Source organism: Providencia stuartii (genome assembly GCF_029277985.1).
GTDB classification, from domain to species: domain Bacteria; phylum Pseudomonadota; class Gammaproteobacteria; order Enterobacterales; family Enterobacteriaceae; genus Providencia; species Providencia zhejiangensis.
Map to the genome: position 1 here is coordinate 3,229,603 of NZ_CP119546.1, position 57,671 is coordinate 3,287,273.

General features: G+C 41.1%; 53 protein-coding genes, 1 pseudogene and 1 riboswitch (2 of these 55 only partly in view). Of the genes and pseudogenes, 31 read left to right on the plus strand and 23 right to left on the minus strand.

Going from position 1 to position 57,671, the window contains the following annotated elements:
- From asmA to apbC, 6 genes are all read right to left on the minus strand, one after another.
- Positions 1 to 921 carry the start of an outer membrane assembly protein AsmA gene (gene asmA, locus P2E05_RS14360; protein WP_272658090.1) on the minus strand. 927 nt of this gene lie to the left of the window's left edge, so the window shows 921 of its 1,848 coding nt (coding positions 1-921); its start codon is at positions 919 to 921; its stop codon lies beyond the left edge, outside the window.
- A gap of 115 nt (positions 922 to 1,036) precedes the next feature.
- The gene (gene dcd / locus P2E05_RS14365; RefSeq protein ID WP_154624485.1) at positions 1,037 to 1,618 is read right to left on the minus strand and encodes a dCTP deaminase; all 582 of its coding nucleotides are present in this window, start codon (positions 1,616 to 1,618) and stop codon (positions 1,037 to 1,039) included.
- A 49-nt stretch (positions 1,619 to 1,667) separates the two neighbouring features.
- A complete protein-coding gene (gene udk / locus P2E05_RS14370; RefSeq protein ID WP_154624486.1) occupies positions 1,668 to 2,312 on the minus strand; it encodes a uridine kinase in 645 nt (214 codons plus the stop codon).
- A 217-nt stretch (positions 2,313 to 2,529) separates the two neighbouring features.
- The gene (htpX, locus tag P2E05_RS14375) at positions 2,530 to 3,486 is read right to left on the minus strand and encodes a zinc metalloprotease HtpX (protein WP_154624487.1); all 957 of its coding nucleotides are present in this window, start codon (positions 3,484 to 3,486) and stop codon (positions 2,530 to 2,532) included.
- A gap of 66 nt (positions 3,487 to 3,552) precedes the next feature.
- A complete protein-coding gene (locus tag P2E05_RS14380) occupies positions 3,553 to 4,113 on the minus strand; it encodes a LemA family protein (protein WP_154624489.1) in 561 nt (186 codons plus the stop codon).
- A gap of 239 nt (positions 4,114 to 4,352) precedes the next feature.
- Positions 4,353 to 5,465, minus strand: coding sequence for an iron-sulfur cluster carrier protein ApbC (gene apbC / locus P2E05_RS14385; RefSeq protein WP_154624490.1), 1,113 nt, complete (start codon positions 5,463 to 5,465; stop codon positions 4,353 to 4,355).
- A 360-nt stretch (positions 5,466 to 5,825) separates the two neighbouring features.
- Between apbC and metG the strand changes: the two genes are divergently transcribed.
- The 6 genes from metG to P2E05_RS14415 all read left to right on the plus strand — a co-directional run bounded on the left by metG (position 5,826) and on the right by P2E05_RS14415 (position 14,209).
- Positions 5,826 to 7,853 carry a methionine--tRNA ligase gene (gene metG / locus P2E05_RS14390; protein WP_272658091.1) on the plus strand — a complete coding sequence of 676 codons (2,028 nt, stop codon included), beginning with the start codon at positions 5,826 to 5,828 and terminating at the stop codon, positions 7,851 to 7,853.
- A gap of 155 nt (positions 7,854 to 8,008) precedes the next feature.
- A complete protein-coding gene (locus P2E05_RS14395) occupies positions 8,009 to 8,482 on the plus strand; it encodes a CidA/LrgA family protein (RefSeq protein ID WP_154624492.1) in 474 nt (157 codons plus the stop codon).
- A complete protein-coding gene (locus P2E05_RS14400; RefSeq protein ID WP_154624493.1) occupies positions 8,476 to 9,171 on the plus strand; it encodes a CidB/LrgB family autolysis modulator in 696 nt (231 codons plus the stop codon). The genes P2E05_RS14395 and P2E05_RS14400 overlap by 7 nt, the downstream gene beginning before the upstream one ends.
- 276 nt (positions 9,172 to 9,447) lie before the next feature.
- Positions 9,448 to 10,335, plus strand: coding sequence for a cytidine deaminase (gene cdd / locus P2E05_RS14405; RefSeq protein ID WP_196714060.1), 888 nt, complete (start codon positions 9,448 to 9,450; stop codon positions 10,333 to 10,335).
- A gap of 862 nt (positions 10,336 to 11,197) precedes the next feature.
- Positions 11,198 to 12,895: an NAD-dependent malic enzyme gene (locus P2E05_RS14410; RefSeq protein WP_154622547.1), complete on the plus strand. Its 1,698-nt coding sequence runs from the start codon at positions 11,198 to 11,200 to the stop codon at positions 12,893 to 12,895.
- Between the two features lie 480 nt (positions 12,896 to 13,375).
- On the plus strand, positions 13,376 to 14,209 hold the full coding sequence (locus P2E05_RS14415; RefSeq protein WP_154622546.1) for a rhomboid family intramembrane serine protease: 834 nt from the start codon (positions 13,376 to 13,378) through the stop codon (positions 14,207 to 14,209).
- A gap of 14 nt (positions 14,210 to 14,223) precedes the next feature.
- Here P2E05_RS14415 and P2E05_RS14420 read toward each other — a convergent pair whose 3' ends face one another.
- Together P2E05_RS14420 and P2E05_RS14425 are read right to left on the minus strand one after the other, a co-directional pair.
- Positions 14,224 to 15,009 (minus strand): sulfite exporter TauE/SafE family protein, encoded by a 786-nt coding sequence (locus tag P2E05_RS14420; protein ID WP_163862700.1) that lies wholly within the window; start codon positions 15,007 to 15,009, stop codon positions 14,224 to 14,226.
- A gap of 40 nt (positions 15,010 to 15,049) precedes the next feature.
- On the minus strand, positions 15,050 to 15,862 hold the full coding sequence (locus P2E05_RS14425; RefSeq protein WP_247046889.1) for a MurR/RpiR family transcriptional regulator: 813 nt from the start codon (positions 15,860 to 15,862) through the stop codon (positions 15,050 to 15,052).
- A gap of 632 nt (positions 15,863 to 16,494) precedes the next feature.
- Between P2E05_RS14425 and P2E05_RS14430 the strand changes: the two genes are divergently transcribed.
- The 13 genes and pseudogenes from P2E05_RS14430 to P2E05_RS14490 form a co-directional block, all read left to right on the plus strand.
- Positions 16,495 to 17,889 (plus strand): GntP family permease, encoded by a 1,395-nt coding sequence (locus P2E05_RS14430; protein ID WP_154622700.1) that lies wholly within the window; start codon positions 16,495 to 16,497, stop codon positions 17,887 to 17,889.
- 17 nt (positions 17,890 to 17,906) lie between these two features.
- Complete coding sequence (locus tag P2E05_RS14435) at positions 17,907 to 19,064, plus strand: iron-containing alcohol dehydrogenase (RefSeq protein WP_272658092.1); 1,158 nt, start codon at positions 17,907 to 17,909, stop codon at positions 19,062 to 19,064.
- Between the two features lie 25 nt (positions 19,065 to 19,089).
- Positions 19,090 to 20,586, plus strand: coding sequence for a CoA-acylating methylmalonate-semialdehyde dehydrogenase (locus P2E05_RS14440; RefSeq protein WP_163862705.1), 1,497 nt, complete (start codon positions 19,090 to 19,092; stop codon positions 20,584 to 20,586).
- A 132-nt stretch (positions 20,587 to 20,718) separates the two neighbouring features.
- Positions 20,719 to 21,480, plus strand: coding sequence for an IclR family transcriptional regulator (locus P2E05_RS14445; RefSeq protein ID WP_196714056.1), 762 nt, complete (start codon positions 20,719 to 20,721; stop codon positions 21,478 to 21,480).
- A gap of 93 nt (positions 21,481 to 21,573) precedes the next feature.
- Complete coding sequence (sanA, locus tag P2E05_RS14450; RefSeq protein WP_272677677.1) at positions 21,574 to 22,275, plus strand: outer membrane permeability protein SanA; 702 nt, start codon at positions 21,574 to 21,576, stop codon at positions 22,273 to 22,275.
- Positions 22,276 to 22,468: 193 nt separating this feature from the next.
- Positions 22,469 to 23,260, plus strand: coding sequence for an acetyltransferase (locus P2E05_RS14455; protein WP_272682905.1), 792 nt, complete (start codon positions 22,469 to 22,471; stop codon positions 23,258 to 23,260).
- The gene (locus P2E05_RS14460; RefSeq protein ID WP_276122854.1) at positions 23,254 to 24,324 is read left to right on the plus strand and encodes a T6SS immunity protein Tli4 family protein; all 1,071 of its coding nucleotides are present in this window, start codon (positions 23,254 to 23,256) and stop codon (positions 24,322 to 24,324) included. Before P2E05_RS14455 ends, P2E05_RS14460 begins: the two co-directional genes overlap by 7 nt.
- 267 nt (positions 24,325 to 24,591) lie before the next feature.
- Entirely contained in the window at positions 24,592 to 26,322 is a 1,731-nt protein-coding gene (locus tag P2E05_RS14465; protein WP_276122855.1) for a lipase family alpha/beta hydrolase, read from the plus strand.
- Positions 26,316 to 27,386 (plus strand): T6SS immunity protein Tli4 family protein, encoded by a 1,071-nt coding sequence (locus P2E05_RS14470; RefSeq protein WP_276122856.1) that lies wholly within the window; start codon positions 26,316 to 26,318, stop codon positions 27,384 to 27,386. Before P2E05_RS14465 ends, P2E05_RS14470 begins: the two co-directional genes overlap by 7 nt.
- Positions 27,387 to 27,649: 263 nt before the next feature.
- The gene (locus P2E05_RS14475) at positions 27,650 to 28,408 is read left to right on the plus strand and encodes an acetyltransferase (RefSeq protein WP_276122857.1); all 759 of its coding nucleotides are present in this window, start codon (positions 27,650 to 27,652) and stop codon (positions 28,406 to 28,408) included.
- Complete coding sequence (locus P2E05_RS14480; RefSeq protein WP_276122858.1) at positions 28,402 to 29,472, plus strand: T6SS immunity protein Tli4 family protein; 1,071 nt, start codon at positions 28,402 to 28,404, stop codon at positions 29,470 to 29,472. The genes P2E05_RS14475 and P2E05_RS14480 overlap by 7 nt, the downstream gene beginning before the upstream one ends.
- 154 nt (positions 29,473 to 29,626) lie before the next feature.
- The gene (locus tag P2E05_RS14485; protein ID WP_272657971.1) at positions 29,627 to 30,139 is read left to right on the plus strand and encodes a DUF3304 domain-containing protein; all 513 of its coding nucleotides are present in this window, start codon (positions 29,627 to 29,629) and stop codon (positions 30,137 to 30,139) included.
- Between the two features lie 374 nt (positions 30,140 to 30,513).
- Positions 30,514 to 30,801 (plus strand): annotated as a pseudogene (locus tag P2E05_RS14490) (outer membrane permeability protein SanA); the annotation flags it as partial.
- Between the two features lie 46 nt (positions 30,802 to 30,847).
- Here P2E05_RS14490 and yeiB read toward each other — a convergent pair.
- From yeiB to P2E05_RS14505, 3 genes are all read right to left on the minus strand, one after another.
- Positions 30,848 to 32,020 (minus strand): DUF418 domain-containing protein YeiB, encoded by a 1,173-nt coding sequence (gene yeiB, locus P2E05_RS14495; protein ID WP_272657970.1) that lies wholly within the window; start codon positions 32,018 to 32,020, stop codon positions 30,848 to 30,850.
- 6 nt (positions 32,021 to 32,026) lie between these two features.
- Positions 32,027 to 32,686, minus strand: a complete 660-nt coding sequence (folE, locus tag P2E05_RS14500) for a GTP cyclohydrolase I FolE (protein ID WP_154622694.1) — start codon at positions 32,684 to 32,686, stop codon at positions 32,027 to 32,029.
- Positions 32,687 to 32,899: 213 nt separating this feature from the next.
- The gene (locus P2E05_RS14505) at positions 32,900 to 34,069 is read right to left on the minus strand and encodes a YbfB/YjiJ family MFS transporter (protein ID WP_154622693.1); all 1,170 of its coding nucleotides are present in this window, start codon (positions 34,067 to 34,069) and stop codon (positions 32,900 to 32,902) included.
- A 247-nt stretch (positions 34,070 to 34,316) separates the two neighbouring features.
- Between P2E05_RS14505 and moeA the strand changes: the two genes are divergently transcribed.
- The 3 genes from moeA to P2E05_RS14520 all read left to right on the plus strand — a co-directional run bounded on the left by moeA (position 34,317) and on the right by P2E05_RS14520 (position 36,822).
- Positions 34,317 to 35,558 (plus strand): molybdopterin molybdotransferase MoeA, encoded by a 1,242-nt coding sequence (gene moeA / locus P2E05_RS14510; RefSeq protein WP_154622692.1) that lies wholly within the window; start codon positions 34,317 to 34,319, stop codon positions 35,556 to 35,558.
- Positions 35,558 to 36,316, plus strand: coding sequence for a molybdopterin-synthase adenylyltransferase MoeB (moeB, locus tag P2E05_RS14515; protein ID WP_154622691.1), 759 nt, complete (start codon positions 35,558 to 35,560; stop codon positions 36,314 to 36,316). The genes moeA and moeB overlap by 1 nt, the downstream gene beginning before the upstream one ends.
- Before the next feature lie 170 nt (positions 36,317 to 36,486).
- Positions 36,487 to 36,822 (plus strand): zinc ribbon domain-containing protein YjdM, encoded by a 336-nt coding sequence (locus P2E05_RS14520; protein ID WP_154622690.1) that lies wholly within the window; start codon positions 36,487 to 36,489, stop codon positions 36,820 to 36,822.
- A 74-nt stretch (positions 36,823 to 36,896) separates the two neighbouring features.
- Here the strand turns inward: P2E05_RS14520 and P2E05_RS14525 are convergent, their stop codons facing one another.
- The 3 genes from P2E05_RS14525 to P2E05_RS14535 all read right to left on the minus strand — a co-directional run bounded on the left by P2E05_RS14525 (position 36,897) and on the right by P2E05_RS14535 (position 39,901).
- On the minus strand, positions 36,897 to 38,495 hold the full coding sequence (locus P2E05_RS14525; RefSeq protein ID WP_163862717.1) for an ABC-F family ATPase: 1,599 nt from the start codon (positions 38,493 to 38,495) through the stop codon (positions 36,897 to 36,899).
- Between the two features lie 353 nt (positions 38,496 to 38,848).
- Positions 38,849 to 39,307 (minus strand): GNAT family N-acetyltransferase, encoded by a 459-nt coding sequence (locus P2E05_RS14530; RefSeq protein ID WP_154622689.1) that lies wholly within the window; start codon positions 39,305 to 39,307, stop codon positions 38,849 to 38,851.
- A gap of 18 nt (positions 39,308 to 39,325) precedes the next feature.
- Positions 39,326 to 39,901, minus strand: a complete 576-nt coding sequence (locus P2E05_RS14535) for a TIGR00730 family Rossman fold protein (RefSeq protein WP_154622688.1) — start codon at positions 39,899 to 39,901, stop codon at positions 39,326 to 39,328.
- 342 nt (positions 39,902 to 40,243) lie between these two features.
- On the opposite strand from P2E05_RS14535, the gene rhtA reads away from it, so the two are divergent.
- Together rhtA and dps are read left to right on the plus strand one after the other, a co-directional pair.
- Entirely contained in the window at positions 40,244 to 41,131 is an 888-nt protein-coding gene (gene rhtA, locus P2E05_RS14540; RefSeq protein WP_154622687.1) for a threonine/homoserine exporter RhtA, read from the plus strand.
- A 290-nt stretch (positions 41,132 to 41,421) separates the two neighbouring features.
- Positions 41,422 to 41,925, plus strand: coding sequence for a DNA starvation/stationary phase protection protein Dps (dps, locus tag P2E05_RS14545; protein ID WP_154621974.1), 504 nt, complete (start codon positions 41,422 to 41,424; stop codon positions 41,923 to 41,925).
- 101 nt (positions 41,926 to 42,026) lie between these two features.
- Here dps and dinG read toward each other — a convergent pair whose 3' ends face one another.
- Positions 42,027 to 44,144, minus strand: a complete 2,118-nt coding sequence (dinG, locus tag P2E05_RS14550) for an ATP-dependent DNA helicase DinG (protein ID WP_163862719.1) — start codon at positions 44,142 to 44,144, stop codon at positions 42,027 to 42,029.
- 242 nt (positions 44,145 to 44,386) lie between these two features.
- On the opposite strand from dinG, the gene P2E05_RS14555 reads away from it, so the two are divergent.
- Both P2E05_RS14555 and sseA read left to right on the plus strand, forming a co-directional pair.
- On the plus strand, positions 44,387 to 44,548 hold the full coding sequence (locus P2E05_RS14555) for a hypothetical protein (RefSeq protein WP_276122859.1): 162 nt from the start codon (positions 44,387 to 44,389) through the stop codon (positions 44,546 to 44,548).
- A 27-nt stretch (positions 44,549 to 44,575) separates the two neighbouring features.
- A complete protein-coding gene (gene sseA / locus P2E05_RS14560; RefSeq protein ID WP_154621976.1) occupies positions 44,576 to 45,418 on the plus strand; it encodes a 3-mercaptopyruvate sulfurtransferase in 843 nt (280 codons plus the stop codon).
- A gap of 194 nt (positions 45,419 to 45,612) precedes the next feature.
- On the opposite strand, the gene P2E05_RS14565 is transcribed toward sseA, so the two are convergent.
- The 3 genes from P2E05_RS14565 to rhlE all read right to left on the minus strand — a co-directional run bounded on the left by P2E05_RS14565 (position 45,613) and on the right by rhlE (position 48,337).
- Entirely contained in the window at positions 45,613 to 45,861 is a 249-nt protein-coding gene (locus P2E05_RS14565) for a GlsB/YeaQ/YmgE family stress response membrane protein (protein ID WP_154621979.1), read from the minus strand.
- Positions 45,862 to 46,043: 182 nt separating this feature from the next.
- Complete coding sequence (gene dusC / locus P2E05_RS14570; protein WP_154621977.1) at positions 46,044 to 47,000, minus strand: tRNA dihydrouridine(16) synthase DusC; 957 nt, start codon at positions 46,998 to 47,000, stop codon at positions 46,044 to 46,046.
- Entirely contained in the window at positions 47,000 to 48,337 is a 1,338-nt protein-coding gene (gene rhlE, locus P2E05_RS14575; protein ID WP_276122860.1) for an ATP-dependent RNA helicase RhlE, read from the minus strand. Before rhlE ends, dusC begins: the two co-directional genes overlap by 1 nt.
- Before the next feature lie 292 nt (positions 48,338 to 48,629).
- On the opposite strand from rhlE, the gene cecR reads away from it, so the two are divergent.
- From cecR to P2E05_RS14600, 5 genes are all read left to right on the plus strand, one after another.
- The gene (gene cecR, locus P2E05_RS14580; protein ID WP_154624720.1) at positions 48,630 to 49,316 is read left to right on the plus strand and encodes a transcriptional regulator CecR; all 687 of its coding nucleotides are present in this window, start codon (positions 48,630 to 48,632) and stop codon (positions 49,314 to 49,316) included.
- An 82-nt stretch (positions 49,317 to 49,398) separates the two neighbouring features.
- Positions 49,399 to 50,391 (plus strand): secretion protein HlyD, encoded by a 993-nt coding sequence (gene hlyD / locus P2E05_RS14585; protein WP_154624719.1) that lies wholly within the window; start codon positions 49,399 to 49,401, stop codon positions 50,389 to 50,391.
- 12 nt (positions 50,392 to 50,403) lie between these two features.
- Positions 50,404 to 52,146, plus strand: a complete 1,743-nt coding sequence (locus tag P2E05_RS14590; protein WP_276122861.1) for an ATP-binding cassette domain-containing protein — start codon at positions 50,404 to 50,406, stop codon at positions 52,144 to 52,146.
- Positions 52,143 to 53,282: an ABC transporter permease gene (locus P2E05_RS14595; RefSeq protein ID WP_276122862.1), complete on the plus strand. Its 1,140-nt coding sequence runs from the start codon at positions 52,143 to 52,145 to the stop codon at positions 53,280 to 53,282. The genes P2E05_RS14590 and P2E05_RS14595 overlap by 4 nt, the downstream gene beginning before the upstream one ends.
- A gap of 12 nt (positions 53,283 to 53,294) precedes the next feature.
- Positions 53,295 to 54,401: an ABC transporter permease gene (locus P2E05_RS14600; RefSeq protein ID WP_154624716.1), complete on the plus strand. Its 1,107-nt coding sequence runs from the start codon at positions 53,295 to 53,297 to the stop codon at positions 54,399 to 54,401.
- A gap of 134 nt (positions 54,402 to 54,535) precedes the next feature.
- Here the strand turns inward: P2E05_RS14600 and P2E05_RS14605 are convergent, their stop codons facing one another.
- The 5 genes from P2E05_RS14605 to moaA form a co-directional block, all read right to left on the minus strand.
- The gene (locus P2E05_RS14605; RefSeq protein WP_154624715.1) at positions 54,536 to 55,243 is read right to left on the minus strand and encodes a Bax inhibitor-1/YccA family protein; all 708 of its coding nucleotides are present in this window, start codon (positions 55,241 to 55,243) and stop codon (positions 54,536 to 54,538) included.
- 135 nt (positions 55,244 to 55,378) lie between these two features.
- Entirely contained in the window at positions 55,379 to 55,831 is a 453-nt protein-coding gene (moaE, locus tag P2E05_RS14610; protein ID WP_163862725.1) for a molybdopterin synthase catalytic subunit MoaE, read from the minus strand.
- A gap of 1 nt (position 55,832) precedes the next feature.
- Positions 55,833 to 56,078 carry a molybdopterin synthase sulfur carrier subunit gene (moaD, locus tag P2E05_RS14615; RefSeq protein ID WP_154624713.1) on the minus strand — a complete coding sequence of 82 codons (246 nt, stop codon included), beginning with the start codon at positions 56,076 to 56,078 and terminating at the stop codon, positions 55,833 to 55,835.
- Entirely contained in the window at positions 56,075 to 56,554 is a 480-nt protein-coding gene (gene moaC, locus P2E05_RS14620; protein WP_154624712.1) for a cyclic pyranopterin monophosphate synthase MoaC, read from the minus strand. Before moaC ends, moaD begins: the two co-directional genes overlap by 4 nt.
- Before the next feature lie 28 nt (positions 56,555 to 56,582).
- The gene (gene moaA, locus P2E05_RS14625; RefSeq protein ID WP_247046992.1) at positions 56,583 to 57,563 is read right to left on the minus strand and encodes a GTP 3',8-cyclase MoaA; all 981 of its coding nucleotides are present in this window, start codon (positions 57,561 to 57,563) and stop codon (positions 56,583 to 56,585) included.
- A riboswitch (molybdenum cofactor riboswitch) is annotated at positions 57,553 to 57,671 on the minus strand; it runs 22 nt beyond the window's last position. It overlaps the preceding gene by 11 nt.

Below are 57,671 nucleotides of genomic sequence, written 5' to 3' on the forward strand. Positions count from 1 at the left end.
AGCCGCTGTACTTGAATTTGGTGCGCCAATTAATTTATCAAGATTTAACGTTTGAGAAGATAACTGAACATTAATATCTGGAATAGCCCCTAATTTTGCTTCAACGTGACCCGTTAAATCACTGTCATTGGCTTTAATCGCGATGTTATGTAAACTCGCTGTTGCAATATTATCTTTAATATAAGCAAAATCACTGGTCAGTTGTCCGGTGATCCCACCTTCAGGTAAATCAACCCCCGTGAAAGTATAATCAAACTGAGTTAATTGACCATTAATTTGATGTGATAGTTGGGAAAGATCAAGTTCTGCCCGCGCATCAAAACGTAGCTCTTGTTGATTCTTATTTAAGTTGCCGCTGAATTTAGCGCTGATTTTGCGCTTATCACTTTTATTTAAAGAAAGATCAATATTGCGTAGATTGTACTCATCATTTTGTGTTTTCCAGATCACTAAGCTATTTGATATTTCAACTTTTTCGATATCTAATAACCATTGATTTTTTTCTGGAGAATTTGGTGTTCTTTGGTTACCGGCAGGCGCAATAGGTGAGTTCGCATTCATTTGGGGTTCGCTTTCAGGCGTGTGGCGAATCACTGCACCATCGACAACAATTTGTTCGACGGATAAATGATGAGAAAGTAGCGGCCATAATTCCACATCTAAGCGCATATTCTCCGCACTTAAAACAGGTTGGCTGGCATTGGGAGCGGTAATCGAAACAGGGCCGGTAATAATACTCAGTGTTGGCCAAACATGCCAACGCATATCCCCTTTAAAGTCAATTTGATACCCGCTTTTTTTCTCAACTTTTTCCACAAGATATTGCCTAAAGTCGTTTGGGTTAACCAACATCACTAATGCGGTTAGACCAACCACAATCACGACTAGCAAAATGACCAGTGTCGTCAGAAATCGTTTCATTCTTCCCTCACTAAAATTATGTCTGCTACGCCACACAAAAGGCTCACACTACACCTATCCCTGCGCTATGCGGAATTACCCCATATAAGCAATAATTCCGTCATACATATTACTATCAGTCCTCACTGATACGACTACCAACCGCCCCTTGCTGATTTTTATATTTCGCATCTTGTCGGCTATTATAGGGGCGATCTGCGCTGCCTGATAATGGCTCAAAACTTAACGCACCAATCACCATTCCAGGGCGCAAAGCAAGTGGTAGTTTGCCTGAATTATAAAACTCTAGCACGATTTGCCCACACCAACCGGGATCGATTCGATGTGCTGTCACATGCACCATTAAACCTAATCGCGCCAATGAAGAACGGCCATCTAACCATCCTACGAGGTTATCAGGCAGGGTAACAGACTCAAGAGTGACTGCAAGTGCTAATTCTCCTGGGTGAAGGAAAAATGGCTCATTATCATTGAGAATAATTTCATCGCTCATCACACGGTCAAGCGCTGCATTTACTTCATCTTTCGGGCCACTTAGGTCAATAAAAGCGGCGGTATGTCCTCGAAAAACTCGAAATTGATTTCCTAGGCGCACATCTGCTGTTGCTCCATTGATCCGTTCAATAGGTGGACGAGGGCTAATAACTAACTTTCCTTCATCCATCCATTGAATAATATCGCGGTCACAAAGACGCATGATTATATCCCCCTTCATTATTTTTTATCGCCATGTCACCTAGCCAAGTTTAGTCTTGGCAAAATTCGCCGATTTTTGCTTTTAAGATATCAATTGCCACACGGTTTTTACCGCCACGAGGCACAATAATATCGGCATACTGCTTCGACGGCTCAATAAACTGTAAGAACATAGGACGCACGGTTTTATTATATTGTTCAATAACCGAATCTAATGTTCTCCCTCTCTCATTTACATCACGTTTTATCCGTCTCATCAAGCAAATATCAAGCGGGGTATCAACAAAGATCGAAAAATCCATCTCTTCACGTAAACGTTTATCCGTAAGCAGTAAAATCCCCTCGATAATAATGACTTTTTTAGGTTTGAAGTGAATGCTGGTTTCTTTACGTGTATGAGCGACATAGTCATATTGAGGAATTTCTACAGATTTACCGCTTTTTAATGCTTTAAGATGTTGATAAAGCAGGCTATGGTCCATGGAGTTTGGGTGGTCGTAATTGACTTTTAACCGCTCTTCCATTGGTATATCTGTTTGATCTTTATAGTAACAGTCTTCTGGTATAACACCGATATTATGATCACCGACCTTTTCCCTTAATTCTCTATATAAGGTACTTGCGATAAGGCTTTTTCCGGATGCAGAAGCTCCTGATATACCTACAATGGTACATTGATGCGCTATGTCAGTCATAAAATGATAACCTGGTTAAATAAATCTGAAATGAAATGCCTAACTTTATCTTCACAAAGTTATGGTTGCCGGAATTATAGGAGTTAATGGCGTGAGGTTCCAGCTTCGCAACACAAACAGACTCAAAAAATACCAAATATTAATGGGAAACATCATAAAAAGTGTATGTCAATATGTGACTAAAATAGTGTGCCCCAAATTGTTATCACTCAACCCGCTAAAATTTTTTACGGCCTTCTAAAGCTGCAATGCGATTTTCTATCGATGGATGCGTCGACAATATCGAATCACCTTTATTAAAGATATAGGCTGCACTACGGTATGCATCACCAATACCCGACTTATCATATTGCTGTTTTTCATGCTGACCCGAAATTTTTTTCAGTGCGCTGATCATAGCTTGATTATCGGTGGTTAAATCAACAGCCGCTGCATCGGCCATATATTCACGCGTTCGCGAAAGATAAAAATAGAGAATTTGGGTGATCCACGGTAAAACAAAGTTAAGAGCTAATAGAATTAGCTGTGCTTTATTAGATGCACTATTTCGGCTACGCCCTGCCGTCCGAATAAATAGTTGGCTAAATATATTCGTAATAGTCAGGATCACATTCGCTAAAATACCAACATACAATGTCAATTTAGAATCACCATGAATAATATGCCCAACTTCATGAGCCATCACCGCTTGAACTTCGTGACGATTGAGTGTTTGCAATAAACCTCGAGTGACACCGACTAAAGCGTTTTTAGCGCCCCAACCGGCAGCAAATGCGTTAGGCTCATCACTGTCTAAAATATACAAGCGAGGCACATAGCGTAAAGTAGCACTTAAACTGAGCTCTTCTAAAATATTATACAGTTGTCTTTCTTCAGGAGTGCTGGCATTTTGCGCTGTAATTTCTTTTGCGCTCAGACCTGCTAACATCATTTTATGACCACGAAAATGAATATATACCAATCCTAAAACGGTAAGCCCTAAAATAATTAATGTTGCTACTGGTAGTTTTTCAAAAGTCACAAATATGAGCATATTTTCAAAAAATCCAATACGCTCGTCTGAGTGCGTCGCTGTATCTGCTAATAAACCGACGATCAGCATAATAAATATATAACTAATGACCACCAATCGCGTACGAAAATTATTTTTACGTATGATGTTTCTAAAATCCATGAACAAGTACTCTGTATAATTTGTTAGGGGCATCCCCCTAACAAATATCATTAACGATTGTCGTTTTTAATCAAAATTAATACGGCGAGCTTCCTCACTCTTAATCGTTTCTTCATCAAGACGCCAGTAGTCTTTATCAATTTTCAAACTCGGAATAATGCCGACGATAAGCGCTGCTGGCATTGACGCAATATACGCTTTGTAGCTTTCCAATGCGCGATTATAACCGCGTTTCGCAAACGAAAGTTTATTCTCTGATGAAACGATTTCCTCTTGTAAATTGGCCATAATCGCGTCTGATTTCAGCTCTGGATAGGCTTCTACAGCAACATTAATCGCACCACTGGTCACCATTTTTGATAAAGCATCTTCCGCTTCTCGCGCCTGCGCACCTGTTGCGGTTTGAGCTTTTGTTCTCAGCTCAGTAATTTTACTGAAAACCTCTGACTCATGACTTAAATATTTTTTGACCGTTGCCAGCAAACTATCAAATACTTTTCCACGGCGATCTAATTGCACTGAGATTTCAGTTTCGCTCGATATAACAGCTTCACGCATGGCGACAATACGGTTATAAAAGTAAATAACAATCAATACTAAAACGACAATCAAAATTAAAAATTTCATAATCACCTTTTAGGCATCCGCCATAGGAAAAAAATGCAATATTAATGCCCTAACTTAACAGGTATTCATTAAACATTATATATTCAGCATTCTACGCTATCCTCATGAAATAGAGAAATAACCAAATAATAAATCAGAAAAATCGAAATGAGTTAAATCAGGAAGAAGCGGTGTTAGTAAGCTGAAAAATAAGGATCTATCCCATTAAATTGAAATAGATCCTTACAATAAGCAGAGTATTAAACTGCGCGGAATGAGATCTCAGTTGGGATTTTATCCCCTTCCCAGTACATTAGTGACGAAATATTTGACGCAATTTCTCGATAAATATCCGCAAATTCACCTTCAGGATCACGCATCACCGTTGGTTGACCACGATCTAAGTCTTCACGCAGTGAGATATGCAATGGAATTTGCCCTAACAGTTTAGTGTTATATTTCTCAGCGAGTTTCTCTGCACCACCGGTACCAAAAATCGGCTCGACATGCCCACAATTGCTACAGATATGTGCGCTCATGTTTTCCACAATGCCAAGGACAGGGACATTCACTTTCTTAAACATCACAATCCCTTTCATCGCATCCACCAGCGCGATATCTTGTGGCGTTGTCACAACCACAGCACCTGTAACCGGAATATTTTGTGACAGCGTCAACTGAATATCCCCTGTACCCGGCGGCATATCGATAACTAAATAATCTAAATCTGGCCATAAGGTATCTTGCAACATTTGCATCAACGCTTTACTTGCCATTGGGCCACGCCAGACCATTGCGTTGTCATCAGTAACCAAATAACCGATTGAGTTTGTCGCGAGGCCATATGCCATAATCGGTGCCATGTGCTGGCCATCTGGTGATGTTGGACGTTCCATGGTAGTTCCCAGCATGTTAGGGATCGATGGACCATAAATATCCGCATCAAGAATACCGACTTTTGCCCCTTCTTGAGCTAGTGCTAACGCAAGGTTGACAGAGGTACTGGATTTACCGACCCCACCTTTACCAGAACTCACAGCCAAAATATTACGCACACCATTAATGCCAGCTAAATCATTTGCACGTTTTAGTGTCGTTATGTCGTGACGTAGTTTCCATTCAACTGCATGAGCGCCAGTAACTTGTTTCAGTTCTGCCGTTTTTTCGCTGATCAGTGCCTGAAAAGGCCCTTTCCAAACGAATGGCATCACGAGTTCGACATGCAACACATTATCCAACATTGCGCAATGATGTAATGCTTTGATAGAAATCAGATTGCGCTTCAGTGTTGGGTGTGTAAATGAAGCCAAAACAGTGGAGACTTTTTCAGTCAGCAGTTCTGGGTTGTTCTGCTCGGGGGATTTATCGTTCATCCCGGCTCCTTTATTTTATATTTTTAACACTATGATATACCCCAAATAATTCGAGGTGCAGCTCACAACAGGCTAATAAAAGCTAGCCGTATGGAAGGTGTTAAGACTAGTGTGAATATGCTAATCCCCATTCCACAACGTAACGCTACAACTTGAAGTATCACGAGTATACTTTGACTACTGTTCATCATAACAGAGAACCACAAAAATAGTGATCGCCTTCCTAACTAAAAGCCACTGAACAGCAAAAAAACCCTTTTTCGTCTGATTTGACAATTAATATCCTATTACCCTAGCAGCGAAAGTTGTGATCGGGTAACATCAAAGTCCCTTTTTAATTACGGAAGTAAGATCATTACTATGTCTCAAGTCGCGAATAAACTATTGGTAACCTGTGCGTTACCCTATGCTAACGGTTCAATCCATCTCGGTCATATTCTGGAGCACATTCAGGCTGATATTTGGGTCCGTTATCAGCGAATGCGCGGCAAAGAGGTTCACTTTATTTGTGCAGATGATGCACACGGCACACCAATCATGCTTAAAGCTCAGCAATTAGGTGTTTCTCCGGAAGATATGATTGCCGCAGTGAACCAAGAGCATCAGGAAGATTTTGCTGGTTTTTCGATCAGTTACGATAACTATCACTCCACACACAGTGAAGAAAATAAACAGTTATCAGAGCTGATCTACAGTAAATTGAAAAATAACGGTTTTATTAAAAATTGTACTATTTCACAGCTTTACGATCCTGAAAAAGGCATGTTCTTGCCTGATCGTTTTGTCAAAGGCACCTGCCCAACCTGTAAAGCAGAAGATCAATATGGCGATAACTGCGAAGTCTGTGGTGCGACTTATAGTCCGACAGAACTGATTAATCCGCGTTCCGTTGTCTCTGGTGCAACACCTGAAATGCGTGATACCGAGCACTTCTTCTTTGATTTGCCTGCCTTTAGCGACATGCTGCAAGCGTGGACACGCTCAGGCGCGCTGCAAGAGCAAGTTGCGAATAAAATGCAAGAGTGGTTTGAGTCAGGACTGCAACAGTGGGATATCACTCGGGATGCGCCATATTTTGGTTTTGAAATCCCAGATGCGCCGGGCAAATATTTTTATGTTTGGCTAGACGCCCCTATCGGTTATATGGGGTCGTTTAAAAACCTATGTGATAAACGGGGTGATATCAATTTTGATGAGTTTTGGAATAAAGACTCAAAAACCGATCTGTATCACTTTATCGGCAAAGATATCGTTTATTTCCATAGCCTATTCTGGCCGGCAATGCTTGAAGGCAGCGAATATCGTAAGCCAACTAACCTGTTTGTTCATGGTTACGTGACGGTCAATGGGGCAAAAATGTCTAAATCACGCGGCACCTTTATTACCGCGCGTTCTTACCTTGATCATTTGGATGCCGATTGCCTACGTTACTATTACGCGGCCAAGCTTTCATCACGTATCGATGATATCGACTTGAATTTAGAAGACTTTGTTCAACGCGTAAACAGTGACATCGTCAATAAAGTCGTTAACCTTGCCTCACGTAATGCCGGTTTTATTGCTAAGCGCTTTGGCGGGAAGCTGTCAGCTAAATTGGCTGACCCTGAACTATATCAGCAATTTGTTGATGCAGCCCAAACTATTGGCGAGGCTTATACAAGCCGTGAATACGGTAAAGCCGTGCGTGAAATTATGGCACTCGCAGATATTGCAAACCGCTATGTTGATGATAAAGCCCCTTGGGTTGTTGCAAAACAAGAAGGTAAAGACCAAGAGCTACAAGATATCTGTTCAATGGGTATCAATCTGTTCCGTGTGTTAATGACTTATTTGAAACCCATTCTACCAGGACTGGCAAAACGCGCAGAAGCGTTCCTCAATGTTGATCTGGCATGGGATTCCATTGCAAAGCCATTGACTGACCATGAAGTTGCACCCTTTAAAGCGCTGTTTACCCGCATTGAAATGGCGAAGGTTGATGCTATGGTTGAAGCTTCTAAAGAAAGTATTAAACCCGCTAAAGTCCTGACGGGTCCACTTGCCGATGATCCAATTCAAGAAACCATCTCCTTTGATGATTTTGCTAAAATTGATCTACGCATTGCGTTGATCAAGCAAGCTGACTTTGTTGAAGATTCTGATAAGTTATTGAAACTACAATTAGATATTGGTGGCGAGACGCGTCAAGTGTTCTCTGGTATTCGCAGTGCCTACCCTGACCCGAAAGCATTAGAAGGTAAACTGACGGTCATGGTGGCAAACTTAGCACCTCGAAAAATGCGCTTTGGTATGTCTGAAGGTATGGTGATGGCTGCGGGTCCTGGTGGGAAGGATATTTACCTACTTAGCCCTGATAGCGGTGCTCAACCAGGAATGCAAGTAAAATAAAATAACGCAACCTACTCTGGAAAGAGTTAATTATTAAGCGAAAAGCGGAGAATGATGAATTCTCCGCTTTTTTTATCACCTTTTAACTGTGATCTGTAGCACAATAATAAAGTTAATTGTATGATGAATGCACTTAGCATAATAGGACGGGTCTCATGTCATTAAAACAAGTGCTGATAACCGGATGGCAGTATTTACGTGCTTTTGTCATACTTTATCTCTGCCTAATCATTGGGAACTTGTTATCAACACTACTGCCATTTTCTGTTCCCGGTAGCATCATCGGTATGTTAATACTGTTTGTGTTACTCGCTTTACAAATTATTCCTGCGCATTGGGCGCAACCGGGTTGCTCACTTTTGCTAAAAAATATGACACTGCTGTTCGTACCCATCGGTATTGGCATCATGAACTACTACAGTCAATTAAGTCAGCAACTGGTTCCCATTCTTGTAGCCTGCTTTATCAGTACGTTAGTGGTGATGGTGGTGGTAGCTTTTAGTTCTCACTACATCCATAAAGAGCGTCAAATCGTTGGGGCAAAGCCAGATGAGGTCCCCCTTCCCCCTGAAGAACCGACAAAAATACCAACAGATAATCAGCAAGATAAGGGGAATGGCAAATGTTAGAGCATATTTGGTGGTCACTACCGTTAACGATCGCTGTTTTTTATCTGGCACGGTTTTTATCGGTTAAATTAAAACTCCCACTGTTGAATCCATTATTAGTTGCGATAGCGATTATTGTGCCATTGCTGATTTTCACTCATACCCCCTATGAGCACTATTTCGCGGGCAGTAAAATTCTGAATGACCTATTGCAACCTGCTGTTGTTGCATTGGCATTTCCACTTTATGAGCAAATGCATCAAATTCGTGCCCAATGGAAATCTTTATTCAGCATATGTTTAGCCGGTAGTTTAGTCGCTATGTTTACTGGTACAGCCATTGCTTTATGGTTAGGTGCAACACCTGATATTGCGGCATCAGTATTACCAAAATCTGTTACAACACCGATTGCAATGGCTGTTGCTGATTCTATTGGTGGTATTCCCGCGATTAGTGCAGCTTGCGTCATTTTTGTTGGGATGTTAGGTGCTATGTTTGGCCATTCATTGTTCGATGCTTTACGTATTCGAACACATGCCTCACGAGGACTGGCTATGGGCACAGCGTCTCATGCTTTAGGAACAGCTCGTTGTGCAGAAATTAATTATATTGAAGGTGCTTATAGTTCTTTAGCATTAATGACCTGTGGGATTATTACATCCTTACTCGCCCCGTTTATCTTCCCTGTCATACTTCATCTTTTCGGCTAGACTCAATACAACGAAGAGAGGCTTATCGCCTCTCTCACTCTTTTTTGCATCAAAAACTTGAGATACATCTCTCAATTATAAAATTTGTTTCATTCATTTCACAAAAATAGTGACTGCGATCACATATGAGAGTATGGCTTATTACATATACTCTCAATCATTCGAGGTATAGTTAAACGACGAGAAAAGGAGTCGCTAGGAAGCTAAACACCATACCTCAACATAAAGCGCCGCCATTGAGTATAGAATGTAAGCAAGTCATTAGGAGAGCAACTCATGCATTCAAGATTTAAGTCCGCTTGGTCTCAACTTCCAGAAAAGTTACAAACTGCGCTCAGACCTATTATTGATACACCTGACTTTCAAGCGATGCTGAGTGCCGAACACGTTAATCAGATTAAAACTGATTGCGGTTATAGTGACAGCGAGCTGGCATTTTTATTATTACCCTTCGCCGCCGCCTATGCCGTTACCCCAATTTCACACTTTAATGTGGGCGCAATTGCCCGTGGTGTGAGTGGTAATCTGTATTTCGGTGCTAATATGGAGTTCAGTGGTGTCGCTATCGCTCAAACTATCCACGCCGAGCAGTGTGCAGTGACACATGCGTGGTTAAAGGGCGAAAAACAATTAGCGTCGATCACCGTCAACTATACGCCATGTGGTCATTGCCGACAGTTTATGAACGAATTACGGGGTGGTGGCCAAATCGCAATCCACTTACCAGAACGCCAACCAGCAACATTGCATGATTACTTGCCCGATTCATTTGGTCCATCTGACTTAGAAATCACAACGCTACTGCTGGATACCGTTGATCATGGTTACAGTACGCCTAGCCGTAACCGGTTATTATGTGCTGCTATTGAAGCTGCAAACCAGTCACACGCACCTTATAGTCAATCCCATTCAGGCATTGCACTACAGCTAAAAGATGGCTCATTATTTACTGGCCGCTATGCCGAAAATGCCGCATTCAACCCAAGTCTACCGCCACTGCAAGCGGCATTGATTATGGTTAATTTGGCAGGTAAAGATATGCATGCCATTGAACAAGCGGTGTTAGTTGAAAAACAAGATGCTATCGTTAAGCAGTGGTGTATAACTGAAAATACATTGCAGGCGCTCGGTTGCCAGCAAAAAGAGGTCATTTATCTCGATTAATTGTTTATCTGTTTAACTGCCGCCAAATAAAATAGCGGCAGTTTTATTCATATAGACTTTAACAATCGATAATAAAATCAAGAGAAGATCAACATACTTAAAATATAAGCACATCTCATCATACGTGTATTGCGATATAGCGTAAAAACACCAAAAAAAAAATTAAATGCGGCTATAGTCGACATATCAAATCAATATGTCATTATATTTTGAGAATTATCAACCTCCTCTTCTTATCTTTAAGCCTTGATAAACGGTCGATTAACCATTCTGCCTTTTAACTATTGAGATACCATCAATGGCAGTAATCGCAAAACAAGCCTGTATCAAACCGATAGACAGTGGTCATAGATAAAATTCAATGAATAACGTTAGTTTGACATTATCATACTTTATTTTAATATCGCTATATTCTCTACGAATAAATTAATTTTATCACGCCTTTAAATTCTATTTATCAATATGTATATTTTATGCTTCAGATATTTAGCAACCTATTATCGTCATTCATTATTGAAAGCTAATGACAATATTTTAAATAAATATATACGTTAATGTAGCACAAGGCATCGCACTTTATTATTTGAGCCTATTGCTCGTTTCCACTGTTCGTCGCTTTTTTGGTGCTTTTGACTCCTCTTAAGCGCACTGTGCTGGCGCTAAGCATCCTAGGTTATCCTTACCCTTTAAGTCGTACAATTTCCCTTTTGGTTTAAGTCTTCTATTATATTGTTTATTATGCAAATAATATAAATTAACATTTATTTTAACTCTTTGTATCAATAATCACTGTACATATTTTTTGTTTGCCTTAGGATCTATCCCGACTGTTGTTTTTTAATCGTCCGAAGAGTGATATTTCATGGAACATGAATACGAAACAAAACGCCCTCTGTACATTCCTTATGCAGGCCCTATCCTGCTCGAGTTTCCTTTGCTAAACAAAGGAAGTGCTTTTAGTGAAGAAGAACGCGCTAGCTTTAACCTTTATGGCCTACTGCCAGAGCAAGTTGAAACTATTGAAGAACAAGTTGAGCGTGCCTATCGCCAATTAATTGATTTCAAAACTGACATCGATAAGCACATTTACTTAAGAAATATTCAAGATACCAACGAGACCTTGTTTTATCGCTTGATTGATGCCCATCTTACAGAAGTGATGCCAATCATTTATACCCCTACTGTTGGTGAAGCGTGTGAACATTTCTCTGATATCTATCGCCGTGCACGTGGTTTATTCATCTCTTATCCAAACCGTGAATATATTGATGATATGCTGCAAAATGCCACCAAACAAAATGTTAAAGTGATCGTTGTCACTGACGGTGAGCGTATTTTAGGTTTAGGCGACCAAGGCATTGGTGGTATGGGTATCCCTATCGGCAAGCTCTCACTTTACACCGCCTGTGGTGGTATTAGCCCAGCGTATACATTACCAATTGTCATTGATGTGGGAACCAATAATCCACAACGCCTCAATGATCCTCTATATATGGGATGGCGCCATCCACGTATTACTGGTGAAGAATACGACCAGTTTATCGATGAGTTTATTCAAGCGGTGAAACGTCGTTGGCCAAATGTTTTATTGCAATTTGAAGATTTTGCACAAAAAAATGCCATGCCATTGCTCAATCGCTATCGCGATGAGCTTTGCTGCTTTAATGATGATATTCAAGGTACTGCGGCTGTCACATTGGGAAGCTTAATTGCTGCCAGCCATGCTGCGGGCAGTAAATTAAGTGATCAACGCGTTACCTTTTTAGGTGCAGGCTCTGCTGGCTGCGGTATCGCCGAGCAAATCATTGCTCAGATGAAATCTGAAGGGCTAAGTGATGAACAAGCGCGTTCACGCATTTACATGGTTGACCGTTTTGGTTTATTGACTGATAAACTGCCTAATCTACTTGATTTCCAAAGCAAACTAACCCAAAACAGCAATCATTTAAGCGATTGGGATGTCAATAGCGATTCTATCTCTTTATTGGATGTCGTACGTAATGCAAAACCAACGATCCTAATCGGTGTGTCTGGCCAAGCCGGTCTGTTTACAGAAGAGATCATCAAAGAGATGCATAAACACTGTGAACGTCCTATCGTGATGCCACTCTCTAACCCAACATCACGAGTAGAAGCCCGCCCAGAAGATATTATTAATTGGACAGACGGTAAAGCATTAGTCGCAACAGGAAGCCCATTCTCGCCAGTTTCTTATAAAGAGAAAATCTTCCCAATTGCTCAGTGTAACAACTCCTACATCTTCCCAGGTATTGGCCTTGGCGTTATCGCGTCAGGTGCAAAACGTGTCACAGAAGCAATGTTGATGGCAGCAAGCCGTGCATTAGCTGAGTGTTCACCACTGGCAAAAGAAGGTGAAGGCCCACTGTTACCACTATTGTCTGATATCCAACAAGTGTCACGCATTATAGCAAAACAAGTCGCTAAAGAAGCTCAAGTGCAAGGTGTTGCAACAGTAACATCAGATAGTGCATTAGATGAAGCGATCGAGCGTAACTTCTGGAAACCTGAATACCGGACTTATAAACGGACTTCATTCTAAGATAATAAGGGCACCTTAAGGTGCCCTAGATAATTCCACCAGTAATTATCTTTTATCATCAATCTAAAAATAGCTTTCATGTCTCAGTGAGTGAATATTGGCATTCATTTATTGATGAGTTGTTATTTGTCATCATAAGATCTCATTATACCTATTTGTAGTGAATAATGATCCATCATGTTATGTTCATCAATATCGCTATCCTTCTAGTAGAAAAAGAAAAATCACTGAATTTAATTAAAACGTTTATTGGGTAAGAATAAAAAAGAGAAATGTTTTTTTAACGTCGTTAGCGCATAATGATTGATTCATATATAACGTCTAAATCTCATACTTCTTTCTCTAATTCTTGAGCCGACTTAAATTTAAATTCATTACGTATGTACTTTGCTGTGCTAATGATGCTTTTCATCATAAAATAGCCGTGATATACCGCCGTATTTTTATTAAGATCGTTATCTTTAAAGAGGGGGAGTTGAGATGATAGGACAACAAAGGCATACACTAAAATCACGCTCTTTCTTACGGGCAATGGCTCTCACGCTGATCCTTGTCCTGCTGAATATTGCCGTCTATTTCTATCAAATTGCTTTCGCTTCTCCCCTCGAATCACGGGAAAATAACTTAATACTGTTTGGTGCGAATGTTTACCAATTATCATTAACCGGAGATTGGTGGCGTTACCCTATTAGTATGATATTACATTCAAACGGGATGCATTTAGCTTTTAACTGCTTAGCGTTATTTGTGATTGGCATAGAATGTGAACGTGCTTATGGTAAATTAAAAGTATTAGCTATTTATATTATCTCAGGTGTCGGAGCGGCGCTATTTAGCGCCTATTGGCAATATTACGACACGATAAACAATCAAATATGGTCAGACAATACGGTTTATATCATCATTGGTGTAGGTGCTTCCGGTGCAATTATGGGGCTTGCGGCTGCATCCGTCATCTATTTGCTAAAAGCGATTAATAAGCCACACCCTCACCCTGTCATACACTCAAAGCAAAAGCGCCAACTCTATAATATTATTGCAATGATCGCATTAACGCTGGTAAATGGTTTGCAATCTGGTGTTGATAATGCTGCCCATATTGGAGGGGCTATTATTGGTGCATTAATCAGTATCGGCTATGTTTTAGTGCCCAAAAAGTCAGCGATGACGAGTGTTAGCATCACGGTTATTGCCGTGCTCCTGCTTGCGTTAGCGATCCACTCTTTTTCATTTTCTACAGATGAAAATTTACTGTATGAACGTCAATTTATTTATCAAGAGATCAATAAAGAACTTCACATGGCACATAAATAAAGTATTAAAGGAGATCATGCCTGCATGATCGCTTTTAGGGTCATCATAATTGCGCTACATAATATCAGCAACAATGTCATATATTGAAAAGCTCTTTCTGACAGCTTGATTAATAAATATTTAGCTAATGGCATCACCAATAATGCACCGATACACAAAGTTAGCGCCAATTTGAGATTTGTATACCCATTTTGGGCATAAGCCAATGCAGAAGCGCCCGATAAGACTGTTGTAACAACAATTGAAGTTCCAATAGCTTGCTTAATATTTAATTGCATATAACGCAACAACATCGGTAAAACGACAATGCCCCCACCAACCCCCGTTGCACCAAGTACGATTCCCGCAATTACCGCTGGTAATGCCATTGTTTGAAATGGATTTCCTTGAGCAATATTTTTTTGAATCGGTGCAGCATAAAACATTCGATGAACAAATAAATACAATGAAAAAATAATTGCGGCAGCAACAAGTAGGTTAATTGCCCATTCAACCGTCTTTTGATATTCAGGGAAACTTCCTAACCAAGCAACCAATAAGCTCGACAAAAATGTGCTTGGCAACATAATTGCTAACACAATAGCCGCGCCCTTTAATGGGATATTCCCTAATCTAAAATGCATATACGAGGATGATACCTTCATCAACATCGACAGAAAATTAGCCGTTGCAACAGCGGCTAATGCATTAAGCCCAAAAAAATAAGTCAAGATGGGCAAAACGATCACACCACCACCGACGCCAGTTGTACTAATAATTAAGCCAATCAATGCACCGATGGCTAATTCAGTTAAAATCACGATACCTTATCCTGCTTTACATAAATGCTCATCATTTCTTCTATGATACGTTATTTATATCTTGATTAACGAGCGTTAAGTATTTAAAAAATAAAGTGTCGAATACAACCATTTGCAAAATTTGAGGTGTGATTATGCCAAATTGAGAAGGCTGTTCATCATAAAAATAAGGCAGTACTATATCCGCTAAACGTGCCGACTCATCTTGCCCAAAACGGGTTATCGCCACGATGGTACAACCTTTTTGTTTAGCTGTTTTTAGCATGCCATTCATATCGGGCTTATTACCCGTTGCAGTGACTGCAATCACAAGATCATGCGCATTCAAATTAACTGAATAGCTAAGTTGCATATAGAGGTCTGGACTAAATAAAACATCTTTATTTGCATTAATCAGTTTATGAAAAATATCATTCGCAACAATAGTCGAAGAGCCAATTCCCAATAACACGACACGTTTTGCGGCAACCATCTGTTGCGCAATACGATCCACTATTTTAGGTTCAAGTAACTCTAATGACTTTTCAATAGCCACAGTAAACATTTGGCCGGATTTAGTAATGATCTGATTTGTATCATCATAATAGGTTAGATTACTATACTCGTTTTTTATTCTATGTTGTTTTTCATCAGATAAGTAATCGACCTTAAACTCGGGATACCCACGATAACCCATTTGACGAGCAAAACGAATCACCGATGCACTACTGACACCCGCTGCCTGAGCAAGTTCAGCAACATTCATTGCAAGATGGCTCATATGACTGCTATCTAACAAAAAACTGGCGATACGTTGTTCAGTGCCTTTTCCCCTAGTGAGTAAACATTCCAACTTTACCCTCATTGTCGACATACCTATTCCTTCTTGTTATTTTTATCAAAAAAACCAGTTTTGACATAGCAACAAGTCCAATACTCTTTTTCTTAATATTATGATTTTAATTACTTTATTTAGTCTAACTCTGAGATTAAGACGCGATTTTTTTATACTAAAATACGAATAATATTTTTATATAAGTAGAATATCTAAATGTCGTGATTATGCTGCCTTTCATCGCTCTGACTCTGACAAATAAGCCCTCACAATATTTTCAGCTAGAAACGTATATTATCTCCAAAAGCATTATATTTTATAAACAGAACAAGTAATGAGCTTTGATTTAAACACCAAAAAAATTTCTTTTTCTCCTAACTTGCGTACTCCTCTTCATCGCAATCAATGCGGATGCCATTTTTATCTCAAATTTCCTCCAATAGCTGTTTGCGATCTCAATCACGAGTTATTAACGATTTGTTAACTTTTCTGTGATCCAGACAGTTTTTCTTTTCTTTTCTCTCCGAATCCATTTGCTCATTACAATTATCTCATCTATTAATACAATTCATATCAACTAACGATACAGATTAACAAAAAGATTATTTTGCGGCCGATAAAAATAGAATCCTAATAATCAGCCTGCGATTAATAACACTGGAGAAACGGTTATGTTGAGTATCCTAGGTATTATTCTTTCCCTACTGATGTTGATGTATTTTGCTTACCGTGGCGTAAGCGTTTTACTGCTCGCTCCTATCCTAGCGCTATTTGCTGTGGTGATGAGTGGAGATATCACACACTTATTTGGTGTCTACACACAGGTCTTTATGACTGGTCTAGGCGGCTATGTCATAAAGTATTTTCCATTGTTTTTACTGGGTGCCGTCTTTGGGAAGTTGATGGATGATTCAGGCTCAGCTCAATCTATCGCCTATTCATTGGTCAAAAAATTAGGTGGTCACCGTGCGCTACTCGCCGTCGTTATTACTTGCAGTATCTTGACTTACGGTGGGGTCTCATTATTTGTGGTTGGCTTTGCTATCTTCCCTATTGCAGCTGCAATTTTTCATGCTGCCGCTATTCCTAAACGCCTAATCCCTGGCGCTATTGCCCTTGGCTCACTCAGCTTTACGATGACTGCTTTACCAGGAACGCCTGCGATTCAAAACACCATTCCTATGCCATTTTTTGGAACCGATGCTTTCGCGGCTCCCGGTCTTGGCTTGATTGGTTCTGCCGTGATGTTTGCGGCTGGCTATGGCTGGTTGAGCTATCGTGTCCGTAAAGCCAAACATGCCGCAGAAGGCTACGGGGATATTTATCATGCACCAGAAAAGCATACTGATGATGAACACCATCATTTACCTGCACTATGGAAAGCCCTGTTGCCAATCGTATTAGTTGTCTCCAGTAACTATGCACTCAGCAAACTCATTCCTCTAATGAATACCGAATACCTCTCTGATGCTAAATATGGACATGCCAGCTTAAATAGCGTTTTAGGCTTGTGGGCGATTATCGGCGCGCTGGTACTTTCTTGTGTCACGATCATTTTACTGAATTGGTCACGCTGGAAAGATTTGAAAGAAACCATGAACAAAGGTGTGATGGGTTCGTTATTACCTATTTTCAATACCGCGTCAGAAGTTGGATATGGTGCAGTCATCGCCTCGCTCGCGGCATTTGCCGTAATCAGTAATTATTTACTCAGTATCTCCGCTGGCAATGTGCTAATTTCCGAAACAATTGTCATTAGCATGCTTGTCGGTACAACAGGTTCCGCTTCCGGTGGCTTGAGTATCGCTCTTAGTATGATGGGGGAACACTTTTTACAACTTGCTGAAGCAACAGGCATCTCTCCTGAATTACTACACCGAGTTGCAGCTATGGCTTCTGGCGGTCTTGATACCTTACCGCACAACGGCGCGGTGATTTCACTACTTGCTATCTGCGGTCTAACTCACAAACGTTCCTATCTCGATATTTTCATGGTGACCGTCATTGGCAGTCTGTTAGGACTCATTGCTGTTATCTCCCTTGGCTCAATATTTGGCTCATTCTAAAACAAAAGGAAATGGTTATGTCTACGATTGTGCTACCAAGAACACTTGAAATTGGTCATAATTCAATCAAGCGTCTACCGAATATCTTACAAGGCCTAAATTGCCGTAAACCTTTGATTGTAACAGATAAGATGATGGTTAAGCTCGGTTACCTGAGTGATTTACAATCGATATTATCTCAGGCAGGTATTGAAAGTGATGTCTATTCAGACACCGTTCCTGAACCGACTGCGGCCTCTATTCAAGCCGGTATTGATAAAGTCCGAAGTGCCGATTTTGATGCTGTCGTTGCACTTGGGGGTGGCAGCCCAATCGACAGTGCAAAAGCAATTGCAGTGATCGGTAAATTGGGGGGAGTTATCAATGAATACCGGTTTCCTCGACAAGTCGAGGAGCAAGGTCTTCCCATTGTTGCTATTCCTACGACGGCGGGAACAGGCTCCGAATGTACCAGAGTCACCATCATTACGGATGAGAAAACGGATGAAAAACTAATGTGTATGGGCACCGGTTTTATGCCCATCGCCGCTATCGTTGATTACAATTTAACACTGAGTGTTCCTGCCAGAACAACAGCTGATACGGGTATCGATGCAATGACACATGCCATCGAAGCTTATGTAAGCCGTAAGGCGAATTTATATTCAGACAGCCAAGCGCTGTGTGCCATGAAGCTCATCGGCCCTAATTTACGTAAAGTTTATCATAATGGTAACGATAAACAGGCTCGTGAAGCCATGATGCTAGGCTCAACACTTGCTGGCGTTGCTTTTTCTAATGCTTCCGTAGCACTCGTACATGGTATGAGCCGCCCTATTGGTGCCTTTTTTCATGTTCCACATGGTCTTTCTAATGCCATGTTACTTCCTGCCGTCACTCGCTTTTCATTAAATGCAGCAAAAGCACGCTATGCGACATGTGCCCGTACATTAACCTTTGCACAAGAGACAGATAGCGATGATGTCGCCTGCGAAAAGCTGATTAATACCCTTGTCGAACTCAACAAGGAACTTTCTGTTCCAACACCAGCGGAATTTGGCATTGATAAGCAACATTTTTTCTCAGTTGTCGACACCATGGCAAAACAAGCGGAAGCCTCAGGTTCACCAGGTAATAACCCGCGAGTTCCAACTGTTGATGAAATGATCGCTATCTACGCACAACTTTGGGATTAAAAACTGAATTAATTGGAGAAATAAAATGAATATCGTCGGACACCTAATTCATGGTGCAATCAATGAAACCCATTCACGCTTACAAGATATTTATAATCCAGCTACCGGAGAAGTGAGCCGTCAGGTCGCTATCGCACCAAAAGCTACCGTCGAAGATGCAATCGATGCGGCTCACAAAGCATTCCCACAATGGCGCGATACACCACCGATGAAACGTGCACGCATCATGTTTCGTTATAAACAGTTACTCGAAGAGCGTGCCGATGAGATTTGTCGATTAATAGGTCAAGAGCACGGTAAAATTGTGCACGATGCTGCCGGTGAGTTACAAAGAGGCATTGAAAACGTCGAGTATGCTTGTAGTGCACCAGAACTCTTAAAAGGTGAGTTTAGCAAAAATGTGGGGCCTGGCATTAATTCGTGGAGTGATTTCCAACCTCTAGGGGTTGTCGCTGGGATCACCCCCTTTAATTTCCCTGCGATGGTGCCATTATGGATGTATCCATTAGCACTCGTTTGCGGGAATACCTTTGTCTTGAAACCTTCAGAGCGTGACCCAAGCGCCACCCTATATATAGGCCAACTGCTAAAAGAAGCAGGTTTACCTGATGGGGTCTTTAATATTGTTAATGGTGATAAAGAAGCTGTTGATACGTTATTGACTGATAAACGCGTCAAAGCTGTTAGCTTTGTTGGTTCAACCCCTGTTGCACAATACATTTATGCGACAGCTACGGCACATGGCAAACGTTGCCAAGCTCTCGGAGGCGCTAAAAACCATGCCATTGTTATGCCAGATGCCGATATGGAAAACGTGGTTAACTCACTCTTAGGTGCTGCTTTTGGATCATCGGGTGAGCGCTGTATGGCTTTATCCGTGGCTGTTGCCATTGGTGATGAAATCGCTGATGAGTTGGTCAGTCAGTTACAAGAACGGATGTCTACCCTAAAAATGGGAGTTTACAGTGATAAACATAACGATTTCGGCCCCGTTATCACTCGAGAACATCAACAAAAAGTCATTGGGCATATCACTAGTGCAGAAAAGCAAGGGGCAAAAATTATTGTCGATGGACGAAATGCCAAGGTAGCAGGCCATGAAAACGGCTTCTTTGTTGGCGCTACACTTATCGATAACGTCACCACCGCTATGGATAGCTATCAAGCTGAAATTTTTGGCCCAGTTCTGCAAGTGATCCGCGCTAAATCGATGCAAGAAGCCATGGATATTATTAATGAGCATGAATATGGTAATGGTACTTGTATTTATACCCGTGATGGTGAGGCAGCGAATTATTTTGCAGACTATATCCAAGTGGGCATGGTTGGGATCAATATTCCATTACCTGTACCAGTTGCCTATCATAGCTTTGGGGGGTGGAAAAACTCACTATTTGGTGACCTGCACGCTTACGGGCCAGATGGTGTCCGTTTCTATACCCGCCGTAAAACAATTACTCAGCGTTGGCCTTCAGCAAACTTACGTGAAGGCGCTGAGTTTTCAATGCCGACAATGAAGTAAAATTTAACGCATAGCTTCTCATCTTTTGCTTGATGAGAGGCTATTTTCTTCCCTCCTTCCCTCTATCACTCTTGCTTCACACCTGCGATAATGCCACCATGGCAAAAAATTTATGTTAAGAGAAACCGTCTATTGAATACACAGCATGATAAAAGTTCAGCCGTAACACGCGTTTTGGCCATTTTGGAGCACATTGCAAAATCTGATAATCCTCTTTCACCTGCTGATATTGCTCATGATCTGGCTATCCCTAAACCGACTGTTCATCGTCTTCTTGCTCAACTTAAGCAAGATGGTTATCTACAAATGAATTTAAGAGGGCTTTGGGAACCGGGAAATCGCTTACTCCAGATATCGCAAGGTGTTTGGAATAGTGTTCGTTTTAAGTCTGCACGCCAAGTCATACTGAGAACACTGGCAAACAATATCAATGAAACCTGTGGAATTTCAGTGCCGAATGGCTTAGAAATGCTGTACTACGAAAGAATTCAAACCAATTGGCCACTACAAATTAACTTACCGGAAGGCAGTCGTACGCCGCTTTGGTGTACAGCCAGTGGTAAGCTGTACCTTGCAAGCCTTAGCGAAGCCAAACGACAAAGCTTGTTAAAAGCCCTCCCTATTCATCAAATGACACGCAATACGCTAGTTGACATGTTTGAATTAAATGCTCAACTCGATAAAATCGCTCAAACTCAAATCAGTACGGATAATGAAGAGTTTATTGATGGGATGGTAGCCTGTGCAGTACCTGTAAAAGATGAGAAGAATCGGTTAATTGCTTGCATTTATACGCATGCACCATCAATTCGAACCCCTCTAGGATCTCTACTTGAACATGTTCCTGTAATGCAACAATCGGCACTTGCGCTGAGCCAACTCGAACACTGTTAAATCTATTGACAGGATTTTACGTTGCTCAACTTGCTTCCCCCATTTAAGTCAAGTAGCCTTATCATTACGACTATTATTATGAAGGCAAGGACAATGAGGAAACGTCTGCTTTATGGTCTAATAACTATTTTAGGGATAACTTTAGTCACTATTATTTTACTTGACCGCTGGATCGCTTGGGAAACTGCCCCTTATATCTATGAAAAAGTTGAAGAGCTGCCCGCACGTGATGTCGGGATGGTTTTAGGGACATCGAAATATTATTCGACAGGCGCTCAAAATTTATACTACCACTACCGAATCCTAGGTGCCGCAGATGCTTACCATAGCGGAAAAGTAAAATATTTACTGCTAAGTGGTGATAATGGCGCTCATAGTTACAATGAACCGATTACCATGCGCAAAGATTTAATCAAGGCCGGTGTTCCCGCCTCTAAAATTGTTCTCGATTTTGCAGGTTTTAGAACGTTAGATTCTGTTGTTCGTACTCGCAAAGTATTTGATACGGATAATTTCACGATTATCACTCAGCGCTTTCATTGTGAAAGAGCCTTATTTATTGCTAAACATAAAGGTATCGATGCACAGTGTTTAGCTGTACCAACGCCAAAAGCCATGTTTAAGGTAAGAGTACGTGAAGTATTTGCACGGTTAGGGGCATTGGCTGATCTCTATATTTTAAATCGTGAGCCTAAGTTTTTAGGGGAACAAGAATCCATTCCTGCACCAATCAAAATGCCTGAGGGAATGAAGGGTTATCCTGCCGTTTCACCCGATGAAGTAAATAAAATTTAATCCTTTTTATTCATTAGGCAGTTATCAAACATAACTGCCTAAATGCTACAGCTTTAGATATCTACAAAAATAAACATGGACATGGATTGGCAGTAGAAAAAGTGATCATTGTTACGCACTCTATGGGGGGCTAGTAGCTCGCTACGCAATAAATCCACCTGAATCAGTAACGTTCAAAGGTTGTCAAGATAAGGTGTTAGGTGTCGTGCATGGCGTTATTCCTGATTTGGGGTCACCTGCTGCTTATCGACGAATGAAAACAGGAGCTGGAAAGGAAGGGATTGCAGGCAAAGTTTTAGGGAGTTCAGCTAAAAAGTTAATGCCTGTTTTGGCGAGGGCTACAGCTGCTCTTCAACTATTGCCTTCCCCTAAATATAAGTCTCCATGGCTTAAAGATGATGATAGTTACCCAAAAACAGTAAGCTCAGACCCATTCACTGATATTTACTTGCGTAATGATGTTTGGTGGAAATTATATCAATCAAACATTATTGACTCGAAAGAGACTAACGTTGATGATAATTGGAAGTCTTACGTTAAATTGATAAATGAAGATGTTAGAAGTTTTATGGAGCATCAAGAGAAAGGAAAATATCATCCTAATACCTATGCGTTTTATGAGCATACAAAGCCTTCCGATGGCTCCGTAAAGTGGCATATCACGTCAATTACGTCCCCGAAAGATATGCATGACAGCAATAAAACAATCCCTAATAACTACCGTGAAGTGCCTTTACCGTTTAACCGCTCTCGTCTTTATGAGTTAAAAGCCTCAAATTCTGCGGGGGATGGTACGGTTCCTGTGGAATCCTTGAAAACAATCCAGCGTCAAAATGGGCAGTCCATTAAAAGTGTGTTAGCCACGAATGTTGACCATCAAGGGGCTTATGAAGTCAAAAACCTTGACGATATTCATCAACGTCCTGCATTGCAATTTACCCTGCGTGCTATCGCTAAAATGGTTCAAGAGGTGCCTGCATGTTGATAAAGACCGCGTTACGCGCAATCAGCTTTTCTTTAGGCGTGGTGTTTTTTATTCCGACGTTGTATGCAAATCCCATTGTTAAAAAGGACGCTGTTATGGTTGAACCGTTATTTTCGAAAACAAAACCGCAATGTGCGGGAATTTATGTGGTGGATGTTCCTGAGTCTTTTAATAATGGCACACATAAAGCCACGTATGATGATTTTGATATTGAAAGCCAATTTATTTATCCGCCGGCATTCAAGCAACGTATTGCATTACGTGAAGAGGCGCTTAGAAATCAAAAAACCAGTCAGAAAAATGCTCCAGCATTGAAAGAAGTTATTCAGCTTCCCGACAATCAAGGGGTGATCTTTGATAAAAATCAAAGTGGAACAGATGATTCTTACCGAACATTAGAGGCTCATGTGTATATCAACCATATAGCCTTTATTATAACTATCGATATTCTTGATTTGTCCGCCCCTAAATATGCCAAAGATAGAGATGATTATTTAAGTTATGGATTTGCTGAGTTTAAATTGAATGACAAACCCTCTAAATTAGCGGCAATGCGTTCGTTGATTTCGCGATTAAGCGGGCGATTAGATCATGATATTCCAACCGATAAAGGGTGGTGTATTCCTAATGGATTTATTGCGGATGACGGTAGAGAGCACAAAGTTGTTGTGGGGCTTAGCTATGAAAATGACGATTTACTCTTTGGTATCAATACGAATAATGCAATGATTGCCGACGGGGATACCTTTTTTGGTCGAAGTGATGCAATTGACGATGCTTTAAAAGCGTCAAGTATGAAAACCTTAAAAAAATATGCGTCTATGGCGAATGGTATTCCATTTGAAGCATGGCTTTTTGATGGCACTCAAAATTATGAACAGAAAACGTTAAAGGTCTACGACTTTACTCTTTATGCTAATGAAGCTGTTGCAACAGTGTGGAAGCCGTTAATCAAGTTAGGTCTTAATAGCAAGTATAAACAAACTCGCTATAGCGAAGCTCAAATGGTCGAAATTTGGGATCGGATTATAGGCTCTCTACGTTATAAACCGAACGCGTTTTAATGTTTTTCTGTGCGGCAATGATTGTCTCATTATCGCTCATATTTAACATAAATATGCTTGCATGCCCTACTACTGTAGCTCCAATTGAGTAATGTCACTTTTTGCGGCATAAAGGAGTAAACCTTTTGCCGCGATAAGGACATTCAAAATCACCTGTTTGACATAATGGATCTTATCGGTGCCGAAAAATTGGACATCCCAGATGGAACCTTAAGCTAAATTACGCTATTCTATTTTTCTTAATGATTCGTCAAAAGGATTAGCGTCATGTCAGAGAAAGATACCCCAGATATGAGCGAATGCCTGCACGTTTCCTATTACCACCCTCAATGGGATGAAAAAGGAAAATGCCATTGGAAAGGGGTTGGGCTTCAACACCAATCCCTTAATCCAGAAGCCAAATGCGTGGTTCCCCCAACCAAAATTATTCCAGTCATTTTTTTGCCTGGGGTGATGGGCAGTAATTTGAAAGCAACCTCGGCTGGTAGTAATTTTTTAGAAGGTGATAAGATTTGGCGGGGGGATAACGAGATCGAAGTTTATGTGGACTGGGCTAAGCTAAAAGGTCAAGAACGACGAGAATTGTTAAACCCTAAAACCACAACGGTCGATAATCGCGGAGTCATTAATTCGAACGTGTACTCGTTAATTACAGATGATGGCTTGGGGGATTGTGGAACACTCCTTCAACCGAGAAAAGAGCGAGGTTGGGGCGAAATTCTCAATTTTAGCTATGGGAATACATTGAGCGTGCTTCAAGGCGCATTGTTAGATGATTGGCAAAAAGCCGCCAGACGGCGTGCTGATGGTAAAGATGGCATCAGCGGCAATCCGAAAGAGAATGGCATTGTGCGTCAGTTGTGCAATACCGTGTTCGGCACTGAAGATAAAAATGAAGATTGCTTAACCGAAAAAGAAGCCAGTCATTTTTTGAATTTTCTCTATCCTTTGCATGTGTTTGGGTATAACTGGTTGGAAGATAATGCCATTTCTGCTGCCAAGTTGGTGGAGTATATAGATAAAACCCTCCGATATTACCAAAGCCAAGATGGACACGGACATGGTCTTGCGATTGAAAAAGTGATTTTAGTCACTCATTCCATGGGAGGATTAGTGGCTCGTTATGCCATGAATCCGCCAGACGATGCCGAATTTAAAGGGTGTCAGGATAAGGTGTTAGGCGTTGTTCATGGCGTCATTCCGGATTTGGGGTCACCTGCCGCCTATCGCCGGATGAAAGTGGGTGGAAAACAAGAAGGATTGGCGGGCATTGTCATGGGCAAGTCTGCCGAAGAATTGATGCCGGTATTAGCCCGCGCCCCTGCGCCTTTACAGTTATTACCCGCGCCAAACTATACCAGTAATGCCCATGGAATGGCGTGGTTTAGTGTTGAAAAAGGGAATGCTGATGGCAGTGATTTAGTCTTACCCCAAAAAGGCGACCCGTTTGGGGAGATTTATCTGAATAAAACCTTATGGTGGCGGTTGTATGAGTCTGACATCATTGATAAAGAGGAGTCCATTAGTCGGGAAAATTGGTTGGCTTATTTTAATTTAATGGAGAAACCGGTAAGAAAGTTTATTTCATCATTAAATGTTGCTGGTTATCACCCCAACACCTATGCGTTTTATGGGCATACAAAGCCTTCCGATGGCTCCGTGAAATGGCATGTCACGTCAATTACGTACCCGAAAGATATGCATGACAGCGATAAAACAATCCCCAATAACTACCGTGAAGTGCCTTTGCCGTTTAACCGCTCCCGTCTTTATGAATTAAAAGCCTCAAATTCTGCGGGGGATGGTACGGTTCCTGTGGAATCCTTGAAAACAATCCAGCGTCAAAATGGGCAGTTGATTAAAAGCGTGTTGGCAACGGATGTCGACCATCAAGGGGCTTATGAAGTCAAAAACCTTGACGATATTCATCAACGTCCTGCATTGCGATTTACCCTGCGTGCTATCGCTAAAATGGTTCAAGAGGTGCCTGCATGTTGATGAAGACCGCGTTACGCGCAATCAGCTTTTCTTTAGGCGTGGTGTTTTTTATTCCAACGTTGTATGCAAATCCCATTGTTAAAAAGGACGCTGTTATGGTTGAACCGTTATTTTCGAAAACAAAACCGCAATGTGTGGGAATTTATGTGGTGGATGTTCCTGAGTCTTTTAATAATGGCACGCATAAAGCCACGTACGATGATTTTGATATTGAAAGCCAATTTATTTACCCGCCGGCATTCAAGCAACGTATTGCATTACGTGAAGAAGCGCTTAGGAATCAAAAAACCAGTCAGAAAAATGCCCCTGCATTGAAAGAAGTTATTCAGCTTCCCGACAATCAAGGGGTCATCTTTGATAGAAATATTTCGGGGCAAGATGATTTAGGTCGGGTATTAGAAGCCCATGTGTACCTCAATCATATCGCTTTTATTATTACAACTGAAATACTTGACCTTTCATCGGATAAATATACAGAAAGGAAGAAAATATATATTAATGCAGGGTTTACAGAAGCTGAAATGAATGACAAACCAACTAAATTAGCGGCAATGCGTTCGTTGATTTCGCGATTAAGCGGTCGGTTAGATCATGATATTCCAACCGATAAAGGGTGGTGTATTCCTAATGGATTTATTGCGGATGACGGTAGAGAGCACAAAGTTGTTGTGGGGCTTAGCTATGAAAATGACGATTTACTCTTTGGTATCAATACGAATAATGCAATGATTGCCGACGGGGATACCTTTTTTGGTCGAAGTGATGCAATTGACGATGCTTTAAAAGCGTCAAGTATGAAAACCTTAAAAAAATATGCGTCTATGGCGAATGGTATTCCATTTGAAGCATGGCTTTTTGATGGCACTCAAAATTATGAACAGAAAACGTTAAAGGTCTACGACTTTACTCTTTATGCTAATGAAGCTGTTGCAACAGTGTGGAAGCCGTTAATCAAGTTAGGTCTTAATAGCAAGTATAAACAAACTCGCTATAGCGAAGCTCAAATGGTCGAAATTTGGGATCGGATTATAGGCTCTCTACGTTATAAACCGAATGCGTTTTAATGTTTTTCTGTGCGCAATGATTGTCTCGTTATCGCTCATATTTAACATAAATATGCTTGCATGCCCTACTACTGTAGCTCCAATTGAGTAATGTCACTTTTTGCGGCATAAAGGAGTAAACCTTTTGCCGCGATAAGGGCATTCAAAATCACCTGTTTGACATAATAGATCTTATCGGTGCCGAAAAATTGGACATCTCAGGTGAAGCCTTAAGCTAGATTTCTCTACTTTTTTATTAAGGAAAATTCGAGAGGATTAGCGTCATGTCAGAGAAAGATACCCCAGAAGCCGACGAATACCAATACGTTTCCTATTACCCTCTAAATGGAATGAAAAGGGAAAAACCTGCGCCTTTACAGTTATTACCTGCGCCAAACTATACCAGTAATGCCCATGGAATGGCGTGGTTTAGTGTTGAAAAAGGGAATGCTGATGGCAGTGATTTAGTCTTACCCCAAAAAGGCGACCCGTTTGGGGAGATTTATCTGAATAAAACCTTATGGTGGCGGTTGTATGAGTCTGACATCATTGATAAAGAGGAAGCGGTTAGCCAAAATAATTGGGAAGAGTATGTTATTTTAATGAGAAAAAAAGTCCGAAGTTTTATTTCATCATTAAATGTTGCTGGTTATCACCCCAACACCTATGCGTTTTATGGGCATACAAAGCCTTCCGATGGCTCCGTCAAGTGGCATATCACGTCAATTACGTACCCGAAAGATATGCATGACAGCGATAAAACAATTCCCAATAACTACCGTGAAGTGCCTTTACCGTTTAACCGCTCCCGTCTTTATGAGTTAAAAGCCTCAAATTCTGCGGGGGATGGTACGGTTCCTGTGGAATCCTTGAAAACAATCCAGCGACAAAACGGGCAGTTGATTAAAAGTGTGTTAGCCACGAATGTTGACCATCAAGGTGCGTATGAAGTCAAAAACCTTGACGATATTCATCAACGTCCTGCATTGCAATTTACCCTGCGTGCTATCGCTAAAATGGTTCAAGAGGTGCCTGCATGTTGATGAAGACCGCGTTGCGCGCAATCTGCTTTTCTTTAGGCGTGGTGTTTTTTATTCCAACGTTGTATGCAAATCCCATTGTTAAAAAGGACGCTGTTATGGTTGAACCGTTATTTTCGGAAACAAAACCGCAATGTGCGGGAATTTATGTGGTGGATGTTCCGGCGTCTTTTAATAATGGCACGCATAAAGCCACGTATGATGATTTTGATATTGAAAGCCAATTTATTTACCCGCCTGCATTTAAACAGCGTATTGCATTACGTGAAGAAGCGCTTAGGAATCAAAAAACCAGTCAGAAAAATGCCCCTGCGTTGAAAGAAGTTATTCAGCTTCCCGACAATCAAGGGGTCATCTTTGATAAAAACCAAAGTGGTTCAGATGATATATATCGTCAATTAGAGGCTCATGTATATCTTAATCAAATCGCTTTTATTATTACTTCAGACTTTAGAGATTTTTCGGATAAAAAGCATGAAGAGCGAAAAAAACAATATTTAGCTAGAGGTTTTACTGAGGCGGAATCAAATCAGAAACCCTCTAAATTAGCGGCAATGCGTTCGTTGATTTCGCGATTAAGTGGGCGGTTAGATCATGATATTCCAACCGATAAAGGATGGTGTATTCCTAATGGATTTATTGCGGATGACGGTAGAGAGCACAAAGTTGTTGTGGGGCTTAGCTATGAAAATGACGATTTACTCTTTGGTATCAATACGAATAATGCAATGATTACCGACGGGGATACCTTTTTTGGTCGAAGTGATGCAATTGACGATGCTTTAAAAGCGTCAAGTATGAAAACCTTAAAAAAATATGCGTCTATGGTAAATGGTATTCCATTTGAAGCATGGCTTTTTGATGGCACTCAAAATTATGAACAGAAAACGTTAAAGGTCTACGACTTTACTCTTTATGCTAATGAAGCTGTTGCAACAGTGTGGAAGCCGTTAATCAAGTTAGGTCTTAATAGCAAGTATAAACAAACTCGCTATAGCGAAGCTCAAATGGTCGAAATTTGGGATCGGATTATAGGTTCTCTACGTTATAAACTGAATGCATTTTAATTCACGCTAGAGCGGTAATCCTGTTGTTAGCGCTCAGATTTTACATAATCGTGCTTATAATAACCGATGACGTCATTTTAATTATCCTAATTCAGAAATAGATAATTTACCTTAAGTGTACGATACTGTTTTTTATTTTTAATGGACAGGAATCGTGTATGAGAGGGTTTACTTTACTTTTTTTATTCTTCCACTCTTTATTTTAGGATGTTCTCCTGACGAGAAACCTAAAGAGAACATTGCCTATGTGGGCGCGAACTTATTGGGGTATAACCATGTCGCAGACACGAATATCAATTGGTTTTCGGTTAATGGTTATCGGGGACGTACCGAAGGATTTACTTGCTGTGTAATGTTACCTGAAATATGGCAACCCAATATGCAGGTCAATGTGAAATGGAAGGTGAATCCTGACCCGTTTCCTAAAGATATGCCAAGAGTTGCAGATCCTGCATTTAAAGATTTTATAAAAAAACAAGAAGCCAATTACCGACAATATCAGACTACCGTGACTATCCCGGAATATCAGGATTCCTGTGGATTGCAAGTCCACTTCTTACCATGCCAACAAGTGAAAGTCATCGCGACGTGTCATGGTATTGAGCACCCAGACCACCCAATTAAAGCCCCCTTTGACCAACCGGAGCCTGCGCAATATCCTCAATAATTATCGTCCCTAAAAAAGACCAAATTTCCACGCAAGGTGATCCTTGCTGGGTTCCCCCTGAATTTCCGCTTGATGGACGGTTAAAACTGACAAAAGAGCAGTTAACTAAGAATATTGAAAAAATAGGACGAGACGAATTTGAACATCGGAGTCGCTGCTACCTGCGATCACCGGGCTGTAACGAGCTGTCTCAGATGTTTAACCTTATGTTCTAAGTGCTTTGTTTTACTTGTTTCATCTGTTCCATTATGTGTTGCATGCTGTTCATATGTTACATTGGCACTATGTTCATAATGAATAATTGCTAAGGCGCCAAAAACACGTAAAAGCTCTGATGTTTCTATTTTTTTGCACCAGTTTCATCTGTGCATGTGGATAATTTCACGATTATCACTCAGCGCTTTCATTGTGAAAGAGCTTTATTTATTGCTAAACATAAAGGTATCGATGCACAGTGTTTAGCTGTACCAACGCCAAAAGCTATGTTTAAGGTAAGAGTACGTGAAGTATTTGCACGGTTAGGGGCATTGGCTGATCTCTATATTTTAAATCGTGAGCCTAAGTTTTTAGGGGAACAAGAATCCATTCCTGCACCAATCAAAATGCCTGAAGGAATGAAGGGTTATCCTGCCGTTTCACCCGATGAAGTAAATAAAATTTAATCCTCTTTATTCATTAGGCAGTTATCAAACATAACTGCCTAAATGCTTATCTCGGGCTTTCTAAGCAATTGGATATGGTATCAGTCAGTTTGCGCCATCCCCATTCAATTGGGCCTTGCGTGAAAAAGTGTAACCAATAATAAGAAAACAGTAAGTTGATTAGCCATATTGGCACAATAAACGCTAATAACTCGAGTCGAGAAAACTTATTAAAGTAACCCAAATGATAAAAAATCGTTGTACAAATAAGGGTCTGCAATAAATAATTACTTAATGCCATACGCCCTGTACATTGCAACATCTTAGCAATGACACACGTTTTTATACTTTCCCAGAAACCATAAACTAGAGCAATATACCCTAGTGATTGTAGCGGGATCATCAATTCATTAATAATATAGCCAACAATCGAGGTAGCAAAATACCCCCAACCAAATTGACTTTGTAGATAAAGTGACAAAATTTGCACCAACAAAGCCGGTGTGATCAATAAAATGGCCATACGTCGATAATGCTGCGAACTAAATTGCCCACATAACCATCCATTACGGATTAATAAAAACCCTGTTATCATTAATCCAAGTAACTGCCAACCATATTGAATAAATAGCATTTCGACCATGTTGAGTACAGATTGTGCTCGATATAGCAGGCTAACACTTCCCCCCGTTGTTTTTTGTAAAAATTCAGAGAGTGCTTGTTCTTCAGACACATGCCAGAAGTTATCTGCATCGACCGAAATACCAAGGAAAAATAAAATAATGAGCCCAATGACATAAATAAAACAGGCAAATTTTAACAAATATTGCTGTGTATACTGCTCAAAAATAAATAATGCCATTACTCCCGTAATCGCGTAAGCGAGTAAAATATCACCATCCCAAAGCCCTACACCGTGAATCACGCCTAAAATCGCTAAGATCGCTAAACGGCACATATTCCACCGATAGCCTTTACGATGTAAAAGTGCCAAAGTTGCACCAAATAAAATCGAAAAAATAGCTAAAAACTTGCCTTGGAAAAAGAGATTAAAGACGCCCCAGACGAGGATGTCTGGTTGGCTTACCGATTGAGAATACACAGGATTCATATAGGCCATTTGCGGCAAAGCAAATCCAAAAATATTCATTAATAGAATACCTAAGATTGCAATGCCGCGCGTTGCATCAAGCCTATCAATGCGCCTTTGTTGGGATTCAGGCGATGCCATGACAGCCATAATACATTACTGATGGCGTACTGCGCGCAAAAACTCTTGGCGCGTATTTTGACTTGATTTAAATAGCCCACCTAAAGAAGTCGTCGTCGTTGCGCTGGTTGCATCACGAATACCGCGAGCTTTGACACAGTAGTGTACCGCATCAATTGATACCGCAACATTATTTGTTCCAAGTAATGTCTGTAGCGCAACTAAAATTTGCTGAGTCAAACGTTCTTGAACTTGAGGACGTTGAGAAAAGAACTGAACAATTCTATTGATCTTCGAAAGACCTATCACTTTATCTTTTGGAATATAAGCAACCGTCGCTTTTCCATCAATAGTGACAAAGTGATGCTCACATGTACTCGTTAATGTAATATCACGTACAGTCACCATTTCGTCGACATTCATTTTATTTTCAATGACGGTGATTTTTGGGAAGTTCGCGTAATCTAGACCTGAAAAAATCTCATCAACATACATTTTAGCAATACGTTTTGGGGTATCTGCTAAGCTGTCATCGGTTAGGTCTAAATTCAGTAACTTCATGATCTCTGCCATATGCCCTTCAATTAGCTGCTTACGCTCTTGCCCAGATTTAGGTTGGATGCGTAACGGCGTTTCAAGCCCTCTCGCTGCCAGAGCAGCATGAACCAATTCGGCTTCTTTACTCAGAGATGACATTAGATTCTCCACAAACGATATAACGATTTTTTATAAAAACGCAGGTGTGCGCCGTACTCTAAAACAGCATGTATCGATAATCCAGCATTACCGCCATGGTTCATATGAAATATTTGCATGAACCAATATTTATTTCATCATGATACACCGTCGAATTCTTTAGCGGCTATATTATTATTTCTCTAATAAATAACATATTTACCGCTATAGTCTTTATCTAGAACGGCGATAGACTAACCCACCGGCAATACACAAAGCCATAAATGCGGTATACAGTGCAGGTTCCAGTTTTCCTGTTAGAAAAGTAGAAATGAAGGACAGTGTTGGGCCCACTAATTGACCTATGGCATAAAAAGTAGTGAGTAATCCAGCCATAAAGCGATTATGTTCGGGGGCTAATTCACGACCTAATTGCATTGATAGCTGTACAGCACACATAAAGCCACCACCAATCAATATCGCGGCCATCACTAATCCCGAAATACCTGAAATCACTTCCGCAATGAGAATGCCAACCCCTTGTAACCATAACGTGATGGCTAAACGATTTTGCGTTGTAGATACCGTCCTTAATAGCATGGCGATAAGAATACCAAGTACAGCTGACGCACCAAAAACGGGCCAAACAAACTGGGCAAATAGGCTATCAGGAAAGCGCTGGGAAGCCATTTGTGACAAAAAGGTCGCAGGTAATATATAGCCAAATCCAGCTAATCCATAACTCCATACCAAGCGCTTAATTTCCGGCGTAAGATGCAGCTTTTTCACGTCTCCTGCTGGACGATGCCATTGACCCGTTCGAGGAATATAACGACTGATATACAAGCTAAAAATAAGGGCCAACACACCATAAATCAACCAACCTTGGCTGGCAGATAATTGCCAATCTTGAATCGCAACGGCGAACATACCGCTAATAAATATGCCTGCTCCTGTCCCCGCAAACACCGCGACACTTAACGCTGGGCGATTTAACCTCGCTAAATTTTCATTTGCCCAAGCAACGACCAACACTAATGACATGCCACTCGCCCAGCCAATAACAAAACGCGCGAGACTATGAAGTATGACATCACCAAGAAGTGATGATATTAATGTGATCGCAACTGCTCCCCATATCCCCAACCACATACGGACTTCAATATGCTGACGAGCTCGCATCGCATCAAATGAACCCAATAAATATCCTAGATAATTAAATGCAGCAACGACACTGGCGGTAGAGAGGGTTAGCTGATGCTCTTCAATCATTAACGGAACTTGAGGCGTGAGCGTAAAACGCCCTATTCCCATCACGACAATTAATGAAAGAAATCCGCTAAAAGCAATATGAAAAGCACTAGCGCTACGGCTTGAATGGGGATGTTTCTGCGCTACAGCCATAAAATCCTTTGTTTCATCTCAAATGCAATAATTAATTTGATTACTGGTTTAACATAGCATTCACAAAAAAACAATTTTGTTTATGCCTAATAGCAGACTGTTTTCTGTGTGGTTTTTCCTACGAAATCCAATCAAAAGCTATTCTGAATCAATTTCTATTCATTCACCCATCGCAATATCTCTGCCATAATAAGCAGTACGACAGTATTTTAAGCCTCAATGGCAAAGCAGAAATATAGGGGTAATAATGGACATGTGTCATACCGCGGGATTGATCTCTCTTGAGCAAGCACTAGAAAAAATTCTTTCTCAAACACAAGCTGTGACTAGCTCAGAATCCATTCCGCTCACAGAATCGGCCCAGCGCATCACCGCAGCTGACATCATCTCACCAATGAATGTTCCCCCATTTGATAATTCTGCAATGGATGGCTACGGTCTTCGTTTCGCAGAGTGGGATGGTAAAACCCCTATGCCTGTAGCAGGAAAATCATTCGCAGGCCAACCAATGCAAGGGGAGCTTCCCCACGGTAGCTGTGTTCGCATTATGACTGGCGCACCCATTCCACAAGGTGTCGATACTGTCGTCATGCAAGAAGAGACGGAAGAGACAGCTCAAGGGATCTTATTTACAGGTACTGTCAAGCAAGGTAGCAATATCCGCCGAGCAGGCGAAGATATCGCCAAAGGAAGTTGCGTACTCCCTAGCGGCACGCTGCTATCCACAGCCCAATTACCCCTTATCGCGTCTTTGGGCATTGCAACGGTCAATGTACATCGCCGTCTAAAAGTTGCACTATTTTCTACAGGAGATGAGCTGCAAGCAGTTGGTCAACCGTTGCAAGAGGGGCAAATCTACGACACTAACCGCTTTACTGTCCGCTTGATGCTCGAAAAACTCAATTGTGAAATTATCGACTTAGGTGTTATTCCTGATTCCCCTGAAAAACTTAAACAAACCTTTATTGATGCCGATAGCCAAGCTGACTTAGTGATTAGTAGTGGCGGTGTCTCCGTGGGGGAAGCTGATTACACGAAACACATTTTAGAGGAGCTAGGAGAAATCGGCTTCTGGAAACTTGCCATAAAACCCGGCAAGCCATTTGCTTTTGGTAAACTCCATTCAGCGTGGTTTTGTGGATTACCAGGTAACCCTGTCTCCGCGGCACTTACCTTTTATCAACTCGTACAGCCGTTAATTGCTCGCCTTTCTGGAAATAGCCAGTGGCAAGCGCCAATGAAATTTAAAGTTCCTGTGACTACGCCATTGAAAAAAAGCCCCGGCCGTCTGGATTTTCAACGTGGGATCCTAAGCGTCAATGAACATGGGCTGCTGCAAGTTGCAACAACAGGGCATCAAGGCTCTCATGTGTTTAGTTCCTTTAGTTTAGCCAACTGCTTTATCGTCTTAGAAAGGGAACGAGGACATGTCGCCGCAGGCGAAATCGTTGATGTCGAAATGTTCAATGACCTACTCAAAAGTGAATAATGACAGTGCAAGAGCTTACCGATCAAGAAATGTTACGCTATAACCGTCAAATCATTTTGCGTGGATTTGATTTTGATGGTCAGGAGAAACTCAAGGCCAGCAAAGTGCTGGTCATTGGTCTCGGTGGTTTAGGTTGCGCAGCCACACAATACTTAGCGGCTGCGGGTGTCGGTCAACTCACCTTAGTCGATTTCGATACCGTTTCACTGTCTAATTTACAGCGGCAAACCTTGCACCGTGATGCGACGATTGGCCAACCTAAAGTGGATTCCGCTAAAGCTCAATTAACAGCGATCAATCCACATATTTGTATTGAGACGATCAATGCACAGTTGGATGATGTGCAACTAAATGAATTAATCACAACACATCATGTAATACTTGATTGCACCGATAATGTCGCTATTCGTGAACAATTAAATCGTCTATGTTTCCAACAAAAAAAACCGCTGGTGTCAGGTGCCGCTATTCGCATGGAAGGACAATTGTCAGTTTTTACCTATGAAGATGACACCCCTTGTTACCACTGCTTGAGCCGCTTATTTGGTGAAAATAGTCTAACCTGTGTAGAGGCAGGTGTAATGGCTCCATTAGTCGGAACGATTGGTACACTGGAAGCGATGGAAACCATCAAACTGCTCACGCAATATGGGAAAGTGAATACGGGTAAGGTGTTATTCTTTGATGCAATGACGATGGAGTTCCGCCAATTTAAACTCACCAAAGACGCCCATTGTGAAGTGTGCTCTCAGCAATAACATTGCTGTCGATGATATGTGGCAGTTATTCAAATGCTGCCAAAATTAAGAATAATCCTAAAAAATAAATTATTTTTGCTTTAACCTTATACTATCCCCTTTCGTGTTGGCTGGCATGAATAATCAGTCATCACTTTACATTACTAAATAAGTTACTGAGAGTATTTAATATGCAATTCCCTCCTTGCCCGAAATGTCAGTCTGAATACACCTATACTGATAACGATATGTATATCTGCCCTGAGTGTGCGCATGAATGGAATGATGCCGAGCCTGTTGAAGAAAGCGATGAGTTGGTCGTTAAAGATGCGAACGGAAATCTATTAGCAGATGGCGATACTGTCACTGTCATTAAAGATCTAAAAGTGAAAGGCAGCTCATCAATGCTAAAAATTGGTACTCGTGTAAAAGGTATCCGCTTAGTCGAAGGCGACCACAATATTGATTGTAAAATTGATGGATTCGGCCAAATGAAGCTAAAATCTGAATTTGTGAAAAAGAACTAATGAACTTATTTTGTTAAAAACTAAGACCTAGCTAGGCTAGGTCTTTTTTCAATCATTTATAAACCATAGTCAGTTTATTCAACAACACCTTGGCTCTTCAAATATTCATCATAAGTGCCTTTGAAATCAATCACTTTATCTTCCTTAATTTCTAAGATACGACTTGCTAATGAACTGACAAACTCACGGTCGTGAGAAACAAAAATCAATGTTCCTTTATAGAGTTCTAACGCAAGGTTTAAGGATTCGATCGATTCCATATCTAAGTGGTTGGTTGGCTCATCCATAATTAAGATATTTGGTTGTTGCATCATGAGCTTACCAAATAACATACGGCCTTGTTCACCACCCGATAAAACAGAAACCTTTTTCTTAATATCATCTTGAGAGAACAGTAAACGACCTAAAATACTGCGGACGGCTTGTTCATCATCCCCTTCGTTTTTCCATTGGCTCATCCAATCAAAAACGGTTAAATCAGTATTAAAATCCTCGGCATGATCCTGAGCATAATAGCCGATAGAGCTATTTTCAGACCATTTTACTGTACCACTTTTAGGTGGTAACTCACCTACCAGTGTTTTCAAAAATGTCGTTTTACCAATACCGTTCGCACCGATAACCGCCATTTTTTCACCAACTTCTAGCAATAAGCTCACATTTTTGAATAGAGAGGATTGCTCATAACCGTTGGTCACAGCTTCAAGTTCCAATGCATTTCGGAACAATTTTTTCTCTTGTTCAAAACGTATGAATGGGTTTTGGCGACTAGAGGCTTTAACTTCTTCCAATTGAATTTTATCAATTTGGCGTGCACGAGAAGTTGCTTGTTTTGATTTAGAGGCATTAGCGCTGAAGCGACTCACAAATGATTGCAATTCGGCAATTTGCGCTTTTTTCTTCGCATTATCGGCAAGTAAGCGCTCTCTTGCTTGTGTTGCGGCAATCATATACTCATCATAGTTACCCGTGAACAAACGCAGCTCACCATAATCTAAGTCGGCCATATGGGTGCAAACTGTATTCAGGAAGTGCCTATCATGGGAAATAATCACCATCGTACAGTTACGGTCGTTCAATACTTGCTCTAACCAACGAATAGTATCGATATCAAGGTTGTTGGTTGGTTCATCGAGTAACAAAATATCGGGATCAGAGAACAGTGCTTGAGCCAAAAGTACCCGCAATTTCCAACCAGGAGCAACTTCACTCATTGGGCCGTAATGCTGCTCGACAGGAATACCAACACCAAGCAGCAGCTCACCCGCACGAGCTTCCGCACTGTAGCCATCCATTTCACCGTAAGCGACTTCAAGGTCTGCAACGCGATAGCCATCCTCTTCACTCATTTCTGGGAGGGCATAAATACGGTCGCGTTCTTGTTTTACATTCCATAGCTCAACGTGCCCCATAATCACAGTATCCAGTACCGTGTATTCTTCAAAGGCAAATTGATCTTGGCGAAGCTTACCAATGCGCTCATTAGGGTCTGTGGTACTTACATTTCCCGCAGTTGGTATAAGATCGCCCCCTAATATCTTCATAAATGTCGATTTACCGGCGCCATTTGCGCCGATTAAACCATAACGGTTTCCTGTTCCGAATTTAACGGAAATATTTTCAAACAGCGGCTTACTGCCGAACTGCATAGTGATATTGCTTGTCTGTAACACTTCTATGCCTTTAATTTATGATGTCGAGGATACCCAACCAAATAGCGGCGCATTATGCCACATTCGTTCGCTTAGATCTTGTACTGATTGCGCCACCGAGATCAATAGTCATCCACCTGCTCTGTCTATAATCAAATGAGATAAACATGAATCGGTTATGAGCTTATATATCAATACTAATTATTGCTATTATGACGATATAATGAATGGTATTAAAAAGTTGTATAATGACCTTTAAGGTCTAAATAAAAATATTCTTCGTTAAGACAACGGAATATAATCGCAATAAAAAATAGAATATATTGATAATATCGTGATGGCCCAATATTTATTATTAGGCCATCAATGGGCTTTTATAGCTTAATTCCCATGGTACGAGTGATTTCTGTTAACCCTTCTCTTTCATAAAACTTAATAGCTTGATGATTTTGTGATAATACAGAAAGTTCTAAATGACTTAAATTGCGTTCTTTCGCCCATATTTTCATATGCTCAAGAAATTGATGCCCCATTTTTTGACTTCTTAATTCTGGAGCAACGACAAGGTCAAAGATATAACAAAAATCTCTAGGAACCATACAGTTATAGGGAGATGCTGATTGTTGTTGAGCGAGGCAAAAACCTTTAACTTTTCCATCATGCTCTGCCACTAGCAACTGAAATTTTTCATCACTAATGGCATGTTCGACAAACTCTCTAGCCTGTTTTGCTGGTTGCATTCTTTCACTGTCTAAATTCGCCATCTCTGAAAATAATAGCTCGTATAGGGAAAGCACTGCTTCAAGGTCTTGTTTAACCGCACATCGGATCATAAATCCCCTCTTAATAAGTTAGCTATATGTTTTTATTGATGGCGCGATATAGCTCTCAAAGCGATCGAATAATGCCGCTGGAGAAGTTTCAACAATCGCCATGTGACGATATTTTTCCTGCAAAAAAGCCTCATCTGCCATTTTATTGGTCATATCGATTAATGGTTGCCAATAGTTATTAATATTGAACAGGCCGCAAGGTTTGGTATGTAAACCAATTTGGCTCCAAGTAAATACCTCACTAAATTCCTCAAGCGTGCCATATCCTCCGGGTAAAGCAACGAAACCATCAGCTAGCTCTATCATTTTATTTTTACGCTGGTGCATTGTTTCAACTTTATATAATTCAGTGAGGTTTTTATGTGAAATTTCACGTTCTTCAAGTAATGAAGGAATAACGCCAATGGCTTTTCCGCCTAAAGATAAAATGGTGTCAGCCACTGTTCCCATAATGCCTACGCTAGCACCACCATAGACTAAAGTAATATTACGTTTGACCATTTCTTCAGCAAATTGAATAGCCTGCTGCCGATAAACCTCATTCGCCCCCATGCTTGACCCACAATATACCGCGATACTGTTAATTTTTTTCATTTTGTCCTCATTATTATTGTGTTTTTATTGAAAAATAATTATACGTCACATAAAGATAACCTCAATACACATTGTATAAAGCCATAAAGTCGCATATAAATTATTGCCCAAATTTAGTCTATACTTTAGTCGGTATCGGGTTAACAAGACAAACATTAAATGTCATGTATTATTGTGCTTTATATTTTATAAACACATATTATCTATGTTGAATTTATGCCATAATTACGTCCATCTTATTGCTAAGCTATGTGTTTTTCCTTTTGTCGCAAAATTATTCATATTTAAGAATAGCCAAGCATTTTATAGGCTTGATAACGTATTTCTGAGGTTTAATTATTCATGTCTGCCGATACTAAAAAGAGCGCTTTTCCTCTGTTACCTGTAGGGTTGTTGTTGCTTGCAATGACCTCAATTCAGAGCGGTGCATCTCTAGCTAAAACATTATTTCCTGTTATCGGTGCTCCGGGGGTAACTGGACTACGCCTATTGCTTGCGACCGTTATTTTATTTGTTATTTTTAAGCCTTGGCGATTGAAATTTAGACGCAACTCCCTTGTTCCTCTGCTCACATATGGCCTTTCTTTGGGAACCATGAACTATTTGTTCTATCTCTCTTTAGAACGAATTCCATTAGGGATCGCGGTTGCACTCGAATTTACTGGCCCACTTGCCGTTGCTATGTTTTCATCTCGCCGCCCTATTGATTTCCTTTGGATAGCATTGGTTATCGTTGGCTTGCTATTTTTATTACCTATTGGTGATAATATTAATGCCCTTGATCCGATTGGTGCTTTATATGCGCTCGGTGCTGGCGTGTGTTGGGGCATTTATATTATTTTTGGTCAACGTGCCGGCGCGGGTTATGGTGCTGCAACTGTCGCTATTGGTTCATTTATTTCCGCGTTGATTTTTTTCCCGATTGGATTAATGCAAACTGGTGTTGAAGCCATGTTTGATCCCGCTATTTTACCATTGGCATTAGCGGTTGCTGTTTTATCAACTGCATTTCCTTATACTCTTGAAATGATCGCCCTAACGCGGCTTCCAGCAAGAACCTTTGGTACCCTGATGAGCTTAGAACCCTGTATGGGCGCATTCCTAGGCATTATCTTTCTTCAGGAGCATTTAACTGCAACCCAATGGTTAGCGCTATTATGTATAGTATGTGCATCTATTGGTTCAACATCTACTGCGCGTCCAAAAACTAAAATAGAAGAAGTCACTTAAATATATAACGTTTGAATTTCTTTTATTATTTTTATCTTATTCAAGGTTAATAAAGTTAAAATAACTTTCTTTATTAACCTTATTTATTGTAAATTTTCTTTAACGTCATTGAAATATTACCTTATTAATCCTATATTATTATTTAGTAATAATTAATTTACTTGTAATTCGTTATCAATTTTACCTATCAAAGTAATAGAATATAGCATTATGACAAACTGACTCTGTTGTTTTATATTATTTAACAGAAACAGGATACTGATAAATTAAAGACTTATAAGGGGAAAATTATGAGTACAGCTAAATTAGTTAAAGCACCTCAAGCAAACCTTTTATATACCCGCAATGATGTTGAAGATAGTGTCAAATTAGAAACTATTGATATGTTGAATGTCATGGTGGTTCATTTCACCGATCTATCTTTAATGACAAAACAAGCACACTGGAATATGCGTGGTCGTAATTTCATTGCTGTACATGAAATGCTTGATGGTTTCCGTGCCTCTTTAGTTGAGCACCTTGATGAATTTGCAGAACGTGCAGTTCAACTTGGCGGAGTCGCTATTGGGACCACTCAGCAAGTGAATAAGTTTACTTCGTTAGAGGCATATCCAATTGATATCCATGATGTGCAGGATCACCTCAAAGCACTAGCCGATCGCTATGCTGTTGTTGCTAATGATATCCGTAAGGCTATTGATGAAGTCGAAGATGAAGACACTGCGGATATGTTTACAGCAGCATCACGTGACCTTGATAAATTCCTATGGTTCTTAGAAGCCAATATTGAGTAATGTCGATAACAATAGTCAACCTTGACTGCCCCTTGGCCACACCATGGTGTGGCCTTTTTCATCCCTATTGGTTATTAAACCCCTTCAATTTTTAGTTCACTTCATGTGACCTGTTTATTTATTGGCATTTGAGGCTGTTCAATAGGAAAAACGGGTAGCGCATTCAATAACCGCTTGCCATAATTTTTGGTGATTAACCGTTTATCATAAATAATAATTTCACCGTAGCATTCATGACTACGGATCAAGCGGCCAGCTTGCTGAATTAGATTAAAAGAAGCACTCGGTAAACTTTGAACTTCAAAAGGATAGCGCTTAAGCGATTTTAGCCACTCCCCCTCTGTGATAATGACTGGGTTCGTTACAGGTGGAAATGCAATTTTATGAATATGCACCTGAGTTAAATATTCGCCTTTTAAATCAAGCCCCTCAGCGAATGATTGCAAGCCAATTAATACGCTAACTAAACCTTTATCGATGCGTTCACAGTGCGTTTCCACTAATCGGTAACGAGGTTGATCCCCCTGTACTAATAATTGTAAACGCAAATCTTTCACATGTTCTAAAAAACCGTCCATAGCGCGTTGGCTACTAAATAGCACCAACATCCCTCGATGCGTTCCTTTCTCTAATTCATGGCGAAAATAGGTTGCCATCTCCGCTAAATGTTGCTCTTCGGTCGCGATAGTTGGCTCATATTTCATTTGAGGAATAACTAATTTTCCCTGTTCAACATGATTAAAAGGAGACGATAAAGTGATAAAACGATCATCACTTTTTTCTGATAACCCACTCAACTCTTGAAAACGCGCGTAACTGTTGAGTGAACGTAACGTTGCAGAAGTCACCACAATATGTGGCACATTGCGCCATAACAGTTGCTGAAGTTGTTCACTCACTCGAATACCAGCACAGTGCATAAATAAGCGAGACTGATTTTTCTCATAACGACGACTAAGCCATTTAGATACCGGAGCGCCTGATGTTTGCTCAAGAGTCGCTAAACGCCACAACTTTGCCATATTTTCAAAATAACCTAACGCTCTGCTAGTTGATAAAATAGCGCGATGTAGGCGAACAATATCTTGTTTCGCTGTCTGTTCGGTTAAATCATTTAAAATCGCTTCAGATAAGCCTTTAAGGGCATCTGTTAATTTGAATAAATCCTGACAGCATAATTGCATTGCCTCAGGTAACTGTCCCAACGGAAATAAATATTCACTGTCCTTCGAGGTTTCTGGCAATAAAGCATTTGTTAATAGTGAAAAATCACGAAATGCCGCCCTTAATTTTTCTGCATGTTGATGCAATCGTTCGGGATTCGCTAACTTCGGTGGTTTAGCCGGGCTAAACTGAGCAACATACTGCCCTACATTATGAATAAAGTTATCCACTTGCGCAGTTAATTGAACAAGGGTGATTTCACCTTCTACTTCTAATGCATCTCTCGCAACATCAGGCACATGATGGCCTTCATCAAGTACCAAAAGCAGCTTTTTAGGTTCAGGCAATACGGATTCACTTTCCATCGCTGCCATCACTAAGGCATGGTTTGCCACCACGACATCCGCATCTTCAATTTCTCGGCGGGCAATAAAAAATGGACAGCGCTGATAAAATTGGCAATTGCGACCTAAGCAATTCATTTTATCAGTACTCACCTTTCGCCATAAGCTATCACTAAATGCTCGTTTATGGTGATCCCTCAACCCATCCCATGCAAAGCTATGAAAGTCATTACGTAGCTGCTGACAAATCGCTCTTTCTTCACTATTGGCTATTTCAGCCTTATCTTCGACTAACAACATTAAGTCAATTTGTTCGCCTTCAGCTGCACAAATTGCCTCTAAATTGCGAGGACATACATAACGTGCTCGACCAAAAGCGCCTGTATACTTAAGGTCGGGAATTATTTTACTGAGTAATGGTAAGTCTTTACTGAAAATTTGATCCTGTAACGCGACATTCGCCGTGCTGACGACTAATATTTTGCCTTCTTCACGCCCAACAGCAATACCGGGTATTAAATAAGAGAGTGTTTTGCCTACTCCTGTTGGTGCCTCAATCACCAAATGTCGCCCTTCTTCATCAGACAAATTTTTTGCAACTTCAGCAATCATTTGGCGCTGTGGTGCGCGGGAAACGAACCCGTCAATATGGTGTGATAACCCTTTATACCATTGGGTTATATGTTCTTTAATTTTATTTGACAGAGACATAGGCTCACTGCTGTTTACATTAGAAGGTGTAGAATAACCAATGTGGTTAATAAACCAGACGTTATCAGAAAGTATTCACGATGTGCTTTGCAAAAACTACTGTTTAAAAAACCATTATGCCACAAAATTGGGAACAGGTTGGCAAATTCCCCATTCATCCGCACAAAAAAGAGTATTTAACTTGTCTGCAACACTCATCGAGTTATACTTTGGGTCTACTTCTTCAACTCAGGCTATAAAAAATGAAAAAGGTTGTTATCGCTCTCTTCGCGCTATGTGCATTCGGTTCCGTTGGTGGGATTGTTTTAGCGGGCATGAATATTTATACACGTTCAACGACACCTATTGAACACAGTCAACCACAGCAACCTTCTATTATTCCTACGGTTAATCAGGCTCAATAATATTTACATTCAGGATGAAGATAATTTATGTATGACGCTTATTTTGTCACACCTCACTGGTTACATGACCACCTGTCAGATACTAACCTTATCGTACTAGATGCTTCATCTCCCCCTCCAACCGCGCCTTATGATTGTCGGCAGCGTTGGTTAGAAGAACACATTCCTCATGCCCAATTCTTTAATCAAGATGAAGTGGCAGATACGCGTATTGCCCTGCCACATATGCTGCCAGATGAAACTACATTTAGTCAGGCCGTCGGTAAAATGGGAATAAATAATGATACTCAAGTAATCATTTACGCTCAGAATAATTTATTCTCTGCGCCTCGCGCGTGGTGGACATTTACAACGATGGGCCACAAAAATGTCAAAATTCTAGCTGGTGGCATTGATGCATGGAAAGCGGCAGGTTTTGAAACTCAGACAGGAGAAGTTATCCCTCCGACACCGCAAACCTACACGGCCAAATGCCAGCGTGAAAATGTTTTAAATCAAGCTCAAGTCCTTGAACTAGTAGAAGAGCAAAAGCAAGTACAGATTATTGATGCCCGTGCCGCCGCACGCTTTTTAGCGCAAGCCCCTGAACCTCGTCCGGGTCTACGCATGGGGCATATCCCTGGTAGTAAAAATATGCCTTGGGATCTGTTAGTCGACAAGGGTGAGTTTAAATCAGAAACAGAACTGAAAGCGCTGTTTGCTAAACAAGGCATTGATATTCATGCCCCTTCTGTCACAACTTGTGGCTCAGGTATGACCGCCGCCGTCGTATTAATGGCATTAACACTATTAGGTAATACCAATGTTAGCCTGTACGATGGCTCATGGGCTGAATGGGGGCAAGATAACGGCCTACCGATAGAACCTTAGTCACCGTGCTATCACTCCCTTGCACATAAAGCGACTTAACTCACATAAGGGAGTGTTAGCTGAAATCTTGGGAACTCATCAGCCATAATTGAGTGAGCCAAGATATCTACAGTATCAGCATGACGATTTCCATAAAAATAAACCACCTTATTAATGGTGGTTTATTTTAAGGTTCATTCTGATTGGATATCAGGTTATTTAGCAAATATTCCAGCTAAAAATAGCACGACTATCGCACCGATCACGGCAACCACAAAGCTGCCAAAGTTGAAACCATCTACCTTACCTTTGCCAAAGAAAGTACTGATATATCCACCAACGACGGCCCCAACAATTCCGAGTACGGTCGTCATGACAAAACCGATTTGGTAGGTTCCTGGCATGATCCACTTCGCCAAAATACCTGCAATAAGACCAAAAATAACCCAAGAAATAACTCCCATCATAGACCTCCATACAAATTAAACACGGTAAAATAGAGTTTAATCCTGTGAGTTTGCCATTCTATGACAAACAATTTAAACCCAATTTAACATGACTTAAAAATGATTAACCAATTTAAGTAAAGATCTAATACGCTATTTTGGCAAATAAAATACAATTGAATGATTAAATTTCAAACAATTTAACTTTTATTTAATGTTTGTTTAACTTCTTTTTCGATTATTTCTGCGATCTGATTGGCAGTTTTTAGTGCTCTAATATGTGAGAATAATAGGTTGGCCTGCTCATATTCTTTGCGTAAATAACCTAACCACTGTTTGATACGAGCAGCGTGGTAATGCCCTGTATCTCCCTGTTTCTCTAACTCAGTGTACTTTAAGAGTAGCTTCCCAACTTGTTCCCAAGGCATTTTAGGCTGGTTCGCTTTCACCACATGGCTAAGATTCGGCGTATTCAAGGCACCTCGGCCAATCATAATGGCATCACAGCCTGTCATTTCAAGGCAGCGTTGAGCGCTTTCATAATCCCAAATTTCGCCATTAGCAATAACGGGGATCGATAAACGCTGACGAATATCACCAATAGCTTGCCAATTAATTTTCTCGGCTCGATAACCATCTTCCTTGGTTCGCCCATGTACTGTGAGCTCTGTCGCGCCTGCCTGTTCAACTGCATCGGCAATTTCATAGCAAAGCTGGCTACTATCCCAACCTAATCTTACTTTAACAGACACAGGGAGCTCCTTTGGAACAGCCTCACGCATAGCTTTCGCTGCACGGTAGATCAACTCAGGCTGCTTCAGTAATGTCGCTCCGCCACCATGTCCATTGACCGTTTTAGAGGGACATCCACAATTAAGATCAACCCCCCATGAACCTAAAGAAACCGCTCTAGCCGCGTTTTCCGCGAGCCATTGCGGGTGCTGGCCCAATAGTTGTACGCGGACTAATGTTCCCGACGGTGTACGACTCCCATGACGTAGTTCTGGGCATAATCGATAAAACGTTTTCGCAGGAAGTAGAGTATCGACAACACGCACAAACTCGGTAATACAGAGGTCATAATCATTGACCTCACTGAGTAGCGAACGTACCAGAGAATCGAGAACGCCTTCCATTGGAGCCAGAACAACACGCATTAACCTTCACCATGCCCCTGACGCACTTTCTTTTGTGATTTTTTCCACGGTGAACCAGAAGTTGCCGGCTTACTTTTCGTATTCTCGGTGCGTTCACGGCGAGGCTTCGCAGACGTGGTATGGCGCTTACCGCTACCGCTACGTCTCTCATTATTGCGCTGAGGGCCTTTCTGAATAGGTTCAGGCTTAATTGAAGGGTCGGGCTCATAACCATCAATCGCCATAACGGGGATGGATTTTTTCAATAATTTTTCTATATCTTTTAATAACTTAACTTCATCCACACAAACTAGTGATACCGCCATTCCCGTTGCTTCTGCTCGTCCTGTACGACCAATACGGTGAACATAGTCTTCCGCCACATTAGGCAGTTCGAAGTTAACGACGTAAGGAAGCTGTTCGATATCCAAACCACGCGCAGCAATGTCTGTAGCCACTAAGACACGTATGTCACCTGATTTAAAGTCTGCTAGGGCGCGTGTACGTGCACCTTGGCTTTTGTTTCCATGGATTGCAGCGGATTTTATTCCATCTTTATTAAGATGCTCAGCAAGTCGGTTCGCGCCATGTTTTGTACGCGTAAACACGAGCACCTGTTGCCAATTATCACGACCGATCATGTAGGATAAAAGTTCCGCTTTACGTTTTTTATCAACATGATGCACAAATTGGGTGACTTGTTCAGAGGCTGAATTACGGGGAGCGACTTCAATAGTAATTGGGTTATCTAATAGCTTATTCGCTAGCTGTTTAATTTCATCAGAGAACGTCGCTGAAAACAGCAAATTTTGGCGTTTCTTAGGCAATTTATTGATAACACGGCGAATATCATGAATAAATCCCATATCCAACATGCGGTCAGCTTCATCAAGAACAAAAATTTCAACTTGGGATAAATTAACCGCATTTTGATGTTCTAAATCGAGTAAACGTCCGGGTGTCGCAATCAAGATTTCAACACCACCACGTAATTTCATCATTTGAGGGTTAATGCTGACCCCCCCAAAGACCACAAAGGAGCGAACCTTCAAATGGCGGCTATATTCTTTAACATTTTCAGCAACTTGAGCAGCCAATTCACGGGTAGGCGTCAAAATCAATGCTCGAATGGGTTTACGATCTTTCCCTGTGCGGGGAGTGGAGATCAATTTCTGCAAAATAGGTAACGTAAAGCCCGCGGTTTTTCCCGTTCCTGTCTGGGCGCTTGCTAATAAGTCATGGCCAGCAAGAACTGCCGGGATAGCTTGCTGCTGAATTGGCGTCGGTGATTCATAGCCTAACTCATTGATGGCAAGCAGAATTTCCTCGTTTAATGCGAGGTCTGAAAAACTAGTCAACTTAAATTACTCCGGGCTTCACCACTCTGAATAATCAGAGGCAGTTCGAGGGGAAGGGTCATGTAGAAGGATAAAGGTGCAAACTGCCGTGCTATTGCAAAAATTGTAACATTATTTGTTCCTAATAAGTATATTAATTTAGTTTATAAAATAAATTAATACAAAATTACTTGAATATAGTATATATAACTATTACACACTGCAATATATCGTTTTCCGTCAGTGCGGAAAGCAAAAAGCTGCATAGCGCTAGTTAAGTTAATATTTAATTTTAACTGTTTAAGGAAATTTCATGACCATAAATACACCATCAACTCATAGAGGAGAAAACGCCAAAGTGCAGTTGTTATATTCGGCTGCTGATGTCTATGGTGAATTAGGTCTGGATGGAGCAACAACCCGCAAAATTGCTCAGGTTTCAGGCCAAAATATTGCTGCTATTTCGTATTACTTTGGTTCAAAAGAGGGTCTATACCTAGCTGTAGCACAATTGATTGCAGATACAATAAAAGAAAATTTTAGTGAAAATATTTCAGAAATAGATACTTACCTTCGTCAACCGGCACCCTCGCCTGATGAAGCCATTACGCATTTGCAAAAAATCTTAGTAGGTTACAACTACTTCCAATTAGAAAAAAAGAACCTTAGCTTTTCACGGATACTTGCTAGAGAACAGCTCAATCCCACTGAAGCTTATACGATTATCCATGAACAGGCTCTAGGTCCTATTTACACTAAATTGAATCGGCTTATTGCTATCTATATAGGCTCCGATCCGAACAAATTAACCACGTTAATTCAGACCCATGCCATTTTGGGGGAAACGCTCTCATTCCGTATCGCAAGAGAGACACTCCTTCGGCAAACAGGCTGGAAACACATTAATGAAGAGGAGTATAAAATTATCAATCAGGTACTGATAGAGCACACCAATATATTATTAGAAGGTTTACGCCATCGCAAAGAAGGTAAAAAGTGATATGATTAATCTATAAAAATTGGTTATAGATTATTGTTCTATCTCTTTTAAATCACAATATTTACACGAAATAAGGTTAATTATGAACAGTAAACGTCGTTCTGTCTTTTTTATTCTTATTGTCATAGTAATCGGGATCGCGGCTGGTGGCTATTATTGGTATCAATCACAACAAGATAAAACATTAACCTTATATGGCAATATTGACGTACGAACCGTTAATCTAGGCTTTCGTGTAGGTGGGAAGCTCGCGTCTTTGAATGTTGATGAAGGCGCGCGCGTTACCCAAGGTCAAACACTCGGGGAGCTTGATAAAGCTCCTTATATCAATGCGTTGAATAAAGCTAAAGGGATCAGGGATAGTGCCAAAGCGCAACTAGCCATGAAGGAAAAAGGTTATCGAACTCAAGAAGTTGCACAAGTTGAAGCGGAAGTCGCGCAAAAACAAGCTGCATGGCAATACGCAGAAAGTTTTTATCAACGTCAAAAAGGGTTAGCAGCATCCCACGTTATCTCCGCCAATGAATTGGATAATGCTAAAACGAATCGTAATCAAGCTCTTGCAGCCTTGAAAGCAGCACAAGATAAATTGAATCAATATCAGAGTGGATTCCGTAAAGAGGAAATAGAAGCCGCTCGTGGTGAATGGTTACAAGCGGAAGCGGCTGTTGCACAAGCCGAATTAGATTTACAAGATACCATTTTGACAGCCCCTTCCGATGGCACCATTCTTACTCGAGCAATCGAACCAGGCACTATTGTCGGGGCTGGGAATACCGTCTTTAGTGTCACTCTAACAAGCCCTGTTTGGGCTAGAGCTTATGTGAATGAGCCCAATTTGGGTATGGCCGTTCCCGGCAAAGAAGTTTTACTCTACACAGATAGCCGCCCTGATGCGCCTTACCATGGCACCATTGGCTTTGTCTCACCAACCGCTGAATTTACGCCGAAAAGCGTCCAAACGCCTGAACTACGCACTGACCTTGTGTATCGATTACGTATTATTGTCAGCAATCCTGATGATGCTTTACGTCAAGGAATGCCTGTCACTATTCGTTTCCCTCAAGAGCAGTAATAAGAGTGTATGATGAGTGAATCAGATTATCATATTCGTCTTCAAGAGGTCGAAAAGACATTTATAGGACTGGATTCGCCGGCAGTAGAACGCTTAACCACTGAAATCTATAGCGGTTCAGTCACTGGGTTAGTTGGCCCTGATGGAGCAGGAAAAACGACGCTGATGAGAATGCTTGCTGGTTTATTAAAACCAGATTCTGGCTCAATCAGCCTAATGGGGTTAGATCCTATCGCGGATAGTGTACAAGTTCATGCTAACTTGGGATATATGCCACAGAAGTTTGGTTTATATGAAGATTTAACCGTCCAAGAAAACCTCGATTTATATGCTGATTTACGTGGCGTTATTGGAGAAGAGCGCCAAAAAACCTATCAACAACTACTCAGCTTTACCGATTTAACCCGTTTTACTCATAGGCTAGCGGGGAAATTATCAGGTGGAATGAAGCAAAAATTGGGATTAGCCTGCACACTGATAGGTAAACCTAAAGTGCTTCTTTTGGATGAACCCGGAGTGGGAGTCGACCCGATAGCACGGCGGGAATTGTGGCAGATGGTTCATACCTTAGCTGATGAGGGCATGTTGATCCTATGGAGTACGTCCTATCTTGATGAAGCCCAGCAATGCAAAAATGTTTTATTACTAAACCAAGGTAAGCTACTTTTTTCAGGACAACCACAAACACTGACCCAAAAAATGGTCGGGCGCTCATATTTATTAGAGGTTCCTGCCGAAAATAAACGCACCGTTTTACAAGATGCCCTTGTACTTCCTGAAACGACCGATGGGGTTATTCAAGGTCGATACATTCGTTTGATTTTAAAAGAAAACGCATCTAAAGAATCACTATTACAAGGCTTGAATATACCTAATGGTAAACTTGTTGAAGCAGAGCCTCGTTTCGAAGATGCCTTTATTGATTTATTGGGTGGAGGGCCATCTCATCGCTCAGAGCTAGCGGCTATCATGCCTCAAATTCCTGCAAACCCCAGTGAAACCGTTATTGAAGCACGTAACCTTACCAAAAAATTTGGTGACTTTGCTGCAACGGACACTGTGAATTTCCAAGTAAAACGCGGCGAAATCTTTGGCTTACTCGGCCCTAATGGCGCAGGAAAATCAACCACTTTTAAAATGATGTGTGGGTTAATGAAACCCACGGAAGGGCAAGCTTTGGTCTTAGGGATGGATTTAAAAACTAGCTCAGATAAGGCACGACAACACTTAGGCTATATGGCCCAAAAGTTTTCTCTCTATAGCAATTTAAAGGTTGGACAAAATCTGAAATTTTTTTCAGGGGTTTATGGCCTACATGGCAAACATCAAGTTCAAAAAATCGCTGAAATGGTTGAAGCTTTTAATTTCACCCCCATACTGCATCAAATAACAGATTCTCTACCACTTGGTTTTAAGCAACGACTGGCACTGGCTTGTTCATTGATGCATGAGCCTGATATTTTATTTCTTGATGAACCAACTTCAGGTGTTGACCCTCTCACTCGGCGTGAATTTTGGTTACATATCAATGGAATGGTAGATAAAGGAGTCACCGTCATGGTCACAACCCATTTCATGGATGAAGCGGAATACTGTGATCGAATTGGGTTAGTGTATCGTGGCAAAATTATTGCAGCAGGTACCCCAGATGCCTTAAAACAACAAGTTGCCACAGAAGCGAACCCGAACCCTTCAATGGAAGATGCCTTTATTGAGCTGATACTCGACTATGATAAACAGCAGGAGGAACAATGACCGCTAATGCGTCTCATTTTTCTTGGCGTAGACTCAAAGCATTATGCATTAAAGAAAGCAAACAGATTGTGCGCGATCCAAGCAGTGCATTAATCGCTATCGTCATCCCATTGATGCTGCTATTTATCTTTGGCTACGGCATAAATTTAGATTCAAGCCAATTACGAATTGGCATATTAATGGATCAACAAAGCCATGAAGCGAGAGAGCTGGTTGATACTTTCACAGGCTCTCCTTTTATTGATGCCACAGTGAGTGATAACCGACAATTATTGATTGATAAAATGCAAGCAGGAGAAATTCGCGGCATCGTTGTAGTTCCCGTTGATTTTTCACAACAGCTATTACGGCCTGAAGGACATGCCGCCATACAAGTGATTACCGACGGCAGTGAACCTAATACCGCCAACTTTGTGCAGGCCTACACGAAAGGTGTTTGGCATACATGGTTAGTGCAACAAGGTGAAAATAAAGGCTATTCAACAGAACCACTTATTGATCTAAATATGCGTTACTGGTTCAACGAAGCAGCGATTAGCCAGCATTTTATTATACCCGGTGCAATCAGTATTATCATGACCGTTGTCGGCGCGATTTTAACCTCATTAGTTGTAGCTCGAGAGTGGGAACGAGGCACAATGGAAGCCTTACTTTCTACGCAAATTACTCGTACCGAGCTATTACTGTCGAAACTATTACCCTATCAGGTTCTTGGCTCTTTTGTGATGATCCTCTGTATGGTCGTCACGACCTTGGTGCTAGATGTCCCTTATCGAGGTTCCCTCCTAGTCCTGTTTTTGATCACGAGCCTCTATTTAGCGACGGCGCTGGGGATGGGCTTACTGATCTCAACGATCACCCGTAACCAATTTAATGCCGCTATGGTTGCCTTAAATGCGGCATTTTTACCAGCAATCATGCTGTCAGGCTTTATTTTTGAAATATCAAGTATGCCTATAGTTATTCAAATCGTGACCTACTTTATTCCAGCGCGCTATTTTGTCAGTAGTCTACAGACGCTATTTTTAGCCGGTGATATCTATATTGTTTTACTCACCGACTTACTGCTACTTATTGCTTCCGCCATTTTATTTATTGGTTTAACGGCATGGAAAACGCGCCGACGCCTTGATTGATAAGGATTTGCTATGTTTTATCGCTTATACACCTTGATCATGAAAGAGTTGCAATCTTTATTACAAGAAAAGCAAACACGGATCATTTTGATCATGCCGGTTATTTTCCAAATGATCTTATTTCCGCTTGCGGCAACATTAGAGGTAACCAATACAACCATTGCGATTTTTGACCAAGATGGTGGTCAACACGCCATAGAGCTAACTCAACGCTTGGCTAAGGCGGAGGCCTTCTCAAAGGTTCTATTACTTAAAAATGAACATGAGATTCGTGAAACACTGGATAACCGTGAAAGCTTGTTAGTCGTACGCTTTGGGCAGAATTTTAGTGGAGACATAGATAGCCAACATACTGCCAATATGATGTTGCTGCTTGATGGCCGTAATTCTAATAGTGCACAAATTGCGGCTAATTATATCCAACAAATTGTTCAGCAGTATCAACATGAACTGACTGCGGGAAAACCTTTAGCCAATAATAGTGAGTTAATAGTACGCAACTGGTATAACCCCAATCTCGATTACAAATGGTTTATTGTGCCATCATTGGTTGCGTTAATTACTACTATTGGGGTGTTAATTGTTACCTCGCTATCGATTGCCCGTGAAGCAGAGCAAGGCACTCTCGATCAATTACTTGTCTCACCCCTTACCACTTGGCAAATTTTTATCGGTAAAGCGGTTCCTGCGCTGATTATCGCAACAGCACAAGCTACATTAGTCTTAGTGATTGGTATCTTTTGCTATCAAATACCTTTTGCAGGCTCCCTCCCTCTTTTTTATGCGACCATGATTTTCTATGGCTTATCTTTGGTAGGGTTTGGCTTGTTAATTTCAGCATTATGCTCAACACAGCAGCAAGCTTTCATTGGCGTATTTGTCTTTATGATGCCCGCTGTTTTGCTATCGGGCTATATCTCTCCAGTAGAAAACATGCCTGTATGGCTACAAGATATCACTTGGGTAAATCCGATTCGCCACTTTACGGAAATAACCAAACAAATTTACCTCAAAGATGCTGATTTCAATATTATTTGGCACAGTTTATGGCCGTTACTCTTCATATCGGTGATAACCAGCTCCATTGCTTATTATCTATTTCGCAAGAAAATAGCTTAGATGCTCTCATTCACTTATTTTTTATGATCGACAAGCAATAAAAAACCCTTGTTGGTTAAACCATAACAAGGGTTTATGTTCTTTTACTTTATCTATTCACGTATCAGCTAACCACGATACGCAAAACCGCTAAATTAGCGACGGTCTCCGAAAATACGGAGTAACATCAAGAACAGGTTGATGAAGTCCAGATACAGGTTCAATGCACCTAAAATAGCGAATTTACGCATATTTTCTTTATCTTCGACATCAATTTGTGCACCCATTTCTTTCAGCTTTTGAGTGTCATATGCGGTTAAACCAGCGAAAATTAACACACCCGCATAAGTAATCACCCAGTACATTGCAGAGCTTTGCATCCAGATATTAACCAGTGATGCTACGATCAAGCCTATCAATGCCATAAACAGGAAGTTACCCATACCCGATAAGCTGCGTTTAGTGGTATAGCCATAGAAGCTAAGTGCCCCAAACATCACCGCTGTGATAATAAAGGTACCGACAACTGACTCTTGCGTATATACCGCAAGGATCACAGAAAGTGTCACGCCCGTTAGCATTGAGTAGAGCATAAACATGCCCGTTGCAACCATTCCACTCATTTTTGGTAGTAGGAATGATAAGCCAAGTACGAGACCAAACTGAACAACAACTAAGCCGATAATAAGACCTTGGCTTAGCATTATTTTACCTTCGAGTAAAAGACCCAACGTGTACCAAGCGACAAAAGCCGTCAGTAACAGGCCAACGGTCATCCATCCATACACCTGAGACATAAATGTCTGAATGGTGGCACTGCTGCGCTGGACAAGAGAATCATTACGTTGATCGAATCGATCCATGATGGTTACCCTTCATACATTAGTAAGAAACGACCACAGCAATGTGCCGTAGCCAGACAATATCTTGCAAAGTTTATCACAATTTATTGACATTAACATTCAACAAACTCAAAACTCAATAAGAAATCCAGATGATTACCAGCGCTCTGCACTGGCCTCATCACTCTCTTTTGCCTCAACCCAACGTTCATTATTAGGCAACGTTTCTTTCTTCCAAAATGGGGCTTTGGTTTTCAAATAATCCATTATAAATTCAGCAGCTTGGAATGCGGCTGCACGATGAGCGCTAGTGACACCAACAAAAACAATTTCTTCACCCGGTTGTAAAGTTCCCACACGATGGATCACACTAACGCGTTGTAATTCCCAACGTTGTCGTGCTTCTACTACTATCTGGGTTAACGCTTTTTCCGTCATTCCGGGATAGTGTTCAAGTGTTAATGCCGCAACACTGTCGCCTAAATTGTGATTTCTCACTTTACCAGTAAAGGTGACCACTGCTCCGTCGCTATCACACTCTGCAAGCCATTGGTATTGTTCACCCACGCTGAAATTTTCTGTTTGAACGGCAATATGGGTATTTTTCATCTTATCCCCCTGTCACTGGAGGGAAAAAAGCCACTTCATCACCGTCGTTCAAAGGATGATCTGAGGCAACAAAAGATTGGTTTACCGCCGATAGCAACTTACCATCCTCTAACGCGAGTGCCCAGCGATCACCACGTTTAGATAGGGATTGGCGTAGCGCTTCAACAGTTGGATAATATTCTGATAACTCAAGGCAATCTGTACCAACTAATTCACGCACCTGAGCAAAAAAAAGGACTTTAATCATGCATCCACCTTAAAATGACCTGATTTGCCGCCTGTTTTTTCCAATAAACGAACCGGGCCAATAACCATGTCTTTTTGCACCGCTTTACACATATCATAGATGGTTAAAGCCGCAACAGACGCTGCCGTTAGTGCCTCCATTTCCACCCCCGTTTTCCCTGTCAAACGGCAGCAAGATTCAATACGTACTTGATTTGTTTCAGGCAAGGCTTGGAGAGTTACTTCCACTTTGGTGAGTAACAAAGGATGGCATAGCGGGATCAATTCCCATGTTTTTTTGGCTGCTTGGATCCCTGCGATGCGAGCTGTTGCAAAAACATCACCTTTATGATGACTTCCTTCAATAATCATGGATAAGGTGTCTGCATTCATGGTAACAAAAGCCTCCGCCTTCGCTTCACGGACTGTTTCCGCTTTTGCAGAAACATCCACCATATGCGCTTCACCCGACGCATTGATGTGAGTCAGTTGTGACATATTTTCTCCTGAAAAAATCAAAAATGGGTTAGCCGCCAATTACCGATAAATTAGGGGTAATGCCGCTGTCGCCCATATGCAAGAAATGGGTTTCTCGCTTGAATTGTAATCCACTTTGAATACGTGCTTTCAGTGCTTCATTTTGGTTGTCATCGCTGAGCAAATCACGTAGTGGTATGCCATTCTCACCAAATAAACACAGATGAAGATTTCCCAATGAAGAAACGCGTAAGCGGTTACAACTTTGGCAGAAATCTTTTTCATAAGGCATGATAAGGCCAATTTCCCCTAGGTAATCAGGGTGGCTAAATACTTGTGCGGGACCATCGCTCCGTGCACGGGGTACACTGTACCAACCTTCTTCAATAAGGCGGTCACGAATCGTTTCTCCCGAAATATGGTAACGGTTAAAAAGATCACTGCCTTCCCCCGTTTCCATTAATTCAATGAAACGCAATTGAATAGGACGATGCTTAATCCAATTTAAAAATGATTTGAGTGCGATATCGTTGACGTTTTTCATCAACACCGCATTGACTTTGACTTGCTTAAAACCAGCGTCAAAGGCTGCATCAATGCCTTGCATGACTTGATAAAATTTGTCTTGGCCTGTAATGGCCGCAAATTGACGAGGATCTAAGCTGTCGACACTGACATTAATCGCACCAAGCCCCGCCTCTTTCCATTGCTGCACATCACGCGCCATACGATAGCCATTGGTGGTAACCGCAATTTTCTTTATTGATTTATTTTCATTTATCGCAGCGATAATATCGGTAAAGTCTTTACGCATCGTCGGCTCACCACCTGTGATACGGACTTTTTCTGTTCCTAATTCAGCAAAAGCACGGCTAACACGCCGAATTTCACTCAGCGAAAGGAACTCGTGGCGACCACTAGGTTTGTAACCATCAGGGAGACAATAGGTACAACGAAAGTTGCACACATCAGTAATAGATAGGCGGAGATAGTAAAATTTCCGAGCAAATTGATCGACAAGCTGCTGCATAATGACACCTTTCCAAATACGGGAGATGCAGACATTTCTATCTTGCACCCTGGTGGTTCAAAGACCACGGCCAAAGCATCATATTCGTTAGCGCGAACTTAGACACAA

Bases quoted from the DNA above. Each gene is read 5' to 3' on its own strand.
- dcd (WP_154624485.1), bottom strand. From the start codon at position 1,618: ATGCGTCTTTGTGACCGCGATATTATTCAATGGATGGATGAAGGAAAG.
- udk (WP_154624486.1), bottom strand. From the start codon at position 2,312: ATGACTGACATAGCGCATCAATGTACCATTGTAGGTATATCAGGAGCT.
- htpX (WP_154624487.1), bottom strand. From the start codon at position 3,486: ATGGATTTTAGAAACATCATACGTAAAAATAATTTTCGTACGCGATTG.
- P2E05_RS14380 (WP_154624489.1), bottom strand. From the start codon at position 4,113: ATGAAATTTTTAATTTTGATTGTCGTTTTAGTATTGATTGTTATTTAC.
- apbC (WP_154624490.1), bottom strand. From the start codon at position 5,465: ATGAACGATAAATCCCCCGAGCAGAACAACCCAGAACTGCTGACTGAA.
- metG (WP_272658091.1), top strand. From the start codon at position 5,826: ATGTCTCAAGTCGCGAATAAACTATTGGTAACCTGTGCGTTACCCTAT.
- P2E05_RS14395 (WP_154624492.1), top strand. From the start codon at position 8,009: ATGTCATTAAAACAAGTGCTGATAACCGGATGGCAGTATTTACGTGCT.
- P2E05_RS14400 (WP_154624493.1), top strand. From the start codon at position 8,476: ATGTTAGAGCATATTTGGTGGTCACTACCGTTAACGATCGCTGTTTTT.
- cdd (WP_196714060.1), top strand. From the start codon at position 9,448: ATGCATTCAAGATTTAAGTCCGCTTGGTCTCAACTTCCAGAAAAGTTA.
- P2E05_RS14410 (WP_154622547.1), top strand. From the start codon at position 11,198: ATGGAACATGAATACGAAACAAAACGCCCTCTGTACATTCCTTATGCA.
- P2E05_RS14415 (WP_154622546.1), top strand. From the start codon at position 13,376: ATGATAGGACAACAAAGGCATACACTAAAATCACGCTCTTTCTTACGG.
- P2E05_RS14425 (WP_247046889.1), bottom strand. From the start codon at position 15,862: ATGTCGACAATGAGGGTAAAGTTGGAATGTTTACTCACTAGGGGAAAA.
- P2E05_RS14430 (WP_154622700.1), top strand. From the start codon at position 16,495: ATGTTGAGTATCCTAGGTATTATTCTTTCCCTACTGATGTTGATGTAT.
- P2E05_RS14435 (WP_272658092.1), top strand. From the start codon at position 17,907: ATGTCTACGATTGTGCTACCAAGAACACTTGAAATTGGTCATAATTCA.
- P2E05_RS14440 (WP_163862705.1), top strand. From the start codon at position 19,090: ATGAATATCGTCGGACACCTAATTCATGGTGCAATCAATGAAACCCAT.
- sanA (WP_272677677.1), top strand. From the start codon at position 21,574: ATGAGGAAACGTCTGCTTTATGGTCTAATAACTATTTTAGGGATAACT.
- P2E05_RS14460 (WP_276122854.1), top strand. From the start codon at position 23,254: ATGTTGATAAAGACCGCGTTACGCGCAATCAGCTTTTCTTTAGGCGTG.
- P2E05_RS14465 (WP_276122855.1), top strand. From the start codon at position 24,592: ATGTCAGAGAAAGATACCCCAGATATGAGCGAATGCCTGCACGTTTCC.
- P2E05_RS14470 (WP_276122856.1), top strand. From the start codon at position 26,316: ATGTTGATGAAGACCGCGTTACGCGCAATCAGCTTTTCTTTAGGCGTG.
- P2E05_RS14475 (WP_276122857.1), top strand. From the start codon at position 27,650: ATGTCAGAGAAAGATACCCCAGAAGCCGACGAATACCAATACGTTTCC.
- P2E05_RS14480 (WP_276122858.1), top strand. From the start codon at position 28,402: ATGTTGATGAAGACCGCGTTGCGCGCAATCTGCTTTTCTTTAGGCGTG.
- yeiB (WP_272657970.1), bottom strand. From the start codon at position 32,020: ATGGCTGTCATGGCATCGCCTGAATCCCAACAAAGGCGCATTGATAGG.
- folE (WP_154622694.1), bottom strand. From the start codon at position 32,686: ATGTCATCTCTGAGTAAAGAAGCCGAATTGGTTCATGCTGCTCTGGCA.
- P2E05_RS14505 (WP_154622693.1), bottom strand. From the start codon at position 34,069: ATGGCTGTAGCGCAGAAACATCCCCATTCAAGCCGTAGCGCTAGTGCT.
- moeA (WP_154622692.1), top strand. From the start codon at position 34,317: ATGGACATGTGTCATACCGCGGGATTGATCTCTCTTGAGCAAGCACTA.
- moeB (WP_154622691.1), top strand. From the start codon at position 35,558: ATGACAGTGCAAGAGCTTACCGATCAAGAAATGTTACGCTATAACCGT.
- P2E05_RS14520 (WP_154622690.1), top strand. From the start codon at position 36,487: ATGCAATTCCCTCCTTGCCCGAAATGTCAGTCTGAATACACCTATACT.
- P2E05_RS14530 (WP_154622689.1), bottom strand. From the start codon at position 39,307: ATGATCCGATGTGCGGTTAAACAAGACCTTGAAGCAGTGCTTTCCCTA.
- P2E05_RS14535 (WP_154622688.1), bottom strand. From the start codon at position 39,901: ATGAAAAAAATTAACAGTATCGCGGTATATTGTGGGTCAAGCATGGGG.
- rhtA (WP_154622687.1), top strand. From the start codon at position 40,244: ATGTCTGCCGATACTAAAAAGAGCGCTTTTCCTCTGTTACCTGTAGGG.
- dps (WP_154621974.1), top strand. From the start codon at position 41,422: ATGAGTACAGCTAAATTAGTTAAAGCACCTCAAGCAAACCTTTTATAT.
- dinG (WP_163862719.1), bottom strand. From the start codon at position 44,144: ATGTCTCTGTCAAATAAAATTAAAGAACATATAACCCAATGGTATAAA.
- P2E05_RS14555 (WP_276122859.1), top strand. From the start codon at position 44,387: ATGAAAAAGGTTGTTATCGCTCTCTTCGCGCTATGTGCATTCGGTTCC.
- sseA (WP_154621976.1), top strand. From the start codon at position 44,576: ATGTATGACGCTTATTTTGTCACACCTCACTGGTTACATGACCACCTG.
- P2E05_RS14565 (WP_154621979.1), bottom strand. From the start codon at position 45,861: ATGGGAGTTATTTCTTGGGTTATTTTTGGTCTTATTGCAGGTATTTTG.
- dusC (WP_154621977.1), bottom strand. From the start codon at position 47,000: ATGCGTGTTGTTCTGGCTCCAATGGAAGGCGTTCTCGATTCTCTGGTA.
- cecR (WP_154624720.1), top strand. From the start codon at position 48,630: ATGACCATAAATACACCATCAACTCATAGAGGAGAAAACGCCAAAGTG.
- hlyD (WP_154624719.1), top strand. From the start codon at position 49,399: ATGAACAGTAAACGTCGTTCTGTCTTTTTTATTCTTATTGTCATAGTA.
- P2E05_RS14590 (WP_276122861.1), top strand. From the start codon at position 50,404: ATGAGTGAATCAGATTATCATATTCGTCTTCAAGAGGTCGAAAAGACA.
- P2E05_RS14595 (WP_276122862.1), top strand. From the start codon at position 52,143: ATGACCGCTAATGCGTCTCATTTTTCTTGGCGTAGACTCAAAGCATTA.
- P2E05_RS14600 (WP_154624716.1), top strand. From the start codon at position 53,295: ATGTTTTATCGCTTATACACCTTGATCATGAAAGAGTTGCAATCTTTA.
- P2E05_RS14605 (WP_154624715.1), bottom strand. From the start codon at position 55,243: ATGGATCGATTCGATCAACGTAATGATTCTCTTGTCCAGCGCAGCAGT.
- moaE (WP_163862725.1), bottom strand. From the start codon at position 55,831: ATGAAAAATACCCATATTGCCGTTCAAACAGAAAATTTCAGCGTGGGT.
- moaD (WP_154624713.1), bottom strand. From the start codon at position 56,078: ATGATTAAAGTCCTTTTTTTTGCTCAGGTGCGTGAATTAGTTGGTACA.
- moaC (WP_154624712.1), bottom strand. From the start codon at position 56,554: ATGTCACAACTGACTCACATCAATGCGTCGGGTGAAGCGCATATGGTG.
- moaA (WP_247046992.1), bottom strand. From the start codon at position 57,563: ATGCAGCAGCTTGTCGATCAATTTGCTCGGAAATTTTACTATCTCCGC.